This is a genomic window from Gordonia sp. SCSIO 19800 (assembly GCF_018132775.1).
In the GTDB taxonomy this organism is placed as follows: Bacteria; Actinomycetota; Actinomycetes; order Mycobacteriales; family Mycobacteriaceae; genus Gordonia; species Gordonia hongkongensis.
Window position 1 is genome coordinate 57,370 of record NZ_JAGRQM010000021.1, and the last position, 41,251, is coordinate 98,620.

40 protein-coding genes, 2 tRNA genes and 1 pseudogene (1 of these 43 cut by a window edge) are annotated in these 41,251 nt (G+C 68.4%); 29 read left to right on the forward strand and 14 right to left on the reverse strand.

The window, feature by feature from the left end:
• Together KB201_RS19920 and KB201_RS19925 are read left to right on the forward strand one after the other, a co-directional pair.
• Positions 1 to 471: the 3' portion of an SDR family NAD(P)-dependent oxidoreductase gene (locus tag KB201_RS19920; protein ID WP_211540181.1), read on the forward strand. It extends 348 nt beyond the left edge of the window; 471 of the gene's 819 nt are visible here — the last part of the coding sequence; the start codon falls outside the window, past its left edge; its stop codon occupies positions 469 to 471.
• A gap of 15 nt (positions 472 to 486) precedes the next feature.
• Entirely contained in the window at positions 487 to 2,610 is a 2,124-nt protein-coding gene (locus KB201_RS19925) for a molybdopterin-dependent oxidoreductase (RefSeq protein WP_249146121.1), read from the forward strand.
• On the opposite strand, the gene KB201_RS19930 is transcribed toward KB201_RS19925, so the two are convergent.
• Positions 2,604 to 4,610: a glycoside hydrolase family 15 protein gene (locus tag KB201_RS19930; RefSeq protein ID WP_078112966.1), complete on the reverse strand. Its 2,007-nt coding sequence runs from the start codon at positions 4,608 to 4,610 to the stop codon at positions 2,604 to 2,606. The two genes, KB201_RS19925 and KB201_RS19930, sit on opposite strands and share 7 nt — an antisense overlap.
• A 151-nt stretch (positions 4,611 to 4,761) precedes the next feature.
• Between KB201_RS19930 and KB201_RS19935 the strand changes: the two genes are divergently transcribed.
• Positions 4,762 to 4,962, forward strand: coding sequence for a hypothetical protein (locus tag KB201_RS19935; protein ID WP_211540185.1), 201 nt, complete (start codon positions 4,762 to 4,764; stop codon positions 4,960 to 4,962).
• A 225-nt stretch (positions 4,963 to 5,187) separates the two neighbouring features.
• Here KB201_RS19935 and KB201_RS19940 read toward each other — a convergent pair whose 3' ends face one another.
• Genes KB201_RS19940 through KB201_RS19960 form a run of 5 tightly spaced genes read right to left on the reverse strand, consistent with a single transcriptional unit; the run spans position 5,188 to position 10,751 of the window.
• Positions 5,188 to 5,925, reverse strand: a complete 738-nt coding sequence (locus tag KB201_RS19940) for a sirohydrochlorin chelatase (protein WP_211540187.1) — start codon at positions 5,923 to 5,925, stop codon at positions 5,188 to 5,190.
• Positions 5,922 to 7,217, reverse strand: coding sequence for a sulfate adenylyltransferase subunit 1 (locus KB201_RS19945; protein WP_211540189.1), 1,296 nt, complete (start codon positions 7,215 to 7,217; stop codon positions 5,922 to 5,924). The genes KB201_RS19940 and KB201_RS19945 overlap by 4 nt, the downstream gene beginning before the upstream one ends.
• The gene (gene cysD / locus KB201_RS19950) at positions 7,217 to 8,230 is read right to left on the reverse strand and encodes a sulfate adenylyltransferase subunit CysD (RefSeq protein ID WP_211540191.1); all 1,014 of its coding nucleotides are present in this window, start codon (positions 8,228 to 8,230) and stop codon (positions 7,217 to 7,219) included. The genes KB201_RS19945 and cysD overlap by 1 nt, the downstream gene beginning before the upstream one ends.
• A complete protein-coding gene (locus KB201_RS19955) occupies positions 8,212 to 8,991 on the reverse strand; it encodes a phosphoadenylyl-sulfate reductase (protein WP_055475483.1) in 780 nt (259 codons plus the stop codon). Before KB201_RS19955 ends, cysD begins: the two co-directional genes overlap by 19 nt.
• Complete coding sequence (locus KB201_RS19960) at positions 8,988 to 10,751, reverse strand: nitrite/sulfite reductase (protein WP_211540193.1); 1,764 nt, start codon at positions 10,749 to 10,751, stop codon at positions 8,988 to 8,990. Before KB201_RS19960 ends, KB201_RS19955 begins: the two co-directional genes overlap by 4 nt.
• 369 nt (positions 10,752 to 11,120) lie before the next feature.
• Here KB201_RS19960 and hemW point away from each other — a divergent pair, with 369 nt between their 5' ends.
• Positions 11,121 to 12,320: a radical SAM family heme chaperone HemW gene (hemW, locus tag KB201_RS19965; RefSeq protein ID WP_211540194.1), complete on the forward strand. Its 1,200-nt coding sequence runs from the start codon at positions 11,121 to 11,123 to the stop codon at positions 12,318 to 12,320.
• Between the two features lie 19 nt (positions 12,321 to 12,339).
• Here hemW and KB201_RS19970 read toward each other — a convergent pair whose 3' ends face one another.
• Positions 12,340 to 12,798, reverse strand: a complete 459-nt coding sequence (locus KB201_RS19970) for a type II toxin-antitoxin system VapB family antitoxin (RefSeq protein ID WP_058252083.1) — start codon at positions 12,796 to 12,798, stop codon at positions 12,340 to 12,342.
• A gap of 162 nt (positions 12,799 to 12,960) precedes the next feature.
• Here KB201_RS19970 and hrcA point away from each other — a divergent pair, with 162 nt between their 5' ends.
• From hrcA to KB201_RS20040, 14 genes are all read left to right on the forward strand, one after another.
• Entirely contained in the window at positions 12,961 to 13,995 is a 1,035-nt protein-coding gene (gene hrcA, locus KB201_RS19975; RefSeq protein ID WP_055475525.1) for a heat-inducible transcriptional repressor HrcA, read from the forward strand.
• A 166-nt stretch (positions 13,996 to 14,161) separates the two neighbouring features.
• Positions 14,162 to 15,331: a molecular chaperone DnaJ gene (gene dnaJ, locus KB201_RS19980; protein ID WP_058252082.1), complete on the forward strand. Its 1,170-nt coding sequence runs from the start codon at positions 14,162 to 14,164 to the stop codon at positions 15,329 to 15,331.
• 63 nt (positions 15,332 to 15,394) lie between these two features.
• Positions 15,395 to 16,144, forward strand: a complete 750-nt coding sequence (locus tag KB201_RS19985) for a 16S rRNA (uracil(1498)-N(3))-methyltransferase (RefSeq protein WP_211540211.1) — start codon at positions 15,395 to 15,397, stop codon at positions 16,142 to 16,144.
• Positions 16,141 to 16,920: a S9 family peptidase gene (locus KB201_RS19990; RefSeq protein WP_055475524.1), complete on the forward strand. Its 780-nt coding sequence runs from the start codon at positions 16,141 to 16,143 to the stop codon at positions 16,918 to 16,920. The genes KB201_RS19985 and KB201_RS19990 overlap by 4 nt, the downstream gene beginning before the upstream one ends.
• Before the next feature lie 138 nt (positions 16,921 to 17,058).
• Positions 17,059 to 18,141 carry a PhoH family protein gene (locus tag KB201_RS19995; RefSeq protein ID WP_055475523.1) on the forward strand — a complete coding sequence of 361 codons (1,083 nt, stop codon included), beginning with the start codon at positions 17,059 to 17,061 and terminating at the stop codon, positions 18,139 to 18,141.
• Entirely contained in the window at positions 18,138 to 18,740 is a 603-nt protein-coding gene (gene ybeY, locus KB201_RS20000; RefSeq protein WP_055475477.1) for an rRNA maturation RNase YbeY, read from the forward strand. Before KB201_RS19995 ends, ybeY begins: the two co-directional genes overlap by 4 nt.
• Positions 18,737 to 20,161, forward strand: a complete 1,425-nt coding sequence (locus tag KB201_RS20005) for a hemolysin family protein (protein WP_211540196.1) — start codon at positions 18,737 to 18,739, stop codon at positions 20,159 to 20,161. Before ybeY ends, KB201_RS20005 begins: the two co-directional genes overlap by 4 nt.
• Positions 20,158 to 20,502, forward strand: coding sequence for a hypothetical protein (locus KB201_RS20010; protein ID WP_078112894.1), 345 nt, complete (start codon positions 20,158 to 20,160; stop codon positions 20,500 to 20,502). The genes KB201_RS20005 and KB201_RS20010 overlap by 4 nt, the downstream gene beginning before the upstream one ends.
• On the forward strand, positions 20,495 to 21,406 hold the full coding sequence (gene era / locus KB201_RS20015; protein ID WP_211540198.1) for a GTPase Era: 912 nt from the start codon (positions 20,495 to 20,497) through the stop codon (positions 21,404 to 21,406). Before KB201_RS20010 ends, era begins: the two co-directional genes overlap by 8 nt.
• A gap of 56 nt (positions 21,407 to 21,462) precedes the next feature.
• Entirely contained in the window at positions 21,463 to 22,875 is a 1,413-nt protein-coding gene (locus KB201_RS20020) for a YhgE/Pip domain-containing protein (RefSeq protein WP_211540199.1), read from the forward strand.
• Between the two features lie 55 nt (positions 22,876 to 22,930).
• On the forward strand, positions 22,931 to 24,790 hold the full coding sequence (locus tag KB201_RS20025) for a pyruvate kinase (protein WP_211540200.1): 1,860 nt from the start codon (positions 22,931 to 22,933) through the stop codon (positions 24,788 to 24,790).
• A 54-nt stretch (positions 24,791 to 24,844) separates the two neighbouring features.
• Positions 24,845 to 25,648 carry a DNA repair protein RecO gene (gene recO / locus KB201_RS20030; protein ID WP_055475472.1) on the forward strand — a complete coding sequence of 268 codons (804 nt, stop codon included), beginning with the start codon at positions 24,845 to 24,847 and terminating at the stop codon, positions 25,646 to 25,648.
• On the forward strand, positions 25,629 to 26,450 hold the full coding sequence (locus KB201_RS20035; protein ID WP_165629860.1) for an isoprenyl transferase: 822 nt from the start codon (positions 25,629 to 25,631) through the stop codon (positions 26,448 to 26,450). Before recO ends, KB201_RS20035 begins: the two co-directional genes overlap by 20 nt.
• Positions 26,447 to 26,857: a hypothetical protein gene (locus tag KB201_RS20040; RefSeq protein WP_068970366.1), complete on the forward strand. Its 411-nt coding sequence runs from the start codon at positions 26,447 to 26,449 to the stop codon at positions 26,855 to 26,857. The genes KB201_RS20035 and KB201_RS20040 overlap by 4 nt, the downstream gene beginning before the upstream one ends.
• Positions 26,858 to 27,146: 289 nt before the next feature.
• On the opposite strand, the gene KB201_RS20045 is transcribed toward KB201_RS20040, so the two are convergent.
• The 3 genes from KB201_RS20045 to KB201_RS20055 all read right to left on the reverse strand — a co-directional run bounded on the left by KB201_RS20045 (position 27,147) and on the right by KB201_RS20055 (position 29,572).
• The gene (locus KB201_RS20045; RefSeq protein WP_211540201.1) at positions 27,147 to 27,575 is read right to left on the reverse strand and encodes a Fur family transcriptional regulator; all 429 of its coding nucleotides are present in this window, start codon (positions 27,573 to 27,575) and stop codon (positions 27,147 to 27,149) included.
• On the reverse strand, positions 27,572 to 27,946 hold the full coding sequence (locus KB201_RS20050) for a helix-turn-helix transcriptional regulator (protein ID WP_065631461.1): 375 nt from the start codon (positions 27,944 to 27,946) through the stop codon (positions 27,572 to 27,574). The genes KB201_RS20045 and KB201_RS20050 overlap by 4 nt, the downstream gene beginning before the upstream one ends.
• An 87-nt stretch (positions 27,947 to 28,033) precedes the next feature.
• Positions 28,034 to 29,572, reverse strand: coding sequence for a M28 family peptidase (locus tag KB201_RS20055; protein ID WP_211540202.1), 1,539 nt, complete (start codon positions 29,570 to 29,572; stop codon positions 28,034 to 28,036).
• A gap of 193 nt (positions 29,573 to 29,765) precedes the next feature.
• Between KB201_RS20055 and KB201_RS20060 the strand changes: the two genes are divergently transcribed.
• From KB201_RS20060 to KB201_RS25285, 6 genes and pseudogenes are all read left to right on the forward strand, one after another.
• A complete protein-coding gene (locus tag KB201_RS20060) occupies positions 29,766 to 31,151 on the forward strand; it encodes a glycine--tRNA ligase (RefSeq protein ID WP_004023004.1) in 1,386 nt (461 codons plus the stop codon).
• Positions 31,152 to 31,287: 136 nt separating this feature from the next.
• Entirely contained in the window at positions 31,288 to 31,773 is a 486-nt protein-coding gene (locus tag KB201_RS20065) for a cold-shock protein (protein ID WP_058252071.1), read from the forward strand.
• On the forward strand, positions 31,766 to 33,082 hold the full coding sequence (locus KB201_RS20070; protein WP_211540203.1) for a deoxyguanosinetriphosphate triphosphohydrolase: 1,317 nt from the start codon (positions 31,766 to 31,768) through the stop codon (positions 33,080 to 33,082). Before KB201_RS20065 ends, KB201_RS20070 begins: the two co-directional genes overlap by 8 nt.
• Positions 33,083 to 33,144: 62 nt before the next feature.
• Entirely contained in the window at positions 33,145 to 35,067 is a 1,923-nt protein-coding gene (dnaG, locus tag KB201_RS20075; RefSeq protein ID WP_211540204.1) for a DNA primase, read from the forward strand.
• A gap of 116 nt (positions 35,068 to 35,183) precedes the next feature.
• Complete coding sequence (locus tag KB201_RS20080; protein ID WP_211540213.1) at positions 35,184 to 35,735, forward strand: dihydrofolate reductase family protein; 552 nt, start codon at positions 35,184 to 35,186, stop codon at positions 35,733 to 35,735.
• Positions 35,736 to 35,768: 33 nt separating this feature from the next.
• Positions 35,769 to 35,909, forward strand: a pseudogene (locus KB201_RS25285) (three-helix bundle dimerization domain-containing protein); the annotation flags it as partial.
• Positions 35,910 to 35,971: 62 nt separating this feature from the next.
• On the opposite strand, the gene KB201_RS20085 reads toward KB201_RS25285, so the two are convergent.
• The 4 genes from KB201_RS20085 to KB201_RS20100 all read right to left on the reverse strand — a co-directional run bounded on the left by KB201_RS20085 (position 35,972) and on the right by KB201_RS20100 (position 37,005).
• Positions 35,972 to 36,045 (reverse strand) — tRNA-Ile (locus KB201_RS20085).
• 122 nt (positions 36,046 to 36,167) lie between these two features.
• Positions 36,168 to 36,240: transfer RNA gene (locus tag KB201_RS20090), tRNA-Asn, on the reverse strand.
• A gap of 126 nt (positions 36,241 to 36,366) precedes the next feature.
• Entirely contained in the window at positions 36,367 to 36,555 is a 189-nt protein-coding gene (locus tag KB201_RS20095) for a hypothetical protein (RefSeq protein WP_058252067.1), read from the reverse strand.
• A 60-nt stretch (positions 36,556 to 36,615) separates the two neighbouring features.
• The gene (locus KB201_RS20100; protein ID WP_065631457.1) at positions 36,616 to 37,005 is read right to left on the reverse strand and encodes a helix-turn-helix domain-containing protein; all 390 of its coding nucleotides are present in this window, start codon (positions 37,003 to 37,005) and stop codon (positions 36,616 to 36,618) included.
• A gap of 108 nt (positions 37,006 to 37,113) precedes the next feature.
• Between KB201_RS20100 and KB201_RS20105 the strand changes: the two genes are divergently transcribed.
• The 5 genes from KB201_RS20105 to KB201_RS20125 all read left to right on the forward strand — a co-directional run bounded on the left by KB201_RS20105 (position 37,114) and on the right by KB201_RS20125 (position 40,992).
• A complete protein-coding gene (locus tag KB201_RS20105) occupies positions 37,114 to 37,974 on the forward strand; it encodes an SDR family oxidoreductase (RefSeq protein WP_211540206.1) in 861 nt (286 codons plus the stop codon).
• Between the two features lie 119 nt (positions 37,975 to 38,093).
• Positions 38,094 to 38,741 carry a dihydrofolate reductase family protein gene (locus KB201_RS20110; protein WP_058252064.1) on the forward strand — a complete coding sequence of 216 codons (648 nt, stop codon included), beginning with the start codon at positions 38,094 to 38,096 and terminating at the stop codon, positions 38,739 to 38,741.
• A gap of 48 nt (positions 38,742 to 38,789) precedes the next feature.
• Positions 38,790 to 39,542, forward strand: coding sequence for an isocitrate lyase/phosphoenolpyruvate mutase family protein (locus tag KB201_RS20115; protein WP_058252063.1), 753 nt, complete (start codon positions 38,790 to 38,792; stop codon positions 39,540 to 39,542).
• 68 nt (positions 39,543 to 39,610) lie between these two features.
• The gene (locus KB201_RS20120; protein WP_065631454.1) at positions 39,611 to 40,036 is read left to right on the forward strand and encodes a pyridoxamine 5'-phosphate oxidase family protein; all 426 of its coding nucleotides are present in this window, start codon (positions 39,611 to 39,613) and stop codon (positions 40,034 to 40,036) included.
• 62 nt (positions 40,037 to 40,098) lie between these two features.
• On the forward strand, positions 40,099 to 40,992 hold the full coding sequence (locus KB201_RS20125) for a hypothetical protein (protein WP_211540208.1): 894 nt from the start codon (positions 40,099 to 40,101) through the stop codon (positions 40,990 to 40,992).
• The last annotated feature ends 259 nt before the right edge of the window (positions 40,993 to 41,251 follow it).

The following is a 41,251-nucleotide window of genomic DNA, read 5'->3' on the forward strand; positions in this document are numbered from 1 at the left end:
TGGGACGACGTCCTCGCCGTGAATCTGCGAAGTGTGATGCTGATGAGCAAGCACACGCTGCCGTACCTGCGCAAAGGCGGCGGAGCGATCGTCAACACCGCGTCCACCCATGGATCTGCGGGTGACACGAGTCTCAGTGGTTACGGTGCCTCCAAAGCAGGTGTCATCGCGTTGACCAAGTTCCTGGCCACCCAGTACGGCCGAGAAGGCGTGCGCTGCAACGCCGTCAGTCCGGGAACCACGTCCTCGCCCCCGGCCCAGCAGCTACCCGAGGAGATCAAGGACATCTTCCGGCGCCAGAACCTGAATCCCGAGATGCCCACCCCTGAACAGCAGGCCAAGGTGTTTGCCTTTCTCGCCTCCGATGACGCCGCCGGCATCAACGGACAGGAGGTCAAGGTCGACGCGGGTCTGCTTTCCCACCAGCCCATGGTCGCCGACATGCTCGCACTCGGAGCCACGACGGTCTGAGCGGGACTTGTCGTGATGCCGCTGAGGGGCGACCACACCACCGAACGTCGAACGCAACCGACGTTCTGCCGGATCTGTAGCGCGACATGTGGATTGATCGCGACAGTCGCGAACGGCGAGGTGACCCGTGTGGTCGGCGACCGAGAGCATCCGCTCTCGGCCGGGTACGCCTGCCATAAGGGGCTCAACTCGTTTCGGCACGCGACGTCCCCTGATCGCATACTCCGGCCGCTCGTCCGGGACCCCGAAGGTGGGTTCCGGACGGTGACCGCGGAAGAAGCCGTGGATTTCGCGGCGTCGCGGCTCAGGACGATCCTCGAGCGAGACGGCCCGGACGCGATAGCTCTGTTCGGGGGTACGCAGGGCTACTTCAACTCAGCGGGAGCGATCCTGGCCCCGGCGTTCGCACAGGCACTGGGGACCACGTCGTTCTTCTCGCCATGGACCATCGATCAATCCGCGAAGACCGTCACGGCCGGTCGTCTCGGCTCGTGGTCAGCAGGTCGACATCGGTGGGAGACGGCAGACACGTGGATGATCGTCGGAAGCAATCCTCTGGTGTCGGTGACGTCCGGCGCGGGCAACTCGTCCTGGCATGTGACCCGCAGTTTTCAGCAGGCCCGACGACGCGGGATGAAGTTGATCGTCATCGATCCGCGGCGTACCGAGACCGCTGCCTACGCCGCGCTCCACCTGCAACCCCGACCCGGGCAGGACGCCGCGATCATCGCATGCCTGCTGCGGGAGATCATCAGTCGAGGTCTCCACGACTCGGACTTCTGCGCGCGGTACGTCGACGGTTTCGACGAGTTACGGCGCGGCGTCGAGCCGTTCACGCCGGCCCTTGTCGCGGATCGTGCCGGCCTCGAGTCCGCAGACCTCGTCCGCGCGGCGGAGATGTTCGCAGGCGCCACGCGCGGATGCGCGGGTACCAGCACGGGAGCCACGATGTCGGTCCGATCGAACCTCACGGACCACCTCGTGGAGTGTCTGAACGTGATCACCGGTCGGTTCCTCCGCGCCGGCGAAACGGTGACCAATCCCGGTGTCACCACACCCGCGTCGCCCCGCCGCGCGGAGGTCGTGGCTCCCGGGCGTCCGTGGGACAGCGTGCCCAGAACCAGGGTTCGCGGCCTGGGGCGGATACCGAGTGTGTATGGGGGAATGGAGTTGCCGTGTGCGGTGATGGCCGAGGGAATCCTCACACCGGGGGACGGCCAGATCCGAGCGATGCTCTCGATCGGAAGAAATCCGGTCGCCGCCGTACCGGGACGACGATCCATCGAACGCGCCTTCAAGTCGTTGGAACTGTTGATCTGTGTGGTGCCTTTCCACACGGCGACAACCAGATACGCCGATGTCGTCTTTCCGTCACGGCTGCAGTTCGAACGCGCTGATCTGTCGATGACGGCCGGGCGGAGCTCGGTCCCGTTCGCCCAGTACACCGAGCCCGTCGACGAGGCTCCGCCGGATTCGGAGTTGATCGACGACGCCGAGGTGCTCTGGGCGCTGGCGCGTGCACTCGGCATCGAGCTGAGGGTCAACGACGCCGAATTAACCAGTGCAGCGACGCCATCCACCGAGACGGTCCTCAGGGCAGCGACTGTCGGCGCGCAGGTGCCGTTCAGCGACGTCGCCGAGCACGCTCACGGTCATATCTTCGACGTTCCGTCACAGATCGTCGAGCCAGGCCGCGGTACGGCCCGGTTCTCGGTTCTGCCCGAGGATGTCGGACGTGAACTGAGCGAGTTGGTGGAAGAGGAGCCAGAACCGCACGGCGACAACGAATTCTCTCTCATCGTCCGGCGCATGCGCGAGGCGGCGAACAGTGTGGGTGCCGGCCGGGAGTGGACAGAGACGCGGGCGCCCACGAGTCCTGTCAGCTTGCACCCGGCCGATCTGCGAGCCCTGGGCGTCGATGCAGGCGGTCCGGTCACCATTCGCTCGAGGCATGGTTCGGTTGTCGCGGTCACCGCGCAGGATGCGACTCTCCGACGAGGTGTCGCCTCTCTCACACATGCGTGGGATCTCCCGAACGGGGCCGACAGCAACACGCTCACCACCGTGGGCAGCGACTACCCCGACCATCAATGGGATGCCGTTGATGTCGGGACTGAAGGTCACGATCGAGGTCAGTGATTCGCCGGCTGGAAGGTGGCCTGGTGGGCGGCTTCCTCGGCGCGGATCACATGCATCACCGCGTTGATGAGGGCGAGGTGGGTGAACGCCTGCGGGAAGTTGCCGAGGTGCTGTCCGGTCTTGGCGTCGATCTCCTCGGCGTACAGCTTGAGCGGGCTCGAGTAGGACAGCAGTCGTTCACACAGCGTCTTCGCCCGTGGCAGTTCGCCGATCTCGACGAGGGCCGACACCAGCCAGAACGAGCAGATGGTGAACGTACCCTCCTCGCCGCTGAGGCCGTCGTCGGTCTCCTCGACCCGGTAGCGGAGCACCAGTTCGTTCTCGGTGAGTTCGTCGGCGATCGCGAGAACCGTTGCGCGCACCCGGGGGTCGTCCGGCGGCAGGAATCGCAGCAGCGGGACGAGCAGCAACGAGGCATCGAGCGCGTCGTCGCCGTAACGCTGGGTGAACACCCCGCGCTCGTTGACCCCGTGCGCCAGGACGTCGGCCCTGATCTCCTCCGCGATCGCCGCCCATTCGCGCGCGTGCGCCTGCTCGCCGTGCATCGTCGCGAGGCGTGACCCGCGGTCGAGCGCAACCCAGCACATCACCTTCGACGACGTGAAATGCTGCGGCTCCCCACGCACCTCCCAGATGCCGCGGTCGGGGTCCTTCCAGTGCTTGATCGCTTCTTCGACCTGGGCCTTCAACACGGGCCACAGCGTCTCCGGCACCGCTTCGTGCGATTTGATGTTGAGGTACACCGAGTCGAGCATCGTGCCCCAGATGTCGTGCTGTGCCTGGTTGTACGCGCCGTTGCCGATACGGACCGGCCGGGCGCCGTCGTAGCCCGAGAGATGGGTCAGCTCTTCCTCTTCCAGGGTGCGTTCGCCGCCGACGCCGTACATCACCTGCAGCGGATGACGTTCACCGTTGGTGATGCCCGAGACATCGGCGATGAAGGAGAAGAAGTCGTCGGCCTCGCGGTCGAGACCGAGCGTGTAGAGACCCCACAGGGCGAAGGTCGAGTCACGCACCCACGCATAGCGGTAGTCCCAGTTACGTTCGCCCTGAGGGGTTTCCGGCAGCGACGTGGTCGCGGCGGCGAGCAGCGCGCCGGTCGGGGAGTAGGTGAGTCCCTTCAGCGTGAGGGCCGAACGCTGCAGATGTGAGCGCCACGGATGATCGGGGAAGCTGCCGATGTTGATCCATTGTCGCCACGACTCGCTTGTCGCCCACATCTTCTGGGCGGCTTCCTCGAAGTTCTGCGGCGCCGGCTGCCGGGACCAGCTGAGTGCGACGAAGCGGTTGTCGCCTTCGACGAGCCGGGTACGTGCCCGCGCTTCGCGACCCTCCAGACCCAGCCGGAGGTCCGTGGTGAGTTTCAGGGTGGGCGTGTCGGCATCGGTGTCCTTGGCGGTCGCGATCGCCTCGCCGTAGGCCGGGCCCGAGTACTCCCACTTCGTCGTCCCGCGGTGGTAGTCGAAGGCGGGTTCGCAACTCATGTGCAGTTCGACGGTGCCGGACACGCAGCGCACGGTGCGCAGCAGGATGTGTTCGGCGTCCCAGTCGGTGGGCGTCCGGCGGTGCGTCTTCGAACGACGTTCGTTGTCGTGCCACGGACCCATGACCAGTGCGTCACGGACGATGATCCAACCGGTGTCGGTCTGCCAGGTGGTCTCGACCATCAGGCTGCCGGGCAGGTAGCGCCGATCCACCGGGACGTTCACGCCGTAGGGCGCCAGTCGGAAGTGGCCGGCACTACGGTCGAGGATGGCGCCGAAGACGCTCGGGGAGTCGGGCCGGGGGATGCACATCCACTCGACGGAGCCGTTGCGCGCGATGAGACAGTTGGTCTCGGTGTCGGATAGGAACGCGTAGTCGCCGATCGGCGGGAAGGCGCTCGTGTGCGACGGTGCCGGGGGAGCCGCCGGGGAGACGTCGGCGTCGGCCGCGGTCCCGGATGCCCGCGGCGGCACGGTCGGCAGGGACGTTACGGTGGAGTCATCTGCGACAGACATGAGTTCCATCATTGCGACGGGTTCTCGCCGACGCCACTCGGCTCCCGTGACCGAGACAGTGGCGGTGATCACGGACTCGGAGCGACGCAGATGCCGCGGACGGGTATACGGCTCCCCGCGGGAACGGATGCACGGATGACGGGGTGATGAGGTGTCGGCGTTCTTCGACTGGTGGGACAGCGTGGAGGAGTGGCTCACGGGCCTGTCCTTCGTGCCCCAGTTGCTGGTGACCGTCGCCGTCGTGATCCCGGTGGCGATCCTCATCGCCTACGCGCTCAGTCTGCTGGTCGACGCCGCCGCCACGCTGGTCGACCGACGCCGCTTCGCCGACGACGACGGGACCGGATTGTGAAGAAGATACTGCGTTCGCCGGTCACCTTCGCGCTGCTCGCGCTGCTGGTCCTGGTCATCATCGCCTGGCTTGTCACGGGCTGAGCGTCATCCGCTTCGCGGCTTGTTTCTCATGCTCCCTGAGGTGCGAGCGAAGCGAGCCACGAAGAGCATGGTGACGTGCCTCGCCCGCCCTTCGTGGCTCGTCGCTAACGCTCCTCGCACCTCAGGGAGCAGAGGTTCGAGGTCAGCGGACCGCGGGGACAGCTCGTTGATCCGCCGCCGTGCGGTAGAGCGACCCGATCGCCTCGATGACGTCCGGATGGGTGCCGAGGGGGCCGGCGACGAGGGTGTCGTCGAACAGGGCGTCGAGCGCCGACTCGACTCGCTCGGTGAGCAGTCCGGCCGACAGGAAGTACGGACTCACCGCGATACGTCGGGCACCGCCGGCGCGGAGTCGGCGCACCGCCGAGACGACGGCGCGGTTGTGCGGCCCCAGCTTGGTCGCGAAGACCACCTCGACCGGACGGTGGAGCCGTGTCGAGAGTTCGATCGCCCGTAGGCGCACCGAACGATCGGCAGCCGGGTCGGAGGAACCGACCGCGGACAGGATCACACCGTCGTGGGGGCCGAGGCCGGCCTCGATCAGACGGTCCGCCAGTGCCCCGGCCAACGACCGGGTCCCCATGACGTCGGTCTGCCGGGCGGTCGGACGTCGCGACGCGATGATCGACGGTAGGTCGATCTTGTGGTGGTACCCCGCCGACAGCAGCATCGGTACGACGACGGGACCGTGGTGCGGCGAATCCGACCCGCCCAGCTGTCCGAGGACGTCGCCCACGAGTGGCTCGTCGAGGTCGAGATAGGAGAGCACCACCTCGACACCGGGCAGGCTCGACGCGACGGCGTTCCGCACACGGCGCGCGGTCGCGCCGAAGCGCGGATCGCGACTGCCGTGTGCGGCGAGGACGAGAGTCGGTGTCACACCAACTCTTTGAGATGGAGCGGCGCCAAGGCGTCGCCCACGAGGCCCGCGGCCAGCGTGTTCCCGCCCTGCGGGTCTATGACCAGGAAGCTGCCCGACTCCCGGTTGACCTGGTAGTCGTCGGCCGGGATCGGCTCGGCGGTCTGCACCGAGATCCGCACGATCTGGTTGAGCTCCACCGATTCCGGAGCCTCCACCAGGGCGAGGTTCTGCTCGTCGAACAGCGCGTCGAGGGCGCCGACGATCGCCTGGGTGGTCTTGGTGCCGTGCTTGAGGAGCAGGCGAGCGCCCGGGCGCAGCGGCTTCTCGGCGAGCCAACAGACCGTTGCGCTGAACTGCTGCAACGGTTCCGGGGCGTCAGCGGCGGCGGCGATGAGGTCGCCGCGCGAGATGTCGACGTCGTCTGTCAGCAGAATCGTGACACTGCGTCCGGTGTGCGCGGTGGGCAATTCGCCGTCGGCGGTGTCGATCTGGCTGACGGTGGTCCGCTGCCCCGACGGCAGGACGACCACCTCGTCGCCGACGGAGACCCGGCCGGCGGCGATCTGACCCGCGTAACCGCGGTAGTCGGGGTGTTCCGGCGTGCGGGGACGGATGACGTACTGGACCGGGAACCGCAGGCCGACGTCGTTGCGCTCCACCAGATTGGGCACGGTCTCGAGATGCTCGATGAGTGTCGGCCCGTCGTAGAAGGCGGTGGTCTCCGAGCGGTGGGCCACGTTGTCGCCGTGCAGCGCCGACACCGGGATCGCGGTGACCTGCTCGTCGGACCAGCCCAGCGATCGGGTGAGTTCGGCGAACTCAGCGGAGATCTCGGCGAACACCGATGCCTGATCGGTCACGAGGTCGATCTTGTTGACCGCGAGCACCAGCTGGGGCACGCCGAGCAGGGCCATCACCGCGGCGTGGCGGCGGGTCTGGGCGACGACGCCGGTGCGGGCGTCGACGAGCAGGATCACCAGTTGCGCAGTCGACGCACCCGACACCGTGTTGCGGGTGTACTGGACGTGCCCGGGGGTGTCGGCGAGCACGAACGAGCGCGCGGGAGTGGCGAAGTAGCGGTAGGCGACATCGATGGTGATGCCCTGTTCGCGCTCGGCCCGCAGCCCGTCGACGAGCAGCGACAGGTCCGGGGTGTCGAGACCGCGGTCCACCGACGCCTTCGTGACCGCGTCGATCTGGTCGGCCAGAACGGATTTCGTGTCGTACAGCAGGCGGCCCACCAGCGTGGACTTACCGTCGTCGACGCTGCCCGCGGTCGCGATGCGGAGGAGATCAGGAGCGTGCTTCATCAGAAATATCCTTCGCGCTTACGGTCTTCCATGGCGGCCTCGGAGACCCGGTCGTCGCCACGGGTTGCGCCACGCTCGGTCAGCCGCGACGCGGCGACCTCGGCGAGCACGGCCTCGTTGTCCGTGGCGTCGGACAGGACCGCGCCGGTCGAGGAGCCGTCGCCGACGGTGCGGTAGCGCACCGAGAGTCGCTGCACCTCTTCGCCTTCGCGGGGACCGCCCCAGACTCCCGAGGTCATCCACATGCCGTCGCGCTGGTAGACCTCGCGCTCGTGGGCGTAGTAGATCGACGGGAGGAGCACCTGTTCGCGAGCGATGTAGCGCCAGATGTCGAGCTCGGTCCAGTTCGACAGCGGGAACACCCGCACGTGCTCGCCCGGGGCGTGGCGGCCGTTGTAGAGGTTCCACAGCTCGGGGCGCTGTCGCTTCGGGTCCCACTGGCCGAAGGCGTTGCGCAGCGAGAAGATCCGCTCCTTGGCGCGCGACCGCTCCTCGTCGCGCCGACCGCCGCCGAACACCGCGTCGAAACGGTTCTCGGTGATCGCGTCGAGCAGGGGGATGGTCTGCAGCGGGTTGCGGACCCCGTCGGGGCGCTCGGTGAGCCGACCGTCGGCGAGGTAGTCCTCCACCTTGGCCACATGCAGGCGCAGGTTGTGCCGTTCCACGACCTGGTCACGGAACTCGAGGACCTCGGGCAGGTTGTGCCCGGTGTCGACGTGCAGCAGCGAGAAGGGCAGGGGCGCAGGCCAGAACGCCTTGAGCGCGACGTGCAGGAGCACGGTGGAGTCCTTGCCGCCGGAGAACAGGATCACCGGCCGCTCGAACTCTCCCGCGACCTCGCGGAAGATGTGGATCGCCTCGGACTCCAGGGCGTCGAGTGTGGTGAACTCGTCGGCCTCCGCGGCGGCGCCGCTCGTCTGGGCAGCGGCGGCGCCGCTCGTCTGGGCAGCGGCCACGCCGGGCGTCGCCGGAACGGACGGTGTTTCGGTCACGGTCATGCGTGCAGCCCACATTCTGTCTTGGCGCGACCGGCCCAGCGGCCGCTGCGCGGATCGGATCCGGGTTCGGGTTTGGCGGTGCACGGTGCGCACCCGATCGAGGGGTATCCCTCGTCGACGAGCGGATTCACCAGCACGCCGTTGGTGTCGATGTAGTCCTGCATCGTCTCGTCGGACCAGGCCGCGATCGGATTGATCTTGACCAGTCCGAAGCCCTCGTCGAAGGAGATGAGCGGGGCGTTGGCCCGAGTCGGTGCCTCCACACGACGGATGCCTGTGATCCACGCGTCGTACCCGGCGAGCCCGGCCTTGAGCGGCACGACTTTCCGCAGTCGGCAGCATTCGCCCGGGTCGCGGGCGAAGAGGTTGCGGCCCAACAGTTCGTCCTGCTCGGCGACGCTGTGCTCGGGGGTCAGGTTCACCATCTCCACGCCCGGTCGAGCGAAGCGAGGGGCAGAATGGTTATAGACCTGCTCGACGGCGTCGCGGGTGCCGATGGTCTCGGCGAAGTGGTATCCGGTGTCGAGGAAGAGCACCTTGACCGGGTCGCCGTCGAGCAACTCACGGTCGATGTTCTTCACGGCGAGGTCGACCAGGGCCGCGTCCTGCATGTTCGACGCGACGACGAAGTTGGTGCCGAAGGTCTGCGCGGTCCAGCGGATCAATTCCTCCGGGGTGGCGTCGGAACCGAGGTCCGCAGCACCCTTCTCGGCGATGTCCCGCAGCTGGTCCTCGCTGAAGCGCCGGCCCGTACGGGTGGTGGTCTCGATGGTCATCGCAGCGCCTCCTCATCGGCACGAACGGCCCACTGCGCGAACCGTTCACCCTCTTCGCGTTGGTCGACGAAGTTGCGGACCACGCGCTCGATGTAGTCGCCCAGTTCGGTACCCAGCACCTTGTGCTGGCGCAACTTGCGACCGAAACCCGAGTCCAGGCCCAGGCTGCCGCCGAGGTGGACCTGGAAGCCGTCGGTCTGGTTGCCGTCGGCGTCCTCGACGAGCTGTCCCTTGAAGCCGATGTCGGCGATCTGCGACCGTCCGCAGGAGTTGGGGCAGCCGTTGATGTTCACCGTGATCGGCACGTCGAGCTTCGCGTTGATGTCGGACAGCCGCTCGTCCAGTTCCGGGGCGAGGACCTGCGAGCGCTTGCGGGTCTCGGTGAACGACAGCTTGCAGAACTCGATGCCGCTGCACGCCAGCAGGTTCCGGCGCCACCGTGTGGGCCGGCCGTGCAGGCCGAGCGGCTTGAGCTCGTCGATCAGCCACTCGACCTTGTCGTCGGGGACGTCGAGGACGATCAGCTTCTGGTACGGGGTGAAGCGCACACGGTCGGAACCGGCCGCGGCGACCGCGTCGGCGGTCTTGGTCAGGATCGTGCCCGAGACGCGACCGGCGATGGGGGAGAAGCCGATCGCGTTGAGTCCGTTGCTCAGCTTCTGCACACCGATGTGGTCGATCGGACGCTCCGGCTTTTCCGGCGCCGGGCCGTCGATCAGCTTGCGCCCCAGGTATTCGTCCTCGAGCACCTGGCGGAACTTCTCGATGCCCCAGTCCTTGATGAGGAACTTCAGCCGCGCCTTGGCGCGCAGACGTCGGTACCCGTAGTCGCGGAAGATCGAGACCACGGCCTCCCAGACGTCGGGCACCTCGTCGAGCGGCACCCAGGCGCCGACGCGCTGGGCGAGCATCGGGTTGGTGGACAATCCGCCGCCGACCCAGAGGTCCAGTCCGGGGCCGTGCTCGGGATGCACGACGCCGACGAACGCGACGTCGTTGATCTCGTGGACCACGTCCTGCTGGCCCGAGATCGCGGTCTTGAACTTGCGCGGCAGGTTCGAGTACTTCGGGTCGCCGATGTAGCGGCGGACGATTTCGTCGATGGCCGGGGTGGGGTCGAGGACCTCGTCGAGGGACTCGCCGGCGAGCGGCGAACCCAGCACGACGCGGGGGCAGTCGCCGCAGGCCTCGGTGGTCTGCAGCCCCACGCCCTCGAGGCGCTCCCAGATGGTCGGGACGTCCTCGATGCGGATCCAGTGGTACTGGACGTTCTCCCGGTCGGAGAGGTCGGCGGTGTCGCGGGCGAACTCGGTGGAGATCTCACCGAGGGTGCGCAGCTGTTCGACGTTGAGCGCACCGCCGTCGCAGCGCACCCGCATCATGAAGTGGCTGTCCTCGAGGATGTCGATGTTCTCGTCGCCGGTCCAGGTGCCGTCGTAACCCTCGGCGCGCTGGGTGTAGAGACCCCACCAGCGCATCCGGCCGCGCAGGTCCTGTTTGTCGATCGAGTCGAAACCCTGCTTGGAATAGATGTTCTCGATGCGCGCACGCACGTTGAGCGGGTTGTCGTCCTTCTTGACCTGCTCGTTGGGGTTCAGCGGCTCGCGATAACCGAGCTTCCACTGACCCTCGGCGCGGCGCTTGGTCGGACGGGCCTTGCGGGCCGGGCGCGCGGGCTTCGGGGCGACCGGCTCTGCAGCGGCAGCGTCGTTCGGTGCACCCGGACCGGAAGCGGCGGGGGCGTCGGTGGTGGACGTCATGAACTCTCCTGTGCCGGCGCACAGGGCCGGCGTTCGTTGCACGAGTTACGGGCTGAAACGTGCCGGCATCCCCAGGGAATCGGGGACAAATCGGGGCCGAGACGTCGCTAGATGCGACAGAAAGCGCTGTTGACGCGCTTGAGATCAATGTGGCGGCGAGCTGCGAGCCACACCCCGGGGAAAATCACGCGGTCCATAGTGCCACGCTCCCTATCGGCTCGTCTACTTGGGGTTATTTTCCATCATGGTGATGGAAAACCGGGCCGGCCTCCACACCTGCCTGCGCCGCACAACGCCGTCGAGGACCGTGCTGTTCCCGATCGGGGCGACGATTTCCTCCCACGCCGCCGCGATCGGCATCATGGAACGGTGAACGTCGACACCACCACCATCGCAGCCGACCTGGTCGCCGCTGCGTGCCGCGACGTCGACGCGGACGTGCCTCTCGCGCTGTACCTGCACGTCCCGTTCTGCGCGACCCGGTGTGGGTACTGCGATTTCAACACCTATACGGCGGGCGAACTCGGTTCGTCGTCGTCACCGGAATCGTGGCAGCACGCGGTCGCCCGCGAGCTCGAGGCGGCATCGCGGATGCTGGCCCCCACCCGGCCGGTCTCGACGATCTTCGTCGGCGGGGGCACGCCGTCGCTGCTCGGCGGCGACGGCCTCACACGACTCCTCGACGCCGTCCGGGTCCACTTCGACCTGTCCGACGACGTCGAGATCACCGCCGAGTCGAATCCGGAGTCGACTTCGCCGGAGTTCTTCGACGACCTCCGGTCCGCCGGTTTCACCCGCATCTCGCTCGGCATGCAGTCGGCCGCCGCACACGTGCTCAGGCTGCTCGATCGCACGCACACCCCGGGTCGGGCGGTTGCGGCCGCCAGGGAGGCACGAGCGGCCGGGTTCGACCACGTCAACCTCGACCTGATCTACGGCACGCCCGGCGAGACCGACGCCGACCTGCACGCCACCGTCGACGCGGTGCTGGACGCCGGGGTCGACCACGTGTCGGCCTACGCGCTGATCGTCGAGGACGGCACCGCGCTCGCCCGCCGCATCCGGCGCGGGGAGATGCCCGCACCCGACGACGACGTCCTCGCCGACCGCTACCAGATCCTCGACCGCCGTCTGCGTGCGGACGGACTCGACTGGTACGAGGTGTCGAACTGGGCCCGCGGCGAGAAGTCGGTGTGTCGTCACAACATCGCCTACTGGCACAGCCACGACTGGTGGGGCATCGGTCCGGGGGCGCATTCCCACGTCGCGGGCGTGCGCTGGCTGAACGCCAAACATCCTGCGCGCTACGCGAAGTCGCTGGCGGACGGGGTCTTGCCCATCGCATCGGCAGAACAGCTGACCCCCGAGGACCGGCACCTCGAGGCCGTCATGCTGACCACCCGGTGCCGCACCGGACTGCCGCGCGATCTCCTCGACGACGCCGAGACCGCGCATGCCGAACAACTCCGTGCCGACGGACTGCTCACCGCGGCCGACGACGCCTACGTGCTCACCGACGCGGGTCGGTTGCTGGCCGACGGCGTGATCCGCCGCGTGCTCTGGGGCTGACGCGGGGCCGGTTGTCGGCCTACCAGCTCTGATCGGGGCGAGGCGGACTCGTCCAGCCCGTCGATCGCGCCCCGCGCCGATGCGCACCGGGGCCGTCGGGCGTGGTCGGGGGCCGGCGCGCCGGGATCTCGGCGGTGTCCTCGAGTTGCTCGTCGAGGGGTTTGGCCGCATCGGACAGGTCCAGGGCGTCGAGGTCGAGGGTGCGCGCGTGGATGATGTGCCGGTTGCGCAGCGCCGACCGCACCGCGCGATGCAGTCCGTCCTCGAGGTAGAGCTCGCCCTCCCACCGCACGACGTGGGCGAACAGGTCGCCGTAGAAGGTGGAGTCCTCGCTGAGGAGCTTGTCCAGGGCGAGGACCTTCGTGATCGGCGTCAGCTGGTCGAGCCGGAGTTGCCGCGGCGGGATCTTGGCCCAACCACGCGTCGACAGCCCGTGGTCGGGATAGGGCTTGCCCTCCCGCACCCCCTTGAAGATCATGCGAACTCCTCCGACGCCCGTGCCTCGACGATTGCTGATCTGCGACGACGCGTCGACGGTCAGTGCGCGACACCGCGCCGTGGCACGGTGATCGCGATCCCATTTCGTACTATGGAACGCACCCAACTGTATGGCAGGGACCCGAGTCAGGAGGTGTGCCGCGTGTCTACCACCGATGATCGTCGCTTCGAGATCTTGCGTGCGATCGTGACCGACTACGTCGACACGCAGGAACCGATCGGTTCGAAAGCGCTCGTGGAGCGACACCAGCTGGGGGTGTCGAGTGCCACCGTCCGCAACGACATGGCGGTCCTGGAGGCAGAGGGATACATCACCCAGCCGCACACCAGCTCCGGCCGGGTGCCCACCGACAAGGGCTACCGGATGTTCGTCGACCGGATCAGCGAGATCAAGCCGCTGTCGGCCGCCGAGCGCCGGGCGATCCTCTCGGTGCTCGACTCCGGCGTCGACCTCGACGACGTGCTCCGGCGCTCGGTGCGGCTCCTCGCCCAGCTGACGAGACAGGTCGCGGTCATCCAGTACCCGGTGCTGTCGGCGGCGACCGTGCGTCACCTCGAGGTCGTCACCCTGTCGCCGTCGCGCCTGCTGCTGGTCGTCATCGTCGACAACGGCCGGGTCGAACAGCGCATGGTGGCGCTGAGCGAAGACCACGATGAGGACGAGATCGCCCGGTTGCGCGATCTGTTCTCGGCCGCACTGCACGGCAAACGGCTCGAAGCCGCGTCGGCCGCGGTCGCCGAGCTCGCCAACTCCGCGCCCGAGGATCTGCGCGGTGCGGTGCTCAACATCGCCACCGTGCTGGTGGAGACCCTCGTCGAACGCGGTGACGACCGGCTGGTGCTGGGCGGCACGTCGAACCTCGCGCGGTCGGCGGCCGACTTCACCCCGGTCGTCGGCGGGATGGACACCGTTCTCGAAGCCCTCGAGGAGCAGGTGGTGGTGCTCAAGATCTTGGCGACGACCCAGGACATGGGCCAGGTCACGGTGCAGATCGGCGAGGAGACCCGGACCGAGAACCTGCGTGGGACCTCGGTCGTGTCGACAGGGTACGGTGCTTCGGGAACCGTGTTCGGCGGCGTCGGTGTGCTCGGCCCCACACGGATGGACTATCCGGGAACCATCGCCTCGGTGGCGGCCGTTGCCAAGTACATCGGCGAGGTGCTCGCCGAACGATGATCGCTGTTTCTCCATGATCGCTGTCGGGCACACCGCAGCGTCGACGGCGGCCGCTCGCGACACCGAGCCGGGACGACGGTGGGGACGGCCGGTCCATCCGCGCGTCGCGCGATCGTGAGAGCACCCGCCGCCAGGCACCAACTGAGACCGAAGGATCACTACAACCGTGGCACGTGACTACTACGCAATCCTGGGAGTGGCGAAGGGCGCCAGTGATCAGGAGCTCAAGCGCGCCTACCGCAAGAAGGCGCGGGAGCTGCACCCCGACGTCAACCCGGGCAAAGAAGACGAGTTCAAAGAGGTCAGCACCGCTTACGAGGTGCTGACCGATCCGGAGAAGCGTCGCATCGTCGACGCCGGCGGCGATCCGCTGGCCGGCGCCGGTGCGGGCGGCTTCGGCGGTTTCGGTGGCGGCGGCGGGGGATTCGGCGACGTCTTCGAGGCGTTCTTCGGCAACGGCGGTGCCTTCGGCGGCGGTGGCGGGGGCTTCGGCTCGGGCCGCGGACCCAAGTCCCGTGTCCAGCCGGGTGAGCCGGCGCTGGTGAACGTGACCCTGGATCTCGCCGAGTGCGCCAAGGGGGTCGCCAAGGAGATCACCGTCGACACCGCGATCCTCTGCGACGTGTGTACCGGCTCGGGAACCAACGGCGACAGCAAGCCGGTCACCTGCGACATCTGCAAGGGCGCCGGGGAGATCCAGTCGGTGCAGCGCTCCTTCCTCGGGCAGGTCATGACCGTGCGCGAGTGCCCGACCTGCCACGGCGTCGGCGAGGTCATCCCCGACCCCTGCCACAAGTGCGGCGGCGACGGACGCTACCGCTCGCGACGCACGATGACCGTGCGCATCCCGGCCGGAATCGAGAACGGCATGCGGGTTCGCCTCACCGGTCAGGGTGAGGTGGGTCTCGGCGGCGGCCCCGCCGGCGATCTGTACGTAGAGGTCTCCGAACGGCCGCACGAGGTGTTCCTGCGCGACAAGGACGACCTGCACTGCACCGTCAAGGTCCCGATGGCCGACGCCGCGCTCGGCGCCGAGTTCGAGGTGGAGACGATTCTCGGCGACCCGGTCACCGTGACGGTCGCGCCCGGCACGCAGCCGGGCCAGATCGTGAAGCTGCGCGGGCAGGGCATGCCGCACGTCAGCTCCGGTGTGCGCGGCACCATGCACGTCCACCTCGACGTCGTCGTACCGACCAGACTCGATGCGGCGCAGACCGAAGCACTGAAGAAGTACCGCAAGATCGCCGCCGACGAGATCGAGGTCGTCAACACCTCGGCGGCCGCGGCGCCCGGCGGTCTCTTCTCGCGGCTGCGCAACGCGTTCGCCGGGAAGTAGGCATCTGGTGTCCGCGGCGGCGATCTCCGAGTGGATGTGCGCGTTCGGGACGGCGGGTACGCGGTGAGTCCACCGCTGTTCTGGGCGGACTCCGTGCCCGCGCCCGGCGCTGACCTGATCCTGAGCGGCGCCGAGGGTCGTCATGCGGTCACCGTCGCCCGGCTGGGCGTCGGCGAACGGATCCTCGTCGGCGACGGCGCCGGCTCGGTCGGCGGTTGCGAGATCCGGGAGATCACCGCCAAGGACACACTGGTGGCGACCGTCCACGACCTCGCGTTCGAGGCTCGCTCGACCCCGCAGGTGACCGTGGTGCAGGCGCTCCCGAAGTCGGAGCGGTCCGAGCTCGCGGTCGACCTCGCCACCGAGGCCGGCGCCGACGTCATCGTGCCGTGGCAGGCGCTGCGGTGCGTGTCGCGGTGGACGGGCAAGGCGGACAAGGGCGTTGCCAAATGGCGGGCCGCGGCCTCGGCAGCTGCCAAACAAAGCCGTCGACCATGGATTCCGGAGATCACCGACCTCGCGACCACCATCGACGTCCGGGCCCGCTGCGCGGACGTCGTGGCGCGGGGAGGGGTCGTCGCCGTCCTGCACGAGGAAGCCGCGCAACCCCTGGCCCGGCTACCCCTCGCCGACGCCACCGAGATCCTGCTCGTGGTCGGGCCCGAGGGCGGACTCGATGCCGGCGAGGTCGCCGACCTGACCGCGCTCGGTGCGCACTCGGTCGTGCTCGGCCCCGAGGTGTTGCGTACGTCGACGGCCGCCGCGGTGGCCCTCGGCGCGATCGGGGTGCTCACCCGCCGGTGGGCCCGATGAGTGTCGTCGGACGCCGTCCGGTGCGTCGGACCAAGATCGAATACGGCTCTGCGCCTTCCCAATTCGGGCACCTGTACGTGCCTTCCGAGGGGCTCGGCGCCGCGACGCCGACGCGGCTCGTGGTGCTCGTCCACGGCGGGTCCTGGTCTGTCGAGTTCGGGTCGACGACCCAGACCGCGATCGCCCGGATGCTCGCCGAACGCGGGGCGGCGGTGTGGAACATCGAGTACCGCCGGGTGGGCGAAGAGGGCGGCGGGTGGCCGAACACCGGCCGGGATGTCCTCGACGCGCTCGGTGCCCTGGACGGTCCCGTCCGTGACCTGCTCCCGCCCGGCGCTGTCGACTTCGCCTCGACCGCGGTCGTCGGGCATTCCGCGGGTGGTCAGCTCGCGGTCTGGGCCGTCGGTCAGCTCGGAGCCCGGACCGCCACGGCCACCATCACCACCGTGATCGCCCAGGCGGCCGTGCTCGACACCGTCGGTGCAGCGGACCGGGAGTCGGTGCGGGCGTTCATGGGTCGGCCGTTCAGCGAGTCGCCGCGCCGCTACTCCGACGCCTCACCACTGCTGGCACCGGTGGTCGACGCCCACGTCGTCGCGATCCACGGCGACGCCGATGACCTGATCCCGGTCGAGTCCAGCCGCCGGTACGTCGACGCCGCGATCGCACGCGGACAGTCCGCCGAACTCATCGTCGTCCCCGGTGAGGGGCACGACGCCTTCGTCGAACCGCGCAGCGTCGGCACGCGACAGACGATCCGCGTGCTCGGGATCTGACGGAAATATTGCCTGCTGATCGGCTGTTGCACCGCGATACACTGACCACACCCCTGCCGCCGCGACCGCGTCGGCCGGGGGCGCCGCATCCAGAACCGAACATCCATCCGGACCAGAACACCAGGAGTGATTTCATACGTGAGTGACGACAACCCCGACCAGAGCGGGCAATCCAGCCGTACGCAGCCGCGCCGGTCTGGGGTCACATCCACTGTCGAAGTCTCTCCCGGAGTCGTGTTCGGGCTGCTCGGCGCGAGTGACGTCAACCTGCGTACCCTCGAGCAGCTCCTGCCCGCCGACATCCACGTCCGCGGCAACCAGGTGACATTGACCGGTGAACCCGCCGAGGTAGCCGCGTCCGAGCGCGTCATCGCCGAACTCGTCGACCTCGTCGGGCGCGGAACCCCGCTGACACCAGATCTCGTCCGGCACAGCGTCTCGATGCTGTCCGATGGCACCGAGGAATCGCCCGCCGATGTGCTGTCACTGGACATCCTGTCGCGCCGCGGCAAGACGATTCGGCCCAAGACACTCAACCAGAAGCACTATGTCGACGCGATCGACGAGCACACCATCGTGTTCGGACTGGGCCCGGCCGGCACCGGCAAGACCTATCTGGCGATGGCCAAGGCCGTGCAGGCGCTGCAGTCGAAGTCGGTCAACCGCATCATCCTGACGCGGCCGGCGGTCGAGGCCGGCGAACGTCTCGGCTTCCTGCCGGGCACGCTGAGCGAGAAGATCGACCCGTACCTGCGCCCGCTGTACGACGCGCTGCACGACATGATGGACCCCGACGCGATCCCGAAGCTGATGGCGGCCGGGGTCATCGAGGTCGCGCCGCTGGCCTATATGCGCGGCCGCACCCTGAACGACGCGTTCATCATCCTCGACGAGGCGCAGAACACCACGAGCGAGCAGATGAAGATGTTCCTCACGCGCCTCGGTTTCGGTTCCAAGGTCGTCGTGACCGGTGACGTCACCCAGGTGGACCTGCCCGGCGGCGCCCGCAGCGGTCTCCTCGCCGCGTCGGAGATCCTCGAGGGCATCGACGACATCCACTTCGCCCGCCTCACCAGCCAGGACGTGGTCCGGCACCGCCTGGTCGCCGACATCGTCGACGCCTACGGGCGGGCCGAGGAGGCGCAGCGGGGTCTGCCCAACACGGCCATCGGCGGCAATCGCGCCGCACGCCGGGCAGCGGCGCAGGGTCGTCGCTCATGAGCATCGAACTGGCCAACGAATCCGGGGTCGAGGTCCCGGCCGAGTTGATCATCGACGCCGCGCGTTTCGCGGTCACCGCGATGGACGTGAACCCGGCCGCGTTGCTGTCGGTGCTGTGTGTCGACGAGGACACCATGGCCGACATGCACGTCCAGTGGATGGACCTGCCGGGCCCGACCGATGTCATGAGTTTCCCGATGGACGAACTGGTGCCCGGCGGGCGGCCGGATGCGACCGACCCGGGCCCGGCGATTCTCGGGGACATCGTGCTGTGCCCGGACTTCGCCCGGAAACAGGCGCGCGAGGCCAAGCGGTCCTTCGAGCACGAGCTCGCCATGCTGACCATCCACGGAGTGCTCCACCTTCTCGGCTACGACCATGCCGAGCCGGAGGAGGAGCGCGAGATGTTCGGACTGCAGAACCGCATCCTCGACGCGTTCTACGCCGACCGTCACCGTCGCGCCCAGGAGCAGCGACAGACCGACCGCGATTCCCGGCTGCTGTCCAACATCGGGTTCACCGGAGCCGAGGGAGATTCACCGACCCCCGGTGCCCAGTCGGTGCCCGAGCAGTCGCGGTCCGAGGAGGACCGAGGGTGACCTCCGACTACTGGTTCATCGTGGCGGCAGTCGTGTTGATCGTGGTGGGCGGCGTCTTCGCGGCCGTCGACACCGCGGTGTCGACGGTGTCGAACGCCCGGGTCGACGACATGGTCCGGGAAGGGCGCGCCGGTGCGCGCCGCCTGGCGGGCATCCTCGAGGCGCGTGCGACCTATGTCGGCCTCGTGGTGCTGCTCCGAGTCGTGTGCGAGGCCGCGGCGGTCGCGCTCGTCGCGGTCGCCGCGACGCAGCTGATCGGCGTCGGCGGGGGACTGGCGGTGGCCATCGCCGCCATGACGGTCGTCTCGTACGTCGCCGTCGGCGTCGGCCCCCGCACGCTCGGCCGGCAGCACGCGTACACGATCGCGCTGTCGTCGTCGTACCTGTTGTTCGCGCTCGGCGTGCTGCTCAAACCGCTGACCCGGCTGTTGATCCTGATCGGCAACGCCCTCACCCCGGGTCGCGGGTTCCGCAACGGTCCGTTCGCCACCGAGGTCGAGTTGCGCGAGGTCGTCGACCTCGCCGAGGCCTCGGGCGTCGTCGCGGCCGACGAGCGCCGGATGATCCAGTCGGTCTTCGACCTCGGCGACACCAGTGCCCGCGAGGTGATGGTCCCGCGCCCGGAGATGGTGTGGATCGAGGCCGACAAGACCGCGCTGCAGGCCACGAGTCTCGCGACGCGGTCCGGACATTCGCGGATCCCGGTGATCGGGGAGAACACCGACGACGTCCTGGGCATTGTGTACCTCAAGGATCTGGTGGCGCGCACGGTCGCCCAGCGGATCGATCCCACGACCCTCCGCGTGGTCGACGTGATGCGCGAGGCCGAGTTCATCCCCGACTCCAAGCCACTGGACCGGGTCCTCGCCGACATGCAGCGAGAGCGCAACCACATGGCGATGCTCGTCGACGAGTACGGCGGCATCGCCGGGCTGGTGACCATCGAGGACGTGCTGGAGGAGATCGTCGGCGAGATCACCGACGAGTACGACATCGACGAGCTCGCACCGGTCGAAGACCTGGGCGACGGGTCGTACCGGGTGTCGGCACGACTGCCGGTGGAGGATCTCGGCGAGCTGTTCGGCGTCGAGATCGCCGAGGAAGAGGTCGAGACGGTCGGCGGACTCGTGGGTCTGGAACTGGGGCGGGTGCCACTGCCCGGCGCCCGGGTGGAGTCGCACGGGCTGCAGCTGGTGGCCGAGGGTGGGCCCAATCGCCAAGGGCGCCAACGCATCATCACGGTGCTGGTCACCCGGGTCCCCGACGCGGACGAGGATTCCCGACGCGACGAGCACGGCGGGCAGTCGAGTCGATCGCAGGGAGGTGGCGAGCGCACCACGGGCAGCGCCCACGACGACCAGGACACGGACACCGCCGGCCAGGAGCGCGCAGGCGAGTCGAGAGCAAGGATGAACCAGTGACCGAGACCCTCTCCGACGAGGATCGCAAGCTCGTGGTGCTCGCCCGAGGTGCGCTGGCGCGCGCCGAGTCGCCCTCGGGCGCGGCGGTCCGGGACGGCGACGGTCGCACCTACGCCGGGGCCGACGTGCGGACCCGCTCGCTGACCCTCACCGGACTCCAGGTCGCGGTGGCGTCGGCGATCTCGAGCGGCGCCCGCTCCTTCGAGGCGGCGGTCGTCGTCAACGGTGACGCCGGCGACCCGGGCCTGGACACCCTGCACGAGCTGAGCCCGGAGGCCTATGCGGTCCTCACCGACACCGCGGGTCGTCCTCAGCAGCGGCTGGGGCGCGCGGATGCCTGAGTTCCGTTCGGGCTTCGTCTGTTTCGTGGGCCGGCCCAACACCGGCAAATCCACGCTCACCAACGCCCTGGTCGGCGAGAAGATCGCGATCACCTCGAATCGTCCGCAGACCACCCGCCACACCATCCGCGGGATCGTCAACCGGCCCGACGCCCAGCTGATCCTCGTCGACACCCCGGGCCTGCACCGACCGCGCACCCTGCTGGGTCAGCGCCTGAACGACCTCGTCCGCGACACCTACTCCGAGGTCGACGTGATCGGAGTCTGCATACCGGCCGACGAGGCCATCGGTCCGGGTGACCGGTGGATCATCTCGCAGGTCCGCGAGATGGCGCCGCGCACGACGATCGTCGGGGTGGTCACCAAGATCGACCGGGTCGGGCCGGAGCAGGTCGCCAAACAGCTGCTCGCGCTGTCGCAGGTACTCGGGCCGGACTCGGACGTGGTTCCGGTGTCGGCGAAGTCGGGCAAGCAGCTCGACGTGCTGTCCGACGTGCTCGTGAGCCTCATGGAGGAAGGCCCTGCGTTCTACCCGGACGGCGAACTCACCGACGAACCCGAACAGGTGCTGATGGCGGAGTTCATCCGCGAGGCCGCGCTCGAGGGGGTGCACGACGAGCTGCCGCACTCGCTGGCCGTCGTCATCGAGGAGGTCATCGATCGTGAGGACCGCGACCCCGACCTACCGCCGATGGTCGATGTCCACGCCGTGTTGTTCGTCGAACGCGACAGCCAGAAGGGCATCATCATCGGCCGCAAGGGCGCGCGTCTGAAGGAGGTCGGTACAGTTGCCCGCGCACAGATCGAGCGGCTGCTGGGCACCAAGGTGTACCTGGATCTGCACGTGAAGGTCGCCAAGGACTGGCAACGCGACCCCAAGCAGTTGCGTCGATTGGGTTTCTAGCAGCGTGTTCCTGACGGCCTGGCGCCGGCAGGGGCAGCCTGCGGGGAGGTACGCCGATGGGAACGCACGAATCGCCACAACAGCCGGGGGACGATACCGGTAGGGGAGCGCACGAGGCGCCCGACACCGACCAGCCGACCGGTCGCACGATCGCCGGCGTCCTCGGATCGCCGCGTTTCTGGCTGGCACCGTTGGCTCTCGTCGCGGTGATGTTCTCGCTGATGGCCGCGCTGTACATGGCGGCGGTGGTCGACCCGCAGCGTCACCTCCACGACTTCCCCGTCGCCCTGGTGCAGGAGGACGCGGGTGGTGAGGTGCAGAACGCCGACGGACAGTCCACGCCGCAGAACTTCGGCGACCAGGTCGCCGAGGGCATCATCTCCTCGGCGGCGCAGAATGGGATCGTCGTGACCCGCACCGACCGCTCGACCGCGCTGTCCGAACTCAACAGCGGCAAGGTGTACGGCGTCATCGTCGTCGGGTCCAATTTCACGAATCGGGCGGTCGCACTGGGCCGGTCGACGGTCCTCACCGCCGAACCGGCGAAACCGACCATCGACATCTTCATCAACCGGGGCTCCGGGGCGTTCGCGTCGTCGATCACCACCACCCTCGCCGATCAGGTCCGTGAACGGGTCAACGAGCAGGTGGGCGCGCAGCTGACCGAACAGGTCCGTACCCAGCTCGAGCGCAACGACATCACCTTCACCGGCGCGGCGCAGCTCGCGCTCGCGAGCCCGGTGGCCGTCGAGGTGTCCGAGCCGACCCCGCTTCCGGAGGGTGCGGGCAATGGATTGTCGGCGTTCTACCTGACCCTGCTGCTCGTGCTCGCCGGCTTCACCGGGGCGATGATGGTCAGCATCGTGGTCGACGGCATGCTCGGCCAGACCCCCATCGAGTACGGGCCGTTCTATCAGCTGCGCGAGCGGCTCGCGATCAGCCGGTGGGCGACGCTCGCGGCGAAGTGGACGATCATGTTCCTGGTCGCGGTGGTGCTCTCGACCTTGTTCATCGCCGTCGGCGCGATGGTCGGGACGTCGATCCCGAACGGCTTCGTGCTCTGGATGCTCTCGGTCCTCGGCATCTTCGCCGTCGGCGTGAGCGCGAGCGCGATGATGGCGGTGTTCGGCAACCCCGGTCTGCTGTTCAATCTGCTCTTCTTCGTGGTGTTCGGCCTGCCGTCGTCGGGCGGGACGCTACCGCTGGAGGCGAGTCCGCGCCTCTTCGAGTGGATCGCCGCGATCGAGCCGATGCACGTGATCTACCTCGGTGTGCGTGCGGTCCTGTACTTCGACGCCGACCTGTCGGCGGGGTTGGGCCGGTCGATCATCCAGTGCCTCATCGGCTTGCTCGTCGGCGTGCTCCTCGGTCTGCTCGGCACCAAGTTCTACGACCGCAAGGGCTGGCACCGATATCCGGGTGGGATGACGCTGCCGCCGAAGCTGGACAAGATCGTCAACGCCGGCTGACACGGGCGGCGCCGCCTCGCCCCGACCGTTCACCTGGGTCTGACACGGTGGCCGGATGGGTACCCCCGTCGTCATGTCGATCCCCGAATTGTCCTCGGCCCTGCACGAACTGCGCGACGACCTCGACCGCGCCGAGGAGCAGGCCGAATCGCTCATCGCCGCGGTCGCCGACCAGCACCGGGACAGCGCCCGCAACCTCGTGCACTACGTCGCGGTGCGACGCCGCGATCTGCGTCCGCTGCAGGAGTCGATGTCCGCGCACGGACTGTCGAGTCTCGGCCGGATGGAGTCGATCGTCTACTCGTGGATCGAGACGGTGATCGAAACGGTGGACGCCTTGGCCGAAGGTCGCACCCGGCATCCGATCTGGGGTGACCTCGCGGGCGGGGTGCGGACCCTGACGCGTAATCGCGACCGGCTCCTCGGGCGCGTGCACCCCGGTGGCGGCGATGACGCCATCGCCGACGGACCCGGTGACGAGCACGGCGAGCGGGCCACCCGTGTGATGGTCACGATGCCGACCCAGGCCGCCGACGACCCCGACCTCGTCCGCGCCATGGGTGCCGCCGGAATGGACGTCGCGCGGGTGAACTGCGCACACGACGGCCCGGCCGAATGGGCGCGGATGATCGAGTCGGTGCGTGCTCTACCCGGCCGGGTGCGGGTGGCCATGGATCTCGCCGGTCCGAAGTTGCGCACCGGCCCGCTCGAACCGGGACCGAAGGTGATCAAGGTCAAACCGGTCCGCGCCGACGATGGCACCGTCGAACGGCGGTCGCGGGTGCGGCTCAGTGCCGCACCGTTCGACCCCGGCGCACGCCTGCCCGACGGCATCGACGCGGTCATCCCGGTACGCGCACTCGCCGACGTCGTGCAGGGAGACCGGTTGCGCCTACGGGACGCTCGTGGTCGCCGACGGCGACTCGAGGTGGTCGCGGTGTCCGAGGCGGGGATCGACGTCGAATGCGATCGCACCGTCTACTACGAGACGGGTACGCCGATCGGGTTGTCGGGCTCTGCCGACGCCGCTCCGATCGTCGTCGACGATCTGCCCGAGAAGCGTCAGCATCTGCTCGTGCGCACCGGTGACGAGATCCGGTTGCAGCGCGACCTCACGCCGACACCGGCGACCCGGACCGGGCCGCATCGGATCGGATGCGAGCTCGGGGACGCCTTCGACGACGTCGAGGCGGGCCATCGGGTGTTGTTCGACGACGGCAAGATCGCCGGGCGAGTGCGGGAGAAGCTCGACGGCGAGATCGTGGTCGACGTCGAGCGTGCCGCGCCGGACGGGACGAAACTCCGCGCCGAGAAGGGCATCAACCTCCCGGACACGACACTGCACATCCCGGCGCTCACCGCGTCGGACCGCGATGACCTCGAGTTCGTCGCGGCACATGCCGACATGGTGAACTGCTCGTTCGTCCGGTCGCCGGAGGACGTGGCCGACCTCATCGGCGAACTGAACCGTCGCGGTGCGTCCGATGTGGGCATCGTGCTGAAGATCGAGACCCGGGCGGCCTTCGAGTCGCTCCCGCAGATGCTGCTCGAGGCGATGCGCTGGGACGCGGTCGGGGTCATGATCGCCCGCGGCGACCTCGCCGTCGAGGTAGGGTTCGGCCGGCTCGCCGAAGTGCAGGAGGAGATCCTCTGGCTGTGTGAGGCAGCGCATGTGCCGGTCATCTGGGCGACGCAGGTGCTCGACGGACTCGCCAAGAAGGGCGTGCCGTCCCGGGCCGAGGTCACCGACGCCGCGATGAGCCGGCGTGCGGAGGGTGTGATGCTGAACAAGGGGCCCTACATCGTCGAGGCCATCGAGGCGCTGACGTCGATCCTCGACCGGATGGGTGGTCACGTCGAGAAGAAGCGCTCGCTGCTGCGGCCGCTGACCTCGTTCGACATCGATCCGGGGTAGGCCGGCGGGCATGTCGGGGCACGTCGTGTCGGCACCCGGTGGGAGAATGTCCCGGTGAGGTTCTACCGGGATGAGGCCGTCGTGCTGCGCCAGCACAAGCTGGGCGAAGCCGACCGCATCATCACGCTGCTCACCGCCGAGCACGGTCTCGTGCGCGCGGTCGCCAAGGGCGTGCGGCGGACGCGGTCGAAGTTCGGCGCCCGGCTCGAACCCTTCGCTCACATCGACGTACATCTGTACCCCGGCCGCAGCCTCGACGTGGTCACCCAGGTCCACAGCCTGCACGCCTTCGCCGACGCCATCGTCGCCGACTACGGGCGCTACACCACGGCCTGCGCGGTCCTCGAGACCGCAGAGCGGCTCGCGGGTGAGGAACGAGCGCCCACCCGTCAGCTGCACCGGCTGACGGTCGGGGCGTTGGCCGCGCTGGCCGACGACCGCCGGCCGCGAGAACTGATCCTCGACGCCTACCTGCTGCGCGCGATGTACAGCGCGGGCTGGATGCCGGCGCTCGAGGAGTGCGCGCGGTGCGCGACACCCGGTCCTCACCGCGCTTTCCACGTCGCCGCCGGCGGCGCCGTCTGTCTGCCGTGCCGGCCACCCGGATCGGCGACCCCCTCGCCCGGCGTGCTCGACCTCATGGAAGCCCTGTTCCGCGGTCGGTGGGATGAGGTCGTCGACGCCACGCCGTCGCTGCGTCGACAGGCCAGCGGACTCACCGCCGCGCATCTGCAGTGGCATCTGGAACGCCAGCTCCGAACCCTGCCGCTGATCGAACGCACCGCCCCTCATAGGCTGATGGAGACGGGTGTGGACACGGGCGTGAGGAGGGTCGACGATGGCGTTGCGGCCGGGTAGTTCGGCGAAGGGACGCAAGGCCGCGAGCGTCCGGACGGATGTCCGTCCCCCCGATCCACATCCGAGCGGTGCCCGGCCCCCGGCGATCCCCGCGGAGTTCGTGCCCAAGCACGTGGCGCTGGTGATGGACGGGAACGGGCGCTGGGCCACCGATCGCGGGCTCCCGCGCACCGAGGGGCACAAGCGCGGTGAGGCCGTGTTGATGGACACCGTCTGCGGCTGTATCGAATTGGGGGTCGGCTGGCTCTCCGCCTACGCGTTCTCCACCGAGAACTGGTCGCGCAGCCCCGACGAGGTGAAGTTCCTCATGGGCTTCAACCGCGACGTCATCCGCCGTCGACGCGATGAGATGCACGAGATGGGCGTCCGGGTGCGCTGGGCCGGACGCCGACCCCGGTTGTGGCGCAGCGTGATCCGGGAACTCGAGATCGCCGAGGAGATGACCCGGGACAACACCGTGATGACGCTCACGATGTGCGTCAATTACGGCGGTCGTGCCGAGATCGCCGACGCCGCACGGGAGATCGCGCGACGTGCGGCGCGCGGCGAGATCGACCCGGAGCGCATCTCGGAGTCGACCTTCGCGCGGTACCTCGACGAGCCGGACATGCCCGACGTCGACCTGTTCCTGCGTCCGTCGGGGGAGCAGCGGATCTCGAACTTCCTGCTGTGGCAGTCGGCGTACGCCGAGATGGTCTACCAGGAGAAACTCTTCCCGGACTTCGATCGGCGTGACCTGTGGGCGGCCTGTCTCGAATACGCCTCGCGCGACCGGCGATTCGGCGGGGTGAAGCCGTCGTGACCGACGCCGCCGCGCTCCTCGACCGGACCGCGCAGATCGTCGCCGAACTCGGTCCCGTCGACCGACCCGACGCCGACTCCCTCGTCGTGCAGGTCGGTCCGACGCGTGCCTCCATCCGCGTGCTCACGCTGGCCGACGGGCTCGACGTACTGGCCCTGACGCAGATGGTCGCGATGGACCTGCCCAACACCCCGACGCTCCGGGACGACGTCGAGGCGTGCGCCGCTCAGCTCAGCTTCGGCAGCCTCCGACGCTCCGACCGTGCGGGGGTCACCACAGATGTGCTGCAGTACTACACGTTTCCGGCGAGCCAGCTCGACGACGTGCCGCTGCTGACGGTCCTGCACATCGTCCTCGCCGCCGGTGTCGACGCCGCCGAACGGCTGGTGGGCCCGGCTTCTGCCTGAGTCTGGCGACATCGGATCCCGCTCCCTGAGGACTGAGAAGCGTTGAGCACGACCAATGCTCCCTGAGGCGTTGAGCGCGACCTATGCTCCCTGAGGACTGAAGAGCGTTGAGCACGACCAATGCTCCCTGAGGCGTTGAGCGTGACCAATGCTCCCTGAGGTGCGAGCGAAGCGAGCCACGAAGGGCCGCAACGTGTCTCGCCAGGACCCTTCGTGGCTCGTCGCTTTCGCTCCTCGCACCTCAGGGAGCAGTAGTTTGCGGTTTTTCGGATCAGGGGGCGCTGAAAGCTCAGTCGTTCTCGGCGGTTCGGCAGTCCCCACAGCGCCCGAAGACCTCGACGGTGTGGTTGATGTCGGTGAAGCCGTGCTGGGCGGCGATCTTCGCGGCCCAGCGTTCGACCGGTTCGGCCTGGACCTCGACGGTGGTGCCGCACTCCCGGCAGACGAGGTGGTGGTGGTGTCCCGACGAGCAGTGGCGGTAGCGGGTCTCACCGGAGCCGTCCCACAGGACATCGATCTGCCCGGCCTGGCTCAGTGCCTGCAGATTGCGGTACACCGTCGTCAGGCCGATGGATTCGCCCCGGGCCTTGAGGATCTCGTGGAGTTCCTGCGCGGAGCAGAAGTCCTCGGTGCCGGCCAGGGCGTCGGCGATCGCAGCGCGTTGGCGCGTCGACCGGATGCCGGTGACCGGCTGCGGCCCCGATGCGACGCCACTCATTCGTTCACCGCCCGGGACGCATCGGACGGCACGGCGCGGCCGTCGGTGGTCTCGTTCGCGTGGATCAGCGCATCGCCGACGATGTGCGCGACGTGGTCGTCGAGGAGTTCGTAGGTGATCTCGCGGCCGTTGCGCTGGCCTCGCACCACACCGGCGTCCTTGAGCACGCGCAGGTGCTGGCTGACCAGTGGCTGACTCAAGCCCAGGTGCCCGACGAGTTCGTGGACGCACTGCACCCGCTCCCGCAGGGACAGCACGATGGCGACGCGAGTGGGGGAGGCGAGGGCGCGCAGGAGGTCGGCGGCGGCTTCCCGCGCCGCGGCATCGGCCGCTTCGATCGGTCCGGGCCCGTCCAACGGTTGCGTCGACATCACGCTCCTCCTCGCCTGGCTCGCGCCACTGATCCGGCCATTCTATCGGAAATGGTTTTCAATCCGTGTCACCGGTGTCGCCGCTGGTCAGCCCTCGTCTGCACGTCGGCGCTCGGCCGGCGGCGGGACCCCGTCCGCACCTGCGGTCGACAACGCGTAGGTCGCGACCGCGGACGCGACCGCAGCCGAGTTGACGGCCAGCAGGTCGGTGTTCAGGTTGTCGAGGGTGTCGCGTGCGGTGTGGTAGTCGGGGTCGAAGGGTTCTCCGGCCCGGCCGCCCCACATCTCCGCCTGCGCTTCGTCCTTCTTTGTTTCCGCGCCGGTGAACACCCCGCCGGAGGGGATGCCCACCGCGATGAACGGGCCGTAATCGGAACGGCCGTCGAAGTCGTCGGGGGCGAGGGGGATGCCGCGATCGGCGTAGAACTTCTCGAAGGTCCGCTCGATGCCCCCGGAGCCGTCCGGGCCGGGGCCGGCTCCCTGACGCTCGGAGTCGTCGCCGTCGTAGGTGAAGTACCCGCCGTTGGGTGAGGCGAGCATGTCGAAGTTCAGGTAGAGGGCCACTGCCGTACGCGCGGCCGGGTCGAGTCCCCGGACGTACTCGGTGGAACCCACGAGCCCGTCCTCCTCCGCGCCCCAGAACGCGAATCGCACGCGGTGCGGGACCCGCGGCGACGACCCGAGTCGCAGAGCCGTCTCGAGCGCGGCCGCGGAGCCGCTGGCGTTGTCGTTCATGCCGGGTCCCTCGGCGACGCTGTCGAGGTGTGCCCCGGCCATGACGACGTCGTCGCCGGTGCCCGTCCGGGTCTCGGCGATCAGGTTTCGCGTGGTGATGCCGGTGGTCTTCGCCTCGACCGCAAGCGCGACCGATCGCGCCGACCGCACCCGATCGGCGTCGTCGCCCGCGATGCCGAGGACCGGGATCCCCGGGCGGTCGTCCGGCCCCAGGGTGGCGCCGGTGAGCGGGCCGGGTTCGTTGTTGACCATGACGACCCCGACCGCGCCGGCCGACTCGGCGTTCCGTGCCTTGTCGGCGAAGGTGCAGGTACCTCGGGTGATGACGGCGATCGCGCCACGCGTCGTGGCCGGAAAGTCGGTGCTCGCGCATCCGAGGCCGTTGACGGCAACCGGGGCCCCGGTGACCGGGGTGTCGCCGGTTCCGGCCGAATACTCGACGACGCGGGTGGCGACCTTCAGGCCGTCGGCGGTGAGGCTGACCGGACCGGCGTCGAAGCGCTCGTACTCGACGGGCGGCGTCGTCACGTCGAAGCCCGCCGTGCGGAGGAGCCCGGCGACGTAGTCCAGCGAGGCGTCGTACCCGGGTGTGCCGGCCGCGCGGTTGCCGCCGTTGTTGGCGGCGATCTGGGCCAGTGCGCGAACGTGCGCCATCACGTTGTCAAGGGTTACGGCCTCGGCCAGCGCGGCCGGGGTGACCTCGTCGATCGGCGGTTCGGGAGAGGGCGTCGACACCGGCGCCGACGAGGGTCGCTGGGGCTCGGCGGACTGCTCGGCCGCGCACCCCACGGCCAGTGCCAGTGTCAGTGCGAGGCCGGCCGAGGCGAGGACCGGCCGACGCCCGCGGGCCGATGGGGGGACGCCGACGCGTCGTCGTATGCGAACGATCACCCTGCCACTCTGGCAGTTTCCGTCCGTGCATGTGGGTCCGACGGGTGCACCGTTGCCGGTGGTTTCGGGAAACGGCACACGTGCTCGGTAGTCTGTACGCGTTGCCGCCCGCATCTGGTGGATGCACGTCGAGCACCGAGCGTCAGCACGACCGTCCCAGCCGAACACCTCAACCCGTGGAGAGCAGTTAACCGTGGCCGCCCAGTCCAATGTGGAATCCGTCGTCAACCTCGCCAAGCGCCGGGGCCTGGTGTACCAGTGCGGTGAGATCTACGGCGGTACCAAATCGGCGTGGGACTACGGCCCGCTCGGCGTCGAACTGAAGGAGAACATCAAGCGGCAGTGGTGGCGCACGATGGTCATCAGCCGCGAGGACGTCGTCGGCCTCGACTCGTCGGTCATCCTGCCGCGTCAGGTGTGGGAGGCCTCGGGCCACGTCGAGGTGTTCACCGACCCGCTCGTCGAGTCGCTGCACACCCACAAGCGCTACCGCGCCGACCATCTCATCGAGGCCTACGAGGCCAAGCACGGGCACCCGCCGGCCAACGGTCTGGCCGACATCAACGACCCGGAGACCGGGCAGCCCGGCAACTGGACCGAACCCAAGGCGTTCAGCGGTCTGATGAAGACGTTCCTCGGGCCTGTCGACGACGAAGAGGGTCTGCACTACCTGCGTCCCGAGACCGCGCAGGGCATCTTCGTGAACTTCAAGAACGTGATGACCACCGCGCGCAAGAAGCCGCCGTTCGGCATCGCGCAGATCGGCAAGAGCTTCCGCAACGAGATCACACCGGGCAACTTCATCTTCCGCACCCGTGAGTTCGAGCAGATGGAGATGGAGTTCTTCGTCAAGCCGGGCGAGGACGAGGAATGGCACCAGTACTGGATCGACCAGCGCTTCGACTGGTACGTCAACCTGGGCATCGACCCGGAGAACCTGCGGCTCTACGACCACCCGAAGGAGAAGTTGTCGCACTACTCCAAGCGGACCGTGGACGTGGAGTACAAGTTCGGGTTCACCGGCAACCCGTGGGGTGAGCTCGAGGGTGTCGCCAACCGGACCGACTACGACCTGTCCACCCACAGCAAGCACTCGGGGGAGGACCTGTCGTTCTTCGACCAGGCGTCGGGTGAGCGCTACACCCCGTTCGTCATCGAGCCGGCGGCCGGCCTGACCCGCTCGCTGATGGCCTTCCTGTGTGACGCCTACACCGAGGAGGAGGTGCCGAACGCGAAGGGCGGCACCGACACTCGGACGGTGCTGCGGCTCGACCGCCGGCTGGCCCCGATCAAGGTCGCCGTGCTGCCGCTCTCGCGCAACGAGAAGCTCTCGCCGAAAGCCCGCGACCTCGCCGCCGAACTCCGCAAGCACTGGAACGTCGAGTTCGACGACGCACAGGGCATCGGCAAGCGGTACCGCCGGCAGGACGAGATCGGCACGCCGTTCTGCGTGACGGTCGACTTCGACACCCTCGACGACCAGGCCGTCACGGTGCGCGAACGGGACACCATGAGCCAGGAGCGGGTTGCGCTCGACAAGGTCGCCGAGTATCTCGGCGGCAAGCTGCTCGGCGCCTGATCCTGCTCCCGGCCGCGCGGGCCGGGTGTTCACGATTCCGCCTGACCTGCGGATGTCTGTCACAATCGATGACGAGTTGTCGCGTGGAGTAGGGCATGGGGTCCGTCGTGCGCGCGACGAGAGAGTGAGTGGAGTCGTGTCTGTCAGCGGGAAAGTCGTTCATTACGACGCGAATCGGGGATTCGGGTTCTTGGCGCCGGAATCGGGCGGCGCCGATGTGTTCCTCCACATCAACGACATCGACATCGACGAGAACTCGTTGAAACCGGGTGCCAAGGTGTCCTTCGACATCGAGGAGACCGACCGCGGTTCCAAGGCCGTCAACGTCGCGGTGACCGAGGCCGCGCCGGCCGACGACACCGCCGGCGCACGGGCGCACCGCCGCGACGAGCACCACGGCCGCGACCGTGATCGTGGGGACCGGGGCGACCGCGGACGTCACGACGACCGCGGCAGTCGTCGTCCGCGCGGCGGGGGCGGCTCGCTGGATGCCGCCGCGTTCACCGAAGAGCTCACCGAGCTGCTCCTCGACGCCGACGGCGCCCTCACGGCTCGTCAGATCGTGGCGATCAGGCAGCGGGTCACCGACTTCGCCGTCGCCCGGGGCTGGGTGCTTGACTAGCACCCGACAGGGTCCCGAGACGGTCGGGCATGTGCTCCCGACGGTGGCAACCTACGGCGACGAGGCCGTCGAGCGGTTCGTGCCCGAGGGCGCCAAGGTCGCGAGCCTGCCCGGCACCCGGACCGACCATCGAAGCGACTTCGCGCGGGACCGTGCGCGGGTCCTGCACTCGGCCGCCCTGCGCAGGCTGGCCGACAAGACGCAGGTCGTCGGTCCGCGCGAGGGCGACACGCCCCGTACCCGGCTCACACATTCGCTCGAGGTCGGGCAGATCGGCCGGGGGATCGCCATCGGTCTCGGCGCCGAACCCGACCTTGTCGAACTCGCCGGACTCGCCCACGACATCGGGCATCCGCCCTACGGACACAACGGCGAACGCGCGCTCGACGAGGTGGCGGCGGACCACGGTGGTTTCGAGGGCAACGCCCAGAACCTGCGCATCCTGACGCGGCTCGAACCCAAGCTGCTCGATGCCGACGGGCGCAGCGCCGGCCTCAACCTCACCCGCGCGTCGTTGGACGCGACCCTGAAGTATCCGTGGACCCGACGCACACCCGGAGGTAAGTTCGGCGCCTACGACGACGATGCCGCCATGCTGGCGTGGATTCGTCGTGACGTGCCCGGTACCCGACAGTGCGTCGAGGCGCAGATCATGGACTGGTCCGACGACGTGGCGTACTCCGTGCACGACCTCGAGGACGGCGTCATCGGTGGCCGGATCGACCTGCGGACCCTCGGCGATCCGCAGGACCAACGCGCGCTCGCCGACATCGGCGCCAAGGAATTCCCGGGTCTCGACCCCGAGGCCCTCGTCGACGCCGCCGCCCGCCTGCACCGCATGGACATCGTGCGGTCGGTGGGTGTCTTCGACGGCACGCTCGACTCCTACGTCGCGCTCAAGAGGTTGACGAGTGAGTTCATCGGCCGCTTCGCGTCGGCCGCGATCACCGGCACCCGCGAGGTGGTCGGCGACCGGCCGGTCTCGCGCTACGACGCCGACCTCGAGGTGCCGGAACTCATCGCCGCCGAGGTGTCGATGCTCAAGACCCTGGCACTGCGCTTCATCTTCTCCAACGAGCGGCACAAGGCGACGCAGCGTCGCCAGCGGGAACGCATCCACCGGGTCGCGAACTGGTTCGCCGAGGCGGCGCCAGGGGGCCTGGACCCGATCTTCGTGCCGTGGTGGAACGCCGCGTCCGACGATGCCGCCCGCATGCGCGTCATCGTCGACCAGATCGCGTCCATGACCGAAGGCCGGCTCGAGCGCACCGACAAGCACAATTCGGGGGCCCAGGCGCATCTGGGGTAGGCCGGGCGTGGTCGACGAGGTACCCGGCCGGGCGGCCTCACCGGCGTCACTACACTGGTCGCGTGGCAGGCCGAATTCCCGATCGCGACATCACGGCGATCCGTGAGCAGACGAGGATCGAGGACATCGTCGGCGACTACGTCGCCCTCCGGCGCGCCGGTGCCGACAGCCTCAAGGGCCTGTGCCCCTTCCACGACGAGAAGTCGCCGTCGTTCCACGTCCGTCCCAACCACGGCCACTTCCACTGCTTCGGCTGCGGCGAGGGCGGCGACGTGTACAGCTTCCTGCAGAAGCAGGAGCACATCAGCTTCGTCGAGGCGGTCGAGCAGCTCGCCGACCGGATCGGCTACCAGATCAACTACGAGGGCGGCGGTACCGCCATCAAGCGGGACCGCGGCACCCGCGCCCGACTGGTGGCCGCCAACGCCGCCGCGGCCAAGTTCTACGCGGCCGCACTGCAGTCACCCGAGGCGCAGCCGGCGCGCGACTACCTCAAGGAACGCGACTTCGACGCGGTGGCGGCCGTCCAATTCGGTTGCGGTTACGCACCTGCCGGCTGGGACACGATGACCAAGGCGCTGTTGTCGCAGGGCTTCGAGTTCAGCGAACTCGAGGCCGCCGGTCTGTCCAAACAAGGACGCAAGGGGCCGATCGACCGCTTCCATCGCCGTCTCCTGTGGCCGATCCGCAACCTCGGCGGGGACATCATCGGCTTCGGCGCCCGCAAACTGTTCGACGACGACAACCTCGGCAAGTACATGAACACGCCGGAAACCATGCTGTACAAGAAGTCTCAGGTGCTGTTCGGTCTCGATCACGCGAAGAAGAGCATCGCCAAGGGGCATCAGGTGGTGGTCGTCGAGGGCTACACCGACGTCATGGCGATGCATCTGGCCGGCGTCACCACCGCGGTCGCCTCGTGTGGCACAGCCTTCGGTGAGGACCACCTCGCCCTCATCCGGCGGCTGATGATGGATGACTCGTACTTCCGCGGCGAGGTGATCTACACGTTCGACGGGGACGATGCCGGAAAAGCAGCCGCGCTCAAGGCCTTCGAGGGCGAACAGTCCATCTCGGGGCAGACGTTCGTGGCGATCGCGCCCGACGGCATGGACCCCTGCGAACTCCGGCAGGAGAAGGGCGACGCCGCCGTCCGCGACCTGGTCGCGCGTCGGGTGCCGATGTTCGAGTTCGCGATCAAGGCCCTCCTCGCCGGCCACGACCTCGACACCGTCGAGGGCCGCGTCCACGCGTTGCGCGACACCGTCCCGGTGGTCGCCCGGATCAAGGACATCGCGCTGCGTGACGAGTACGCCCGCCAGCTGGCGGGTTGGGTCGGTTGGGAGGAGGTCTCCCAGGTTCTCGGCAGAGTCCGCGAAGAAGGCGCGAGAATCCGAAAGGCGCAGGGCGTCAGTAACTCCGGCAGTCGGGGGAGCGGTCGCGGTGCTCGTAATCGGCCGGAGGCGGAGGCCGCGCCGACGTCCGCCCGCCCCCAGCCCAACGACCCGCGCCTGTGGCCGCAGCGGGAAGCACTGAAGGCGGCGCTGCAGTATCCGGCGATCGCCGGCACGGTCTTCGACTCGCTGCCCGTCGAGTGCTTCAACGAGCCGGCCTACGCCATCATCCGGCAGGCGATGACCGGCCTCGGGGGCACGTCGGCCGGGCTGGGTGGCGCGGCCTGGGTCGACGCCGTGCGCAATGCCGTCGACGACCCCGTCATCGACCCGCTGGTGACCGAGCTGGCGGTCGAGTCGATGCCGGTCGACGAGGACAACATCGCGCGCTACATCACGAGCGTGCTCGCCCGGCTGCAAGAGGTGTGGGTCGGTTCCCAGATCGCCGACATCAAGTCGCGTCTGCGCCGGATGGCACCCAGCGACGACCCGGACGGGTACAACGCGGTCTTCGGCGATCTCGTCGCCCTCGAGGCCTACCGTCGGAGCCTGCTGGAACAGGCGGTCGACCCCATCGTCGACGCGGGCTGAGTCCTGCGGGTCGCGCCGGCGCTGTGGGTTGAGCCGAGTCGAAGCCCCCGCCGGGCCGATGAGTTCGCGTGGTGGCGCCGGTCTATCTGTCGACACCGCTACGAAGGGCACTGATCATGGCGACCACCATCTATTCGGCGACCGCATCGCTCGACGGGTACATCGCGGGCCCCGGCGGGGACATGTCGTGGCTGACCCGGTTCTTCGACGTCCCCGCCGAGGGACAGAACCGGGCAGCCGACGACGCGGCCGACCGGTTGATGCGTGGTACCGGCGCGGTGTTGGTCGGCAACCGGTCGTTCCGCGGCGATGACCCCAACAAGGGCACCGACCGCGAGGGTGCGTTCGGCGGCGAATACGACGGTCCCGCCGTCGTTCTCACACACAACCCGCCGGCGGACCCCGTCGACGGCTTCACGTTCGTCTCGGATCTGCACGAGGCGGTCGACCTCGCCGCCCGGACGGCCGGCGATGGTTACGTCACCGTCATCGGCGCCGACGTCGCGCGACAGATGATCGATCACGGGCTGCTCGACGAGGTGCTCGTGTTCTTCGTCCCGGTGTTCCTGGGGGCGGGTGTCCGGCTGTTCGACCGTCCCGAGGGCGGCGAGGTCAGACTCACGCCCATTCCCGGTGAGACCGAGTACTGGTGTCGCGTCGAACGATGAGCCCGGTGGCGGCGGCCGGCGACGAACTCCACCGACGTGCGCGACTTCGTGCCGCTGCTGGTCGAGCGCCGCGCCAACGAGACACTCAGTGGCTCTGCGGTGATGGCCGACTCGACCGCATCGGCCACTTCCTCGGGTTTTTGCCGTCGAAGTGTCGGTACGCGGCTTCGATGAGCGCTGCGGGCCCGGCCGGGGGATTGTTTGCTCTCGCTCTGTGCTACAACGCTTTTCGTGCGTGGGGCGGGCGGGGCTCGAACCCGCGACCTACGGATTATGAGTCCGCGGCTCTAACCGACTGAGCTACCGCCCCGTGGGCCCGAGAGCCCGCTGCTGGACATTACCGCACGGGCGACGGTCATATGAATGCGGACCGGCACGACTGCCGAAGACGAGAAAACCCGTCACCTGCCGACGCGGGTGACGGGCCTCTTGCTCCCCCAACTGGACTCGAACCAGTAACCGTTCGATTAACAGTCGAATGCTCTGCCAATTGAGCTATGGGGGACTGCCTCGGACCTGCTCGGCGCTCGTGGAGCGCGTCATCAGGACCGAGGACAGACTTTAGCGCATGGTCATGTCGGACGACAAAACGGGCGGTCAGCCGCATGCGGCGGCCAGGCCGCCCGCTGCGCTACTCCCGGGGGTAGTCCTCGGGGTCGATCTCGACCTCGGTGGCCTGTTCGGCGGCGTCGGCGTCGTCGGCCTCGAACGGCACGCTGGGGTTGACACCTTCAGCGGGATCGGGCGCTGCCGTCTGGGCCTGCTCGAGTGCATCGGCCTCGTTGGCCTCGACCGGCAGGTCGGCTTCCGGTGACGTCATCGGGACGCTCCTCTCGTCGTCGGACTCCTACGTCTCCACGTGTACCCGACGAGAGTGGTTTCAGTCGCCCCCGCGTCGCTCGTCGTAGTCGGCCTGGGCGTCGCGGACGGTCGGCATGTTGTCCTGCACGAGTTCGATCAGGCCGCTCAACTGGTCGGCGACCTGCCTGCCGAGCGGAGTGAGGTGGTACTCGACCTTCGGCGGGATGGCTTCGAGGACGGTGCGCACGATCATGCCGTCGCGTTCGAGGCTCTGCAGGGTCTGCGAGAGCATCCGTTCGCTCACGCCGTCGACGCGTCGCCGCAGCGCGCTGAATCGATAGTTGCTCTCCCCCAACGCGATCAGCACGAGGCTGCCCCAGCGTCCGGTAACGGTCTGCAGTGTGGTCCGGGACGAGCAGTCCCGGGCGAAGACGTCCGCCTCGAGGGACTCGTCGCTGATCTCGGTCACGTGCTCAACGGTAGCCGAATCGACGAGACCTTGCTAACAGTTCGTATTGCACTTACGAAAAGTAAGTGCATACTGGGAGTCGTCCAACCGACAGAGATGAGGAATCAGATGACCACAGCAGTGACCGGCGCGACGGGACAGCTCGGCGGACTCGTGATCGACGAACTACTCGCCCGGGGCATCGCCGCCGCCGACGTGGTGGCGATCGTCCGCGACGAGTCGAAGGCCTCGAAGCTCGTGTCGCACGGCGTTTCGGTCCGTGTCGCCGACTATGACGATCCGGCATCACTTGTCGACGCCCTCGTCGGCGTCGACAAGTTGCTGCTGGTCTCGGGTTCGGCGGTCGGGCAACGTGTTGCCCAGCACACCAACGTGATCGAGGCGGCGGAGGCCAACTCCGTCGAACTGATCGCCTACACCAGCCTGCTGCACGCCGACACGAGCGGTCTGAGTCTGGCTCCCGAGCACGTCGCCACCGAAGCTCGACTGAACGAGTCGTCGGTGCCCGCCGTGATCCTGCGCAACGGCTGGTATTGGGAGAACTACCTGGCCGCCATCCCGCAGGCGGCGGCGACCGGAACGCTCCTGGGTGCCGCGGGTGAGGGAAAACTCGCTGCCGCCGCTCGTGCCGACTACGCGGCTGCGGCCGCAGCGGTCCTCACCGCCAACTCGGACCAGGCCGGCAAGGTCTACGAGTTGGGTGGTGACGAGCGGCTGACCTACGGCGAATTCGCCCGAGCGATCGGTGTGGCATCGGGTGCGACCGTCCAGTACCGCGACCTCTCCGAAGCCGACTACCAGGCCGCTCTCGTCAGCGCGGGTCTGCCGGAACCGGTCGCCGCGATGCTGGCCGGCGCAGATGCCGGGATCAGCCGCGGTGAGCTGGACACCGACTCCGGCGACCTCCAGTCGCTCATCGGCCGGTCGTCGACTCCCGTCGCGGAGGTCATCGCGCAGGCGCTCGCCTGACCCGGCGTCGTACGATCGGCGTCCGGCGTGCTCCGCGCCGAGTCGCATCGATGAGTTCGGCTGCGACACCGAGTCTGTCCGCATAGATTGCTCGTGCCGACCGACAAGGAAGCCGAACCATGCCACAGCTACTCAGAGTCCAGAACTTCTCGATCTCACAAGATGGGGTCGGGGCGGGGGAGAACCAGACGTTCGAGCGTCCCTTCGGTGATCGCGTCGAACCGTGGGAACTGATGTCGTGGGCGGGCGCCACCGCGAGCTGGCCCAACCGGACCGACCCGGGTGGCACCCGCGGCCTCGACGACTATTTCACCCGCGACTTCGCTCATAACATCGGTGCGGAGATCATGGGCCGCAACAAGTTCGGTTATCAGCGCGGACCGTGGACCGACCATGAGTGGCAGGGCTGGTGGGGTGATGAGCCGCCGTTCCACACTCCCGTCTTCGTACTGACGCACCATGTGCGGCCGTCGTTCACGCTGAGTGACACCACGTTTCACTTCTTGGACGCGACCCCGGCCGAGGCCGCCGAGCAGGCGAAGGCCGCGGCGGACGGCAAGGACGTACGTATCGGCGGCGGCGTGAGCACCGTCCGGGAGTTCCTCGACGCCGACCTCATCGACACCCTCCACATCGCCGTCGCACCCGTCACGATCGGCGCCGGACTCAAACTCTGGGAGTCACCCGAGGAGCTCGAGGGCCGGTATCACCACGAATCCGTCCCGAGCACCAGTGGCGTGACGCACCATTTGTTCTGGCGCAAGTAGCGCAATGGCGGTGGAATGAGACCGGGAACTCGCGTAGTTGTAGGGACCATGACGGAACTCGCCGGCAAGGCCACGACTCTGCTCGAACTCCACCAACCGGGAAACCCGGTCATCCTGCCCACGGTGTGGGACGCCTGGTCGGCGAACCTCGCGATCTCCGCCGGGTTCACCGCGCTCACCGTCGGCAGTCACCCGGTGTCGGACTCGATCGGCAAGCCCGACAACGAAGGAATCACGTTCGAGGAACTGACTACCCGCATCCGGCAGATCACCACGGCGGTCGACGTCCCGATCTCCGTCGACATCGAGTCCGGCTACGGGGAGGACCCGAAGACGCTCATCGACGGCCTGATCGCCGCGGGTGCCGTCGGTCTGAACATCGAGGACACCGTGCACAGCGAGGGCGGACGCCTTCGCGAGCCACAGGAGCACGCCGATTTCGTGGGTGCGCTGCGGGCGGCGTCCGACGCCACCGATGTCCACGTGGTGATCAACGCGCGCACCGACCTGTTCGTCAAGCAGGTCGGCGACGAATCCGACCGCCTCGACCGGGCGATCGAGCGAATGAAGCTGGCTGCCGATGCCGGCGCAGACGTGCTGTACCCGGTCGGTTTCCACGACGACGCCGCGCAGAAGCGGCTCACCAGCGAACTGCCGTTGCCGGTCAACGCGATCGGCCATCCGACCAAGAACACCAAAGCGGCACTGGCCGAACTCGGTGTCGCCCGGGTCAGTTTCGGCCCGATCTTCCAGATGGTGCTCGCCGAACGCGCCGCCGAGGTTCTCGAACCCTGGAAGTAGTCACACCGCTCTCCTCCGGGTCGTCGAACCCGGAGGGGAATGTCGGTGGTCCGAACTACCGTCGGATCATGGCACTCACGAAATCCGAACGAGAAGCGTTCCTGTCCGAACCCCATGTCGCGGCGCTGTCGGTCGAAGCCGAGCCCGGCCGGGCGCCGCTCACGGTCCCGGTGTGGTACCAGTACGAGCCGGGCGGTCGCCCCTGGCTGCTCACCGGAACTGAATCGCGCAAGTTGCAGCTCATCCGAACCGCCGGGCGGTTCACGCTCATGGTCGACGAGGTGTCGCCGCGGCTGATGTACGTGGCCGTGTCGGGGGATGCGGTCGACATGGTTCCGGGCACCCGCGGCGACCTGCAGGAGATGGCGGCGCGCTACCTCCCGCCCCAGGCCGTCGACCCCTACGTGGAGATGGCCGAGAAGGATCACGGTCCCCAGACCAAGCTGTTCCTCGAACCGAAACAGTGGGTGTCCCTGGACCTCGGTGCGCTGTGACCGACGGGCCGTGATCCGGCAGCGAGACGAACCCGTCGGGAACGTCTCGCTACATTGAACGCATGCCGAAGTCGCGTTCCACGTCCGACCAGCCCGAACAGTCCGTCGACGCGGAGTCTCACCAGGCGACATCGCCGACGGGCGAGCAGGTCACCCCGCTCGACGGCAACGAGTTCCTGCAGGCCAATCGCAGCAACCGCGACAAGTACCGCGCCGAGGCCGAGGCGAAGGCGGCGAAAGCAGCCCGCAAGGCCGAGCGCCGACGCCCGGCTGACGAGCCCACGGGTGCCGACGAGCCGGCCGATACGGACGACGCCGACGGGTCCGACGACGCCACGACCGAGGTCGCGGACCCACGCCCTGGCTCGGACCGCACCCCCCGCAAGCTCGATCCCGCCACGGCGCGTAGGAGTGGTTCCCGCCGGTGGACCGGTTGGACTTCGACGGTCGGCAGCCGACCGTGGGCGGTGATCGCGCTGATCGTGGCGGTCGTCGTCCTCGCGGCGTCGACGGCGGTGCTCGCCGTGGCGTACGTGGATGCCGATGAACGCGCCGAGTCGAGCGCGTCGGCCGGTACGACGACGTCCCTCCTCGAGACCGCCCGGCGATACGCGGCCGAGATCTCGACCTACAACTCTGCCGACTACGCTGACCTCGACCGACGCATCCGGGAGATCTCCACGCCCGCGTTCACCCAGACCTACATCGAGTCCTCGCAGGACGCCCGCCGCGGATCCGCCGAGGCCGAATCGGTGTCCACGGCGACGGCCGACAATGCGGGCCTCATGTCCGTCGACGACGGCAAGGCCGTTGTGCTGGTCACCCTGGACCAGACCCTGAAATCGCCGCAGACCGCCCAGGAGTTCCCCGAGGGATTCCCGTACCAGTCGCGGGTCAAGGTCACCCTCGTGGAGCAGGACGGTCGCTGGCTGATGGACGACTTCGCGGTGCTGTGAGGCCTCGGCTCCCTGATCCGAAAGAAGCGAGTCCTATCGCTCCCTGAGGAGCGGCCGGAGCTTGCGGAGGGCGCGGCCAACCATCGCCTTCCGAATCCGAAGAACGACATAACCATTGCCCCCTGAGGTGCGAGGAGCGTTAGCGACGAGCCACGAAGGGCCTGGTGAGACACGTTGCGAAGCCCTTCGTGGCAGTGAGAATGGGTGTGGGTGGTTGACCGGGTTTGGGTCTGACTTACTTCGTGGCTGACGGTGCTGT

What these genes read in the sequence shown, in the direction of transcription:
- KB201_RS20025 (WP_211540200.1), top strand. Translation starts at nt 22,931, where the DNA reads ATGGGTACCCCCGTCGTCATGTCGATCCCCGAATTGTCCTCGGCCCTG.
- cysD (WP_211540191.1), bottom strand. Translation starts at nt 8,230, where the DNA reads ATGTGGGCTGCACGCATGACCGTGACCGAAACACCGTCCGTTCCGGCG.
- KB201_RS19990 (WP_055475524.1), top strand. Translation starts at nt 16,141, where the DNA reads ATGAGTGTCGTCGGACGCCGTCCGGTGCGTCGGACCAAGATCGAATAC.
- KB201_RS20120 (WP_065631454.1), top strand. Translation starts at nt 39,611, where the DNA reads ATGGCACTCACGAAATCCGAACGAGAAGCGTTCCTGTCCGAACCCCAT.
- KB201_RS19955 (WP_055475483.1), bottom strand. Translation starts at nt 8,991, where the DNA reads ATGACCATCGAGACCACCACCCGTACGGGCCGGCGCTTCAGCGAGGAC.
- KB201_RS20115 (WP_058252063.1), top strand. Translation starts at nt 38,790, where the DNA reads ATGACGGAACTCGCCGGCAAGGCCACGACTCTGCTCGAACTCCACCAA.
- KB201_RS19960 (WP_211540193.1), bottom strand. Translation starts at nt 10,751, where the DNA reads ATGACGTCCACCACCGACGCCCCCGCCGCTTCCGGTCCGGGTGCACCG.
- KB201_RS20045 (WP_211540201.1), bottom strand. Translation starts at nt 27,575, where the DNA reads ATGAGTGGCGTCGCATCGGGGCCGCAGCCGGTCACCGGCATCCGGTCG.
- KB201_RS20125 (WP_211540208.1), top strand. Translation starts at nt 40,099, where the DNA reads ATGCCGAAGTCGCGTTCCACGTCCGACCAGCCCGAACAGTCCGTCGAC.
- KB201_RS20050 (WP_065631461.1), bottom strand. Translation starts at nt 27,946, where the DNA reads ATGTCGACGCAACCGTTGGACGGGCCCGGACCGATCGAAGCGGCCGAT.
- KB201_RS20035 (WP_165629860.1), top strand. Translation starts at nt 25,629, where the DNA reads ATGGCGTTGCGGCCGGGTAGTTCGGCGAAGGGACGCAAGGCCGCGAGC.
- KB201_RS19930 (WP_078112966.1), bottom strand. Translation starts at nt 4,610, where the DNA reads ATGTCTGTCGCAGATGACTCCACCGTAACGTCCCTGCCGACCGTGCCG.
- KB201_RS20110 (WP_058252064.1), top strand. Translation starts at nt 38,094, where the DNA reads ATGCCACAGCTACTCAGAGTCCAGAACTTCTCGATCTCACAAGATGGG.
- KB201_RS20105 (WP_211540206.1), top strand. Translation starts at nt 37,114, where the DNA reads ATGACCACAGCAGTGACCGGCGCGACGGGACAGCTCGGCGGACTCGTG.
- ybeY (WP_055475477.1), top strand. Translation starts at nt 18,138, where the DNA reads ATGAGCATCGAACTGGCCAACGAATCCGGGGTCGAGGTCCCGGCCGAG.
- KB201_RS19970 (WP_058252083.1), bottom strand. Translation starts at nt 12,798, where the DNA reads ATGATCTTCAAGGGGGTGCGGGAGGGCAAGCCCTATCCCGACCACGGG.
- KB201_RS19925 (WP_249146121.1), top strand. Translation starts at nt 487, where the DNA reads ATGCCGCTGAGGGGCGACCACACCACCGAACGTCGAACGCAACCGACG.
- KB201_RS20095 (WP_058252067.1), bottom strand. Translation starts at nt 36,555, where the DNA reads ATGACGTCACCGGAAGCCGACCTGCCGGTCGAGGCCAACGAGGCCGAT.
- KB201_RS19945 (WP_211540189.1), bottom strand. Translation starts at nt 7,217, where the DNA reads ATGAAGCACGCTCCTGATCTCCTCCGCATCGCGACCGCGGGCAGCGTC.
- KB201_RS20080 (WP_211540213.1), top strand. Translation starts at nt 35,184, where the DNA reads ATGGCGACCACCATCTATTCGGCGACCGCATCGCTCGACGGGTACATC.
- era (WP_211540198.1), top strand. Translation starts at nt 20,495, where the DNA reads ATGCCTGAGTTCCGTTCGGGCTTCGTCTGTTTCGTGGGCCGGCCCAAC.
- KB201_RS20020 (WP_211540199.1), top strand. Translation starts at nt 21,463, where the DNA reads ATGGGAACGCACGAATCGCCACAACAGCCGGGGGACGATACCGGTAGG.